Origin of the sequence: Enterovirga sp. GCM10030262 (genome assembly GCF_042666435.1) — a bacterium.
In the GTDB taxonomy this organism is placed as follows: domain Bacteria; phylum Pseudomonadota; class Alphaproteobacteria; order Sphingomonadales; family Sphingomonadaceae; genus Allosphingosinicella.
Map to the genome: position 1 here is coordinate 57672 of NZ_JBHTDC010000002.1, position 55604 is coordinate 113275.

The window sequence follows — 55604 nt, forward strand, 5'->3', positions numbered from 1 at the left end:
CCCGAGCATCCCTGGCCGGCGGGCGTCGAGGATTCCATCGCCGCCGCGCGCTGGGTGGCGGAAAGCCCCGACGCGTTGGGGCGGGAGGCGACGGGCCTCATCCTCGCCGGGGACAGCGCGGGCGGGAATCTCGCCATCGTCACCGCGCTGGCGCTGCGCGACGAGCCGGCGGCCGTGCCCGTGCTGGCGCAATGGCCGATCTATCCCGCGGCCGACCCGGCCCAGGGCTATCCGAGCTTCACCGATTTCGGCGAGGGCTATTTGTTGACCCGCGAAGGAATGCGCTGGTTCGATGAATGCTACCGCCCCGATCCGAAGGACTGGCGCTATTCGCCGCTGGTGAAGAGCCAGGAGGGCATGCCCCCCACCCTCGTCGTCACCGCCGGCCTCGATCCCATCCGCGACCAGGGCCGCGCCTACGCCGCCGCCTGCATCGAAGCGGGCGTCCCGACCATCTTCCGCGAGGCAAAAGGCAACATCCACGGCTTCATCAATTTGAGGAAGGCGATCCCGTCGTCCGAGGAGGATATCAGAGGCTGCGTCGTCGCGCTGCACCTGCTGCTGACGGAAACGCTGTCGTGAGCCCCGTTTTCATTTGTCACCCTGAACTTGTTTCAGGGTCCATGGCGGAGCCCCCTCCGGCTTCGGCAAGTTCACGTCGACGGAGGCGCGCGGGACGAAGGTGGATGCTGAAACAAGTTCAGCATGACGAGTGGGGTGTTCGAGCATGACCACGCCCGCCTCCCTCCCCTACCGCCCCGCCGCCGGCGTGATGCTGCTCAACCACGAGGGCAAGGTGTTCGTCGCGCAGCGCCTCGATTCGACGCTCGAAGCCTGGCAGATGCCGCAGGGCGGGCTCGACGAGGGCGAGGACGCCGAAGGCGGCGCGCTGAGGGAGCTGGAGGAGGAGACCGGCATCGCGCCCGATCTGGTCGAGATTATCGCCCGCTGCCCGGTGGAACTCACCTACGACCTCCCCGACGACCTCGTCGGCAAGATGTGGAAGGGCCGCTACCGGGGCCAGCGCCAGGCCTGGTTCCTCTGCCGCTTCACCGGCCGCGACGAGGATGTGAACATCGAGACCGAGCATCCGGAATTTCGCGCCTGGAAATGGGCCGACCCGGCGGAGCTTCCGGCCATGATCGTGCCGTTCAAGAAGACGCTCTACGAGAATGTGCTGAAAGCGTTCGAGAAGTGGCTGTAGCTCCTCCGAGCCCACGTCATTGCGAGCGCAGCGAAGCAATCCAGCCGCTCAGCCTGGATTGCTTCGCTCCTCGCAATGACGGCGGTTAGACTCAGCCGCTCGTCTCCACCGCCGTCTTCCGCCGCCGCGACCAGATGTTGAGCGCCTCGATCCCGGCCGAAAAGGCCATGGCCGTATAGATATACCCCTTGGGCACATGCACTCCGAAGCCGTCCGCGATCAGCACGGCGCCGATCATCAGCAGGAAGCCCAAAGCCAGCATCACCACGGTCGGGTTCTGCTTGATGAAGTTCGCCATCGGATCGGCGGCGAGCAGCATCACCAGCACCGCCGAGACCACCGCGATCACCATCACCGGCAGATGCTCGGTCATGCCGACCGCCGTCAGGATGGAATCGACCGAGAAGACGAGATCGAGGATCAGGATCTGCGCGATCGTCGCGCCGAAGGTCATCGCCTTGCGGCCGGCATCCAGGAAATCGTCATTGGGGTGCGGATCGACATTGTGGTGGATCTCCTTGGTGGCCTTCCACACCAGGAACAGGCCGCCCGCGATCAGGATGAGGTCGCGCCAGGAAAATTGGGTCTCGAAGCTCGGCTCGCCATACGGACCCGGCGATCCCTGGAACCCGAGATCGAAGACCGTCGCCGTCAGCCCGACCAGCCAGGCGATCATCGACAGCAAGGCCAGGCGCATGAACAGCGCAAGGCCGATGCCGACGCGCCGCGCCTTCTGCTGCTGATGCTCGGGCAGCTTGTTGGACAGGATCGAGATGAAGATGAGATTGTCGATGCCGAGCACGATCTCCATCACCACCAAGGCGGCGAGCGCCGCCCAGACGGCGGGATCGGCGAAAAGGGCGAAAAGGCCTTCCATATTGACTTGAGCTCCCTGCTTGCCGGCCCCAGGGCCGGCGGTCGTCACAACGGATTGGCGGGAGGCAGGAAGGGAAAAACGCCCTGGACCTGCATCGAGCCAACCCGATGCGGTCCGACATCACGATCAGGACGATCGCCAGAGGGGCCCGGCCCGCGCGGCTTTTCTAGGGATGGGTTGGGCGGACTTCAAGCGCGTCAGCGGAACAGATTGCATATCCCGGCGCCAGTCCACCGCTTCAGCCGTCGCAAACATTCAAGCTGACACCCGTGTGTGCGGCGTTATACTCCGGTCGATGCGCAACTTGCTTCCTGCGAAGGGGATTGCCTGGTTTTTCTGCCTCTCAGGTTGCGCTGTCCCGGATCCCGCTCTTGGCGGCTCGGACGACCGGGTCGTCCCCGCTTATCCGGCAAGGCTCACTGAGGGGCGAATCAGCACCAGTGACTATCCGGCCACGGCCATGACACACGGAGACCATGGCCGCACCTCCGTTACGCTGCTGGTGGATGCGAGAGGGCGAGTGACGAAGTGCAAGATCGAATCTTCAAGTGGAAGCGCCGCGCTGGATGACGTCACGTGCGATCTCATGAGGGCGCGATTCCGATACGAGCCTGCCAGAGACGCCGGTGGTAAAGCCGTGCCGTCAATGACGACCGAGAGCGTGAATTGGAGGCTTAGCGATTGGCCCGGGTGATACGAACCGTGATGATCCATCGCCCCGCCACCCATTGCTGACTTAGGAGCTCAACTCACCAGTCCCCGGGTAGGTCTAACAGATAATGCCATGCTTCCTCGACGATGGCGGGCATCATAAACCAGGCCAACGAGCAGCCGAGCCAAGTGACGATCGCCCAGCGGGCGCGTTTCCCCCGGAGCCACTCGCGCGCCCCGATCGGAAAACGGTCCTTGCGCCACATCCAAACGCCGAGTGTAAGGGCGGCGCCATTCACCCACAGCCAGGCGATGATCCGGCCGGCGTGCGGCGAAGTCTCAAGACTAAACCCGGTGGCGGCGCGAACGACCCAAAGAAGAAGGGCAACGTGGATAATGACAACCGGCACGACATAGATGCCGAGTTTCGCAATGGTCTCGGCCTCTAGTCGCTCAAAGAGCTCCGCAACGGCATCCGGCTCAACTCCGTTTTCGTAGAGCTCCACGCCAGAAGAATCCTGCTTTTTCATGTGTGGCTTGCCTACAACATGCGTCGCCAAGTGACAACGCTGCGGGCTACAACGACCGCAGCTAACCACACGCAGCAGTCAATCGTCTGCGTTCCAATCCACTTTAACTTTCCTACAGCCGCCGGCCCATGTTCTGGTGGCCGGATGATCTCATTCGCAGGCCAACCCAAGCATCCCCGCGGCATCCCACAGGACGAGACTGACACGGCCAATGCGAAACGCATGGCATGTCTCAACTTCCTCAATTTCACCGGCTCCGGCTGGTGTGGCGCCAGCGCGAATCATCGGCTAAGGCGCTCGTCATGCGGGGTCTGACGAGTGACGAACGCGCGGCTATCGAGCACGCCGCCGGCGAGCCGATGCTCGACCAGGTTACCGCCTGGGCGGCGATCAACAGCGGCTCGCGCAATCTCGCCGGCCTGGCCGCGATTGGCGATACGCTCGCCCAGGCCTTCGCCGCTTTGCCCGGAGATGTCGCGCTCCTGGAACCAGCGGCGGTTGACGCGATGGCGTCGGACGGATCGCTGACGACGGTCGAACATGGCAGGAACTTGCACGTCAGGGTCCGGCCCGACGCGCCCGTCCAGCTGCTCTTCACCGGCCATATGGACACGGTGTTCGGCGTCGCCCACCCGTTCCAGAACGTCGTCTGGCGCGAAAAGGGCAAGGTGCTCGGTGGCCCCGGCGTCGCCGACATGAAGGGCGGCATCGCGGTGATGCTGGCGGCGCTCAGGGCGGTCGAGACGAGCGAGGCGGCGCGGACCCTCGGCTACGAGATTGTCATCAACAGCGACGAGGAGGTCGGCTCGCCGGGATCGGCGGCTTTGCTCGCCGAGGCGGCACGGGGCAAGAAGGCGGCGCTGACCTACGAGCCGTCGGCGCTGCCGGACGGGACCCTGGCCGGAGCGCGGCCCGGCAGCGGCAACTTCTCGATCTTCATCCAGGGCCGCAGCGCCCATGCCGGGCGCAACCCGGAAGACGGGCGCAACGCCATCGTCGCCGCCGCCGACCTGACCCTCAGGCTCGCCCGCGCCAGGGGCGACGGCCTCTCCGTCAATCCCGCCCGGATCGACGGCGGCGGGCCGAACAACGTCGTTCCCGATCATGCCGTACTGCGCGTCAACATGCGTCCGGTCGACGCGGAACGGCAAAAGCGCGCGCAGGCGGCGCTGGACCAAGCTGTCGCCGCCGTCGCGGCCGAGCATGACGTCTCCATCCACGTCCATGGCGGCTTTGCCCGGCCGCCCAAGCCGCTCGACCCCAAGGCCGAGGCACTGTTCGCCCTGGTCAAAAGCTGCGGCGCCGATCTCGGCCAGGAGATCAGCTGGCGCGCCACCGGCGGCGTCTGCGACGGCAACAATATCGCCGCCTGCGGCGTCCCCGTCGTCGACACGATGGGCGTGCGCGGCGGCGCCATCCATTCCTCGGACGAATATCTGATCGTCGAGAGCCTCGTCGAGCGCGCCCAGCTCTCCGCCCTCACCATCCTTCGCCTCGCTTCCGGAGCCGCTTTGTGAGTTTTCGAATCCGCCCCGCCACCAACGACGATTTCCAGGCCATCTACGAAATGGCGAAGCTGACCGGCGGGGGCTTCACCAACCTGCCGGCCGACAAGGCCTCGCTGGTCGATAAATTGATCCGATCGCAGGAGGCCTTCACCAGCGACAGCGAGACGCAATCCGACGATCTGTTCGTGATGGTTCTGGAGAATGTCGAGACCGGGCAGATACGGGGCACCTGCCAGATATTCGGCCAGGTCGGCACCGAATGGCCCTTTTACTCCTATCGCGTCAGCACCCTCACCCAGACGTCCAAGGCGCTCGGCAAGACGTTTCGCGCCGAGATGGTCACCCTGGTCACCGACTTCGAAGGATCGAGCGAGGTGGGCGGCCTGTTCCTCCATCCCGGCGAGCGCGCCGGCGGCCTCGGCCTGCTCCTCGCGCGCAGTCGTTACCTGTTCATCCGCCAGCACCGCAAAAGGTTCGGCGACCGCGTGCTCGCCGAGCTTCGCGGCGTCATCGACGAGGCCGGCGGGTCGCCCTTCTGGGACGCCATCGCCGGACGCTTTTTCGGCATGAGCTTCCAGGAAGCCGACGAGTTCAATGCGATCCACGGCACCCAGTTCATCGCCGACCTGATGCCTAAGACGCCGATCTACACCGCCATGCTGCCGGAAAGCGCGCGGGCGGTGATGGGCGTCCCGCACCCATCGGGCCGCGCCGCGATGAAGATGCTGGAGCGCGAGGGCTTCCGCTTCGACGGCTATATCGACATTTTCGACGGCGGTCCGACCATGTCGGCCAAGACCGACGAGGTGCGCTCGATCCGCGAATCCCGCGAGCTCGTCGTCTCGGCGGTCAGCGACGACATCGATCACGAGCCGGTGATGCTGGCCGCCGGGCATCTGACCAGCTTCGTCGCCTGCTACGGCCAGGTCGGCGTGGAGCCGGACGGCACCGCGACGTTGAGCCAGGAGGCCGCCGCGATGCTCGGCATCGGCCCCGGCGACCGCTTCGTGACGATGGGGCGCTGACATGGCGCTCCAGGAGATCAATTTCGACGGCATCATCGGCCCGAGCCACAATTATGCCGGCCTCAGCCTCGGCAACCTCGCCTCCGCCGCCCATGCGCGCCACGTCTCGCATCCGCGCGACGCGGCGCTGCAGGGGATCGAGAAGATGCGGCACAATGTCCGCCTCGGGCTCGTCCAGGGCCTGTTCGTCCCCCTGCCCCGCCCCAATCACGAATGGCTGGCCGACCTCGGCGCGACCGCCGACGACGTGCCCGACACGTTGCGGCCGGCGGCCTTCTCGGCCTCCGCCATGTGGGCGGCGAACGCCGCGACCGTCTCGCCCGCGCCCGACACGGCCGACGGCCGCTGCCATATCACGGTCGCCAACCTGCGCACCATGCCGCATCGCAGCCACGAATGGCCGGACACCTTGTCGCAGCTGCGCCTCGCCTTCGCGGACGGCGCGCATTTCCACGTCCACAAGCCGGTGCCGCCTGCGTTCGGCGACGAGGGCGCGGCCAATCATATGCGGCTCTGCGCCGGCCATGGCGAGCAAGGCGTCGAAATCTTCGTCTATGGCAGGCGCGGCGGGGCCTTTCCGGCGCGCCAGCATGTCGAGGCCAGCCGCGCCATCGCGCGCCACCACGGCCTCGATCCGGAGCGAACCCTGTTCGTCGCCCAGTCGGAGGAAGCGATCGCCGCCGGCGCCTTCCACAACGATGTGGTCGCCGTCGCCAACGAGAATGTCCTCCTCGCCCACGAACAGGCTTTCGAGGATCGGGTGGATTTCTACGCGTCGCTGAAGCGGCTGCTGCCCGAGGTGGAGATTGTCGAGGTTCCGGCAGATGCTGTCAGCCTGGAAGACGCCGTTAAAAGCTATCTGTTCAACGCCCAGCTCGTAACCTTGCCCGATGGCGGGATGGGCCTGATTCTGCCCGAAGAGGCCCGCGAGACGCCGTCGGTCTGGACCTGGCTGGAGGCGATGGTCGCGGGCAACGGCCCGATCCGGAAGCTGTTCGTGGTCGATGTGCGCCAATCGATGGCGAATGGCGGCGGCCCCGCCTGCCTCCGGCTCCGCGTCGTCGCCAATCCCGCACACGTCGACCCGCGCTTCATCGCCAACAAGGCGAAGCTCGACACGATCGGTGAAGTGATCCGCGAGCATTGGCCCGAAAGGATCGCGCCGGCCGACCTGTGCGATCCCAAGCTCCGGCAGCGCATCGAAAGCGCGCGCGCCGCGCTCATCGAGGCGCTGGGACTGAACGAGCTACTCTAGCTGCGCAAATTTCAGCGGTAGCAGACCTTCTTTGCCGCCGCGACGACATCACCGACCTTGATCAGCGCCATCTTCTCGAGATTGGCCGCATAAGGCAGCGGCACGTCCTCGTTGGTCACCCGCAGAACCGGAGCGTCGAGGTCGTCGAATCCCTCCTCCATCACCACCGCCATGATCTCCGAGGAGACTGAGCAGACCGGCCAGCCTTCCTCGACGCAGACGAGGCGGTTGGTCTTGGCGAGGCTCTTGAGCACCGTTTCCGTGTCGAGCGGCCGGAGGGTGCGAAGGTCGATCACCTCGGCTTCGATGCCTTCCTCGGCGAGCTTCCCCGCCGCGTCGAGCGCGACGCCGACGCCGATCGAATAGCTGACCAAAGTCACGTCCTTGCCTTCGCGGGCGATCCGCGCCTTGCCGATGGGCAGGACATGATCGTCGAGCTTGGGAACGTCGAAGCTCTGGCCGTAAAGCAGTTCGTTTTCGAGGAATACGACCGGGTCTTCAGACCGGATCGCGGCCTTGAGCAAGCCCTTCGCATCGGCGGCGCTGTAGGGCGCGATCACGATCAGGCCGGGCACGCTCGCATACCAGGGTCCGTAATTCTGGCTGTGCTGGGCGCCGACCCGCGCCGCCGCGCCGTTGGGGCCGCGGAAGACGATCGGGCAGCGCATCTGGCCGCCGGACATGTAGTTGGTCTTGGCGGCCGAATTGATGATGTGGTCGATCGCCTGCATGGCGAAGTTGAAGGTCATGAACTCGACGATCGGGCGCAGCCCGCCCATCGCCGCGCCGGTGCCGACGCCGGCGAAGCCATATTCGGTGATCGGCGTATCGATGACGCGCTTGTCGCCGAACTCGTCGAGCAGGCCCTGCGTGACCTTGTAGGCGCCCTGATATTCGGCGACCTCCTCGCCCATCACGAAGACGCGGTCGTCGGCGCGCATCTCCTCGGCCATCGCGTCGCGCAGCGCCTCGCGAACGGTGGTGCGGACCATCTCCGTGCCCTCCGGCACTTCGGGGTCCCTGATCTCGGACTTTTCGACCGACGCGACCAGGTCGCGCGCGCCGGTCTCCATCTGCTTCTGCTCGGCCTGAGCCTCGGGCGCCGGCTCCGCTTTCTCGTCGGAGGGCTGCTGGACGGGCTCCGCCTCGGGCGCGGCCGAAGCCTCCTCGCCCTCGCCGGCGATGAGGGCGATGACGGTGCCGACCTTCACCTCGTCCGTGCCTTCGGCGACCAGTATCTTGGCGATCGTGCCTTCATCGACCGCCTCGAATTCCATCGTCGCCTTGTCGGTCTCGATCTCGGCGAGGATGTCGCCGGCCGAGACCGTGTCGCCCTCCTTCACCATCCATTTGGCGAGCGTGCCCTCCTCCATCGTGGGGCTGAGCGCGGGCATTTTGAGTTCGATCGGCATGTCAGGCGCTCCGCGTCACCCCGGCGAAGGCCGGGGTCCGGAAGAAGGGACGGGATTGGATCCCGGCCTTCGCCGGGATGACGGTGAGGACAGCCATCAGTATGTCTCCACCAGAACGTCGGTGTAGAGTTCGGAAGGATCGGGCTCCGGCGATTGCTCCGCGAAATCGGCCGCCTCGACGACGATCTGGCGAATATCCTTGTCGATCGCCTTCATCTCGTCCTCCGTCACGCCCGCCGCCTCGAGTTCGCGCTTCACATGCTCGATCGGGTCGGACTTGTCGCGTACCGCCTGGACCTCGTCGCGCGAGCGATATTTGGCAGGGTCCGACATGGAATGGCCGCGATAGCGGTAGGTCTTCAGTTCGAGCAGGATCGGCCCCTTGCCGCCGCGCACCCATTCGAGCGCCGTCGTGGCGGCGCCGCGCACAGCGAGCACGTCCATGCCGTTGATCTGAAGGCCGGGAATGCGGAACGATTCGCCGCGCTTATAGAGCTGGTCCTCGGCGCTGGAGCGGTTGACGCTGGTGCCCATCGCATATTGGTTGTTCTCGATCACGAAGATGATCGGCAGCTTCCACAGCGACGCCATGTTGAAGGCTTCGTAGACCTGGCCCTGATTGGCCGCGCCGTCGCCGAAATAAGCGAGGCAGACACCGCCGTCGCCGGCATATTTGTGCTTGAAGGCGAGGCCGGCGCCGAGCGACACCTGCGCGCCGACGATGCCGTGGCCGCCGTAGAAGCGATGCTCCACGGAAAACATGTGCATCGAGCCGCCCTTGCCCTTGGAGATACCGGCCTGGCGCCCGGTCAGCTCGGCCATGATGACCTTGGGATCGATGCCGTAGGCGAGCATGTGACCGTGGTCGCGATAGCCGGTGATAACCGAGTCCTTGCCGATCTCCAGCGCCGACTGGAGCCCGACCGCGACCGCTTCCTGACCGATATAGAGGTGGCAGAAACCGCCGATCAGGCCGAGGCCGTAGAGCTGGCCGGCGCGCTCCTCGAAGCGGCGGATGAGCAGCATCTGGCGGTAATATTCGAGCAGTTCCGCCTTGTCGGCCTGGTGCCGCTTCGGCTCCGACGGCCGTTCGCGGTTCGGAGTCGCCGGCGGCGGCGCAACGTCCTTTTTCGAGCTGACGCGCTTCGACGATGCTGCCTTGGCCACTGTCCCGGCCCTTCCTTCAAGCTGCTGATCAATGTGACGCCGGCTCTATGGCCGCAAACGTCGGGGGGCGCAACATGGCCCCTATTCAGGGATCTGGATGATCACCTCGTCGGGACGAACCAGGCCCAGATCCCTGCGCACCATCTCGTCGGCAAGGTCGGGGTCGGCCCGGCGCGGATCGAGCAGGTCGGCGCGGTGGGCAAGCCGCGCGCGCTCCTCGGCGAGCTGGGCCAGCACGAGGCTCTTCTCGCCCTTCAACCGCCGATATTCGCCCCAGGACAGCACGCCGTTGGCACCGGTTATCGCCGAGCCCAGGAAGTAGGCGATGATGAGCACCGCCAAAGCCGGCATCGCCGCCCTTTTGATCAGTTCGATCGTGTTTCGAGTGCCCGTGCTCACAAGGTTAACAGAATCAGTAAAAGCACCCGGAATCAAGCTCTTTTCGATGCGAAGATGCTCCTTCCCGCATAATTCGCGACGGACCCCAGTTCCTCCTCGATTCGGATGAGCTGGTTGTACTTGGCGAGCCGGTCGGAGCGGGCGAGGCTTCCGGTCTTGATCTGCCCGCAATTGGTCGCGACGGCGAGGTCGGCGATGGTCGTGTCCTCGGTCTCGCCCGAGCGGTGCGACATGACCGCGGTATAGCCGGCGCGATGCGCCATGTTCACCGCCTCCAGCGTCTCCGTGATGGTGCCGATCTGGTTGACCTTGACCAGCAGCGAATTGGCCAGCCCCTGCTCGATGCCCATGGCGAGCCGCTTCGGATTGGTGACGAACAGATCGTCGCCGACCAGCTGAACCTTACCGCCGATCGCGTCGGTCAGCGCCTTCCAGCCCTCGAAATCGTCCTCGGCCATGCCGTCCTCGATCGAGAGGATCGGATAGCGGCGGGTCAAGTCGGCGAGATAATCGGCCATTTCCGCTGGCGAGAACGTCTTGCCCTCTCCCTCCATCCGATAGGCGCCGTCCCTGAAGAATTCGGTCGCGGCGCAATCGAGCGCCAGCACGACGTCGTCGCCCGGCCTGTAGCCCGCTTGCTCGACCGACTTCATGATGAAATCGAGCGCATCGGTGGTCGAGGCGAGCGCCGGGGCGAAACCGCCTTCGTCGCCGACCGCCGTCGACAGGCCCGCCTCCGACAGTCCCTTCTTCAAGGTATGGAATATCTCCGCCCCGCAGCGCACCGCCTCGGCGAGACTGTCGGCGCCTACCGGCATCACCATGAATTCCTGGAAGTCGATGGGATTGTCGGCATGTTCGCCGCCATTGATGATGTTCATCATCGGCACCGGCAGCAGATTGGCCGAGACGCCGCCGACATAGCGGTAGAGCGGGAGGCCGCGCGCGTCCGCCGCCGCCTTGGCCACCGCCAGGCTGACGCCGAGGATCGCGTTGGCGCCCAGCCGGCCCTTGTTGTCGGTGCCGTCCAGGTCGATCAGCAGCGCGTCTATCTCCGCCTGGTCCTCGGCGTCCAGCCCGACCACCGCCTCGGCGATCTCGCCGCGCACCGCGTCCACCGCCTGGCCGACGCCCTTGCCCAGCCAGCGCGCCTTGTCCCCGTCGCGTTTTTCGACCGCTTCATGGGCGCCGGTCGACGCGCCCGACGGCACCGCCGCCCGGCCCATGCTGCCATCCTCGAGGAATATCTCCACTTCCACCGTGGGGTTGCCGCGGCTGTCGAGGATCTGGCGGGCATGCACGTCGAGAATGGCGGTCATTTATATGGCCTTTGTTTCGGGCTATGATGGGATAGCAGGCGCGGTCTATCGAGGCGGTCTAGGAGAAGCAACTTTCCTTGTCCGCGGCGGAACACAAGCGCGTCCGCGAGTGTTTTTGAACCTCAAGGACGGGCCACTCACAACATATCGGAGGAACACCAAATGCCCCCTCGCAACCGAGAGCTTCCCGAAGGAACCGACCACATCATCAACGGCGCGATGGAAACCGGCGCGGGTACGCATGCCAGCACCGGATCGAGCGGCCCGGGTGTCGGTGCCGGCTTCATCGGGAGCGGCGCCGGTGACGACACCGGCGGCACGGCGGCGGGCAAAGGCGGCACGGCCGTGTCCCAGCTCAAGGATGGCGCGGCGTCGCTGAAGGATCAGGCGACCGGCAAGGCGCGCGATTATGCCGTCGACGGCAAGAATAGGGCGGCCGGCGCGCTCGACGATTTTTCGAAGGCGGTGCAGGATTCGGCGCAGGCGATCGACGAGCGGCTGGGCGCCGAATATGGCGAATATGCCCGCCGCGCGGCCGATGCCGTCTCGGGTTTTGCCGATACGCTGCGCACCAAGGACGTGGACGAATTGTTCGAGGATGCCCGCGCGATCGTCCGCAAGAGTCCGGTAGTCGCGATCGGCACGGCCGCGGCGGTCGGCTTCGCTTTGGTCCGCCTCGTCAAATCCGGGATTCCCGACAGTCAAAGCACCGGCGCGCCCCGGTCGACGACCCACATCGATACGGGCGCGGACGCCTGACCTTGGACGCGCGCGTTCAAAACCCGGCCGATAACGGCATTGGCGATCTCTTCCACCAATTGGTGGAGGAGGGCCGCACCCTCGCCGGCGCCGAGGCCAATCTGTACAAGCAGATCGCCCTCTACCGCGCCGGCAAGGCCAAAAAGGGACTGATCGCCCTCGTCGCCGGCGGGCTGATCGCCTTCGCCGGCCTCATCGCGGCTTTGGTCGGGCTCGTCCTCGGCCTCGCCAATCTGATTGGCCCGGTGGCGGGCGGCCTGGTCGTACTCGCCGCGACCGGTGTCGTCGGCTTCGTCCTCGCCCGCTACGGCGCCGGCAAGATGGCCGCGCTCTCGGGCGACGACGGGGAGAAAGCGGCCTTGCGCGCCGGGGAGCGGAATCCATGACGACCAATCCCGCCGCCGGCATCGAGCAGGCCCAGCGTGAGGTCGAACGCGCGAAGCAGCGCCTCGCCTCCACGATGGGCGCGCTCCAATACAGGCTGAAGCCCGGCAATCTGATGAGCGATGCTTGGGAGGGCGTGCGCGAAAAGAGCGGCGAAGTGGCCGACGGCGCGCTGCAGGCGGTCAAGGACCGGCCCGCCGCGGCGTCGGGAATCCTCGCCGCGCTCGTCATCTTCCTGGCCCGCGATCCGCTCTGGCGCGCCGCCTGCGGCCTGTTGTCGGACGATGACGAGGAGCAAAGCGCCGGAACCATCAAGGCCGATCTCGACAATCACGACAAGGATTACGACCTGACCGCCCCCACGGTCAAAAGGTCGCGCAAGCAAGGAGTGAACGCATGACCAGCATCGATACCGACACCGGCACCCGGAAGAGCGGCACCGCCACCGACAAGGTGCGCGAGCGCGCCGGCGCCGCCCGCGCCCGAGCCGGCGACGCCTATAGCGCCGCGCGCGAGCGGACGAGCAGCGCCTATGGCAGCGCCCGCGAGAGCGCGTCCCAGGCCAAGCAGCGCACCGCCGAAGGCATCGATACCAATCCCGTGGCCGCGCTGATCGGCGGGCTGGCGCTCGGCGCGCTCGTCGCCGCCCTCCTGCCCCGGACCCGGCGCGAGGAGGAACTGCTCGGCGACTATGGCCGCCGCGTCAACGACAAGGCGCGGGAAGCCGCCCGCGCCGCGCGCGACGCGGGCACCGGCAAGCTCGACGAATTGGGGCTCAACAAGGACCGCGCCCGCGAGAAGCTCAATGAGCTTGCCAGCAGCGCTGGCGAGGCCGCCCGCACTTCCGCCGGAGCGGCGGCGCAGACGCTAAAGAGCCCGCAGCCGCGCTGAAGACGCGCCCGGCGCCGTTCGGTTTCCCGGAAAATTCTGCGGAATTTCCCGGAACTTGGAACGGCGCCCGCGCGTCCTTAGGGCAAGTGATGATCAGCGGAGATTCCAGTTCCATGCCTTTCCTCATTCGCGGCATCGCCGTCGCCGGCCTTGCCGCCATTGCCGTCGCCCCCGCCGGGGCCCAGGTCAGCAACCAGGATCCCGGAAAGTTCGTCCAGAGCCTCGCGACCACCGGCTTTGGCGTCCTCAAGGGAGACAAGACCGCCGCGCGCGGCAAATTCCGCTCCCTGCTGGCGCAGCATTTCGCCGTGGATGCGGTCGGCGACCGTCTCGTCCGGCGCTGGAAGCCGAAGGTCAGCGCCGCCCAATATGCGGCCTACAAGGCGGCCTTCCCGAGCTTCATCGTCGGCACCTATGCCGATCGGCTGCATGATTATGCGGATGCCAGCATAAAGATCGTGCGTGTCCAGAACCAGGGCAGCAACGCCGCCGTCCTCACCCAGGTCACCAAGCCGGGCGCCCGTCCGGTCAACGCCATCTGGTCGCTGGCCAAGGTGGGCGGCGGCTACAAGGTGACCAACCTCACCGTGGGCGGCGTCAACCTCGCCGTGGCGCAGGAGGCGGATTTCAACGCCTACGTCCAGCGCAACGGCTTCGACGCACTGGTCGCCTTCATGAAGAAGCGCGGCTGACCCTTGCCTCGACCGGCGATCGTGTTAGGCGGTGGCCAAATTCCACATTCGAGGCATCCCATATGAGCAAGCTCCATCTCGTCTTCGGCGGACGCGTCAAGGATCCGCGCGGGCTCGACTTCGTCGACCTCAACGCCATGCATCTCGTCGGCCTCTATCCCGATTATGCCAGCGCCCTCGACGCCTGGCGCGCCAACGCCCAGCGCACCGTCGACGATGCCGAAATGAAATATGTAGTGGTCCATCTCCACCGCTTGCTAGAGCCGGCGCTGGACGAAGGAAAGTAACGTCACCCCGGCGAAGGCCGGGGTGACGTGTGGCCGGAAGTCAGGCGCCGCGATACCGCAGCAGCAAAAGCGGTTTCGCCAGCAGGAGCCCCGCCAGGAAGCCGCCGATATGGGCGGCGATCGCGATCCTGGAACCGGCCGTCTCGAAGGTGAAGCCGATGACGAGCTGCAGGCCCACCCAGGCTACGGCGAGCCACAAAGCGTTCAGCCAAAGCGCCAGCGCCGGGTTGGCGACCTTCACGCGGTTGCGCCCGAACATCATCGCATAGGCGCCCAGCACCGCCGAGATCGCCCCGCTCGCTCCCACCATCGGCGTGGGATCCTGGGGATCGACCGCATAATGCGCCGCCGCGGCCGAATAGGCGCCAACCAGATAGAGGATGACGAACTGGCGCGCGCCGATGATCGTCTCGATCGAGCGGCCGCAGAACAGGTGGATGAGCAGGTTGAAGCCGAGATGGATGATGCCGGCATGGACCAGGGTGGCGGTAAGCGGCGTCAGGAAGACGGGCGCCAGCGCCTCGTCCCCGATGACTCCCGACACGCGCACCGGAATGAAGCCGCCCCAGATCGCGGCCTGATCGCCCAGCCCGAGCAATTTCGCCGCCAGCCAGGCGAATGCCGTGACCGCCGCTATGACGAGGGTCGCCCGCGCCCGCTGCCAGCTTTCCGGCGGCCGCATCTCTAAAGTTCCCGCATCATCTGGTCCAAGAACCGGTTTCCACTTTTTGGGATGATGCGCTTAGATGAACTCGACTTTCTCGATCGAAAAATATTTGTCGCCGGAGGGCGCAGACACCTCGACCTCCTCGCCGACGCTGCGGCCGATAAGGGCGCGGCCCAGAGGCGAGGAGTAGCTGATCCGGCCCACCTTGGCGTCGGCCTCGGTCTGGCCGACGATCTGGTATTTGACCGGCTTGTCGTTCTCGTCGAGCAGGTGGACGGTGGCGCCGAACACGACCTTGTCGCCGCTGAGCGTCTTGGGGTCGATCACCATCGCGCGGCTCAGCCGATCCTCGATGTCGGCAATGGTCGCCTCGACCTGGCCCTGGCGCTCCTTGGCGGCATGGTATTCGGCATTTTCCGACAAGTCGCCATGCGCGCGCGCTTCCTCGATCGCATCGATGATCGCGGGACGCTCGATGGTTTTCAGGTGCCGAACCTCGTTGTTCAGCCTTTCATAGCCCTCGGCCAGCATCGGCATCTTGTCGACCGTCGCCATTTTACCGCCTTTCGTCAAAACTTGTGTTCAGCCGTCTTTATCGAAAAAGACCGCCTGACTTGATTTAGGTTGTCAGGATCACGCTCTGGAAGCGGAATAATAGTCCTGAAGCGAGCGAACTTCAAGGCTGTGCTCGCGCTGCGCCCCGATCGCCCGCACCACGGCGGCGCTGGACGCGGCGGTGGTGAAGTAGGGAACCTTGGCCATCAGCGCCGAGGCGCGGATCGACGCCGAGTCCTTGTGGCTCTGCCACCCTTCCGTGGTGTTGAAGATGAGATCGACCTCGCCGTCCTTGATCTTGTCGACGATGTGCGGCCGCCCCTGCGCCACCTTGTTGACCTGCCGCACCTCCAGCCCCTGGCCGCGCAGATAATCGGCGGTGCCGGCGGTGGCGAGAACTTCGAAGCCAAGGTCGATGAGCGCGCGCACCGGCGGCGCGATCGCCGATTTGTCGCTGTCCTTGACCGACACGAACAAGGTGCCCCGGCTCGGCAGCTGGACCCCGCCCCCGATCTGCGACTTGAGGAAGGCGATGGCGAAATCGTCCGCGATTCCCATGACTTCGCCGGTGGATTTCATTTCTGGAGAGAGGACCGGATCGACCCCCGGGAAGCGCGCGAACGGGAACACCGCCTCCTTGACCGCGATATGCGGCACATCGCGATAGATGGGCAGGAAATTCATCAGCGGCTCGCCCGCCATCACCCGCGCCGCGATCTTGGCGATGGGGGTGCCTATCGCCTTGGCGACGAAGGGCACGGTGCGGCTGGCGCGCGGATTGACCTCGATCAGATAGACTTCGCCCTCCTTGACCGCGAACTGGACGTTCATCAGCCCGACGACGTTCAGCGCCAGCGCCAGCACCCGCGCCTGCCGCTCGATCTCGGCGACGATGTTGGGAGCAAGGCTGTAGGGCGGCAGCGAGCAGGCGCTGTCGCCCGAATGGACGCCCGCTTCCTCGATATGCTGCATGACGCCGGCGATGCAGACGTCCTTGCCGTCCGAAATGGCGTCGACATCGACCTCGATCGCGTCGCGCAGATACTGGTCGATCAGCACCGGGCTGTCGCCGGAGACCTGGACGGCGGTGTGGATATAATCGTCGAGCTGGGCCGGCCCGTCGACCACCTCCATCGCGCGCCCGCCGAGCACGTAGCTGGGGCGGGTCAGCACCGGATAGCCGATCCGCTCGGCCACCGCGAGCGCCTCGTCGCGGCTGCGCGCGATGCCGTTGCGCGGCTGCTTGAGGCCGAGCCTGTCGACCAGGGCCGCGAAACGCTCGCGGTCCTCGGCAAGGTCGATCGCGTCGGGCGAGGTGCCGAGGATCGGAATGCCTTCCCGCTCCAGCGCGGCGGCGAGCTTCAGCGGCGTCTGGCCGCCGAACTGGACGATGACGCCATGGAGCGTGCCCCGCGACCGTTCGACATGGAGGATTTCGAGAACGTCCTCGACGGTCAAAGGCTCGAAATAGAGGCGGTCGGACGTGTCGTAATCGGTCGACACCGTCTCCGGATTGCAGTTGACCATGATCGTCTCATAGCCCGCCTCAGCGAGGGCGTAGGCGGCGTGGACGCAGCAATAATCGAACTCGATCCCCTGCCCGATCCGGTTGGGTCCGCCGCCCAGGATGACGACCTTGTTTCGGTCGCTGGGCTGGCTCTCGTCCTCCGGCTCGCCGAAGCTCGGCGCCTCGTAGGTCGAATACATATAGGGCGTCTTCGCCTCGAATTCGGCGGCACAGGTGTCGATCCGCTTGAATACGGGGCGGACGCCGAGCCGGTGGCGCAGGCGCCGCACCTCGTCCTCGGTGGTCGCGCCGGTCATCGCCTTCACCGCGTCGTGGATGAGGCCGTGGCCGCGCGCCAGCACCTTACCGACGCCGCCCGCGATATTGGCCGACTTGAGCGTGAGCTCCGCCAGGCGCCGGTCGGAAAAGCCCATCGCCTTGAGGCGCCGAAGGCCCGTTGTATCGTTGGGGAGGCCGTCGCGGCAAATCCCCTCCTCCGCGTCGACGATCTCCTTCAGTCGCTCCAGGAACCAGGGATCATATTTCGCGATGGCGTGGATTTCGGCGACGGTGAAGCCCTCGCGCAAGGCCTGGGCCGCGACCAGCAGACGGTCGGGCGTCGGCGTCGCCAGCGCGGCCTCGATCTCGACCCGGGGCGCGCCGTACAGCGCCTTGACGCCGTCGAGCCCGATCAGGCCTGTCTCCAGCCCGCGCAGAGCCTTCTGCAAACTCTCGTGGAAATTGCGCCCGATCGCCATGACTTCGCCGACGGACTTCATCGCCGTCGACAGCAGGGCGTCCGAACCCTTGAACTTCTCGAAGGCGAAGCGCGGGATCTTGGTGACGACATAGTCGATCGTCGGCTCGAACGAGGCCGGCGTCGCGCCGGTGATGTCGTTGTCGATCTCGTCCAAAGTGTAGCCGACCGCCAGCTTGGCCGCGACCTTGGCTATCGGGAAGCCCGTCGCCTTCGACGCCAGCGCCGAGGAACGCGACACGCGCGGGTTCATCTCGATGACGACCAGCCGGCCATCGCTGGGATTCACCGCGAACTGGACGTTGGAACCGCCTGTTTCCACGCCGATTTCACGCAGCACCGCGATACTCGCGTTGCGCATGATCTGATATTCCTTGTCGGTCAGCGTCAGCGCCGGCGCGACCGTGATGGAATCACCGGTGTGGATGCCCATCGGATCGACATTCTCGATCGAGCAGATGATGATGCAATTGTCCGCTTTGTCGCGGACGACCTCCATTTCATATTCCTTCCAGCCCAGCACCGATTCCTCGATCAGCACTTCGGTGGTCGGCGAGGCTTCGAGCCCGCCGGTGACGATGGCGAGGAACTCGTCGCGATTGTAGGCGATGCCGCCGCCGGTCCCGCCGAGCGTGAAGCTGGGCCGGATGATCGCGGGCAGGCCGATTTCCTCCAGCGCCTTCATCGCGTCGCCCAGGCTGTGGGCGATGGCGGAGCGCGGGGATTCCAGCCCGATCCGGTCCATCGCATCGCGGAATTTGAGGCGGTCCTCGGCCATCTCGATCGCGTCGGCGTCGGCGCCGATCATCGTGACGCCGAATTTTCCCAGGGTGCCGTCCTTGAACAAGGCCAAAGCCGTGTTGAGCGCGGTCTGCCCCCCCATCGTCGGCAGCACCGCGTCCGGCCGCTCCTTTTCGATGATCTTCGCCACGTAAGCGGGCGTGATCGGCTCGACATAGGTGGCGTCCGCCAGCTCGGGATCGGTCATGATCGTCGCCGGATTGGAGTTGACCAGGACGATCCGATACCCCTCCTCCTTCAGCGCCTTGGCCGCCTGCGTCCCCGAATAATCGAATTCGGCGGCTTGTCCGATAACGATCGGACCGGCGCCGATGATAAGGATGGAGGAGATGTCGGTGCGTTTGGGCATTGCTTAATGCGACCTCAGTGCATACAGTGATTGCATTGCAATCATTGGAGTGGTGATGTGGCGAGCCTGACGATCAGGAACATTCCCGACGAGGTGAAGCTTCGTTTGCGCCAGCGAGCCGCGGTGAACGGACGGTCCATGGAGGAGGAAGGCCGACGGCTGATTTTGGCGGCGGTCGAACAGCACGGCGGCGGCAAGGTTCAGGAAGCCGCGCACCGCTATCGATCCGAGCCGCGGAGTGAATCCCGCTCCGAACTGTTCGAGGATAGCTGGGTCGCCGAGTTGATCCGGATCGCTAACGGCGCGGGCGAGGGCGTGTTCGAGCCCGAACCCCAGCCCCTGCGGGAATTCGATCTGTGATCGTGCTCGACACGAACGTGCCGAGCGAGACCAGCAAAGCGCGCCGCGATGAAAATGCGATGCGATGGCTCGCCGAACATGACGCCCGGCTTTGGCTGCCGACGATCGCGCTGGCCGAACTGCGCTACGGCGTCGAGAAACTGCCGCCATCACGCCAGCGCACCGACCTGGAACATTGGCTGACCGGTTTGATCCAGCACTTTGCCGGACGGCTGATCGCGTTCGACGCCAAGGCCGCGGAAGCGCACGGCCGCTTGCGCGCGCGGCTCCGAGCGATGGGCAAGCCGATGGATGCGCCCGACAGCTATATAGCGGCCATCGCGCTGGCGAACGGCGCTCCCGTAGCGACTAGAAACACCGGCCATTTCACCCATTCGGGCGTGAAGCTGATCGATCCCTGGGCTGGATGACGACCCATGCTCCGGATATTCGAACTCCGCCGCTTGGCCGATAACGATGGGGCCGGCGCCGATGATGGAGGAGATGTCGGTGCGTTTAGGCATGGAGCGACTGAGATTCTGATGAATTACGGAATCGCCATTTGGTATTTGGAAAGGAATGTCTTGGCATAAGATCGATATGCGCCGCCGACCCTCTGCCGCCACTCTGGACGCTATACGCGCCAACAAAAAAGAGCGGCGATCTCACCTGCTTACGGTGATCGTCTCTGCTGTCATTGCGACTTTTTGCGCAATTCGATTGTTTCAGCATCTGCCCAATGGGCAAGTTGAAACCATGAGCAGAGGCGCCGACCGCACCATACATTTCGCTGACGAACCGCTCGCATTCGCCTTTTGGGTGGCTGTGTATATCGTTGGCGTCATAGGCTTCGGCGCCCTTAGCTTCGCCTTTGCAAAGCAGAATTTGAGACGCAAGTAGTCTCACCGTTTCGACCCCAGCTGCTCCACAAATTTCCCGAAAAGATACGTACTATCCTGCGGCCCCGGGCTCGCCTCCGGATGATATTGCACCGAGAAGGCCGGCCGGTCCGTCAGCTCCAGCCCAGCCAGGCTGCCGTCGAACAGGGAGATGTGCGTCGGCCGCGCATTGTCCGGCAGGCTTTCCGTCTCGACCGCGAAGCCGTGGTTCATGCTGGTGATTTCCACCCGGCCGTCCGATAGGCGCTTGACCGGATGGTTGGCGCCGCGGTGGCCCTGGAACATCTTGGTGGTCTTCGCGCCCACCGCGAGCCCGAGCAGCTGGTGGCCGAGGCAGATGCCGAAGAGAGGCTTGCCGGTATCGAGCATCTTTTGGATCACCGGCACCGCATAGTCTCCGGTGGCGGCTGGATCGCCGGGGCCGTTGGACAGGAAGAAGCCGTCGGGCTCGTGCGCCATCACCTCGTCGAAGGTGGCGGTGGCGGGGAGCACCGTGACGCGGGCGCCGGCATCGGCCAGGTTGCGGAAGATGTTGCGCTTCGAGCCATAGTCGATGGCGACGACGTGGGGCCTCTCTTCTCCCCTCCCGCCTGCGGGAGGGGCTGGGGGAGGGCTTGTCGTGGAGTGGGACAACCCCTCCCCTAACCCCTCCCGCAAGCGGGAGGGGGATTCCTCATAGCCCTGCCCCAGTCGCCACAATCCCTCGGACCAGCGGAACATCTGGCGGCACGAAACCTCCCTGGCGAGGTCCATGCCCTCCAGCCCCGGCCACTCGCGCGCCTTTTGCAGGAGCGCGTCCACATCGAACTCGCCTTTGGCATTGTGCGCGATCACCCCGTTGGGCGCTCCGCCGCCGCGAATCTTCCGGGTCAGCGCCCGTGTGTCGACGCCTGAAAGCCCGATCCGGCCGTTGCTCTTCATCCACGCATCGAAGCCCTGCACCGCGCGGAAATTGCTGGGCGCGGTCACATCCTCGCGCACCACGCAGCCCAGAGCGAAGGGATTGTCCGCCTCCAGATCCTCATAGTTCGCGCCGACATTGCCGATATGAGGGAAGGTGAAGGTGACGATCTGCGAGGCGTAGGAAGGATCGGTCATGATCTCCTGATAGCCGGTCATCGCGGTGTTGAAGCAGACCTCGCCGACAGCCTCGCCCTCGGCGCCGAAGCCATGGCCCCAGATCACGCTGCCGTCGGCCAGAACCAATATACCCGTCGCTCCTTGTGGCGCGGGCATATGTTTGGCGTCGGCCATGGGGCGGGCACTCCGGGGGTTGGTTTTGACGATGTCGCTAAGGCTCGTCCGCTAGAGCGCGGGACCGGGAGCGTCAATCTATTAAAACCCGCCGCCGGGGGCTATCGTGCCTCCTTTCCGGTGAAATCCAAGAGAGACACATGATTCGCGACGACTTGAAGGCCGCGCAGATCGCCGCCATGAAGGCCGGCGACAAAGCCCGCACCGCCACCATCCGCCTGATCCAGTCCGCGATCAAGAACCGCGACATCGAGCTGCGCGGCAGCGACAAGGCGCCCGAGGACGACGCGCTGGTGACCGAGGTGCTGCAGAAAATGATCAAGCAGCGCCGCGAATCGATCGCGATGTACGAGCAAGGCGGGCGGCCCGAGCTGGCCGCGGCCGAGGCGGCCGAAGTCGCGGTGATCGAGGATTTCCTGCCCCGCCAGATGAGCGAGGAGGAAGCGAACGCCGCGATCGACGCGATCATCGCCGAAACCGGCGCGTCCTCGGTGAAGGACATGGGGCGCGTGATGGCCGTCCTCAAGGAGCGCCACGCCAGCGAGATCGACATGGCCAAGGCCAGCGGCATGGTGAAGGCGCGGTTGGGTTAAATCTCCCCTCCCGCCTGCGGGAGGGGTCGGGGGAGGGCCTGTGGCTCGAAAAAAGCCGTACACCGACAAGGCTTCCCAACGTCCGACCGCGCGCTCGCGCGAGCTCCGCCGGAACATGACGCCCGCCGAACGCCGGCTCTGGTCCAGGATCCGAGCCCGGCAGGTGGCCGACACCCGCTTCAACACGCAATTCCCGATCGGCCCGTTCATCTGTGATTTCGCATCCCGAGGCGCGAAGCTGATCATCGAGGTAGATGGCGGGCAGCACGCGGAGCAGGTGGAAGCGGACGTGGGTCGGACCGCTTATCTTAAGACTAAGGGCTATCGCGTGCTTCGCTTCTGGAACAACGACGTGCTGGAAAATACGGACGGCGTCATTCAGGCGATCGAGGAAATATTACGGGACAGCCCCTCCCCCGGCCCCTCCCGCAGGCGGGAGGGGAGATAATGACCCTCTCCCCCGCCTTCCTCGACGAAATCCGCGCCCGCACCCAGCTTTCGTCCGTCATCCAGAGACAGCTGAAGCTCACCCGCGCCGGCCGCGAGTTCAAGGCATGCTGCCCCTTTCACAATGAGAAGACGCCCAGCTTCTACGTCAATGACGAGAAGGGCTTCTATCACTGCTTCGGATGCCAGGCGCATGGCGACGCCATTTCGTGGCTGACCGACGCCCAGGGGCTCGGTTTCATGGATGCGGTGAAGGAGTTGGCCGAGGCGGCGGGGATGGACGTGCCCGCGCCCGATCCGCGCGCCCAGGCGCAGGCGGAGCGCGCGGCGGGCCTGTACGAGGTGATGGAGGCGGCGGCCCGATGGTTCGCCGAGCAATTGGGCGGCGTCGAGGGCGGACCGGCCCGCGACTATCTCGAGCAACGCGGGATCGACGAGGCGACGCGGCGCAAGTTCGGCTTCGGCTTCGCGCCGGACGCGCGCGGCCGGCTGAAGAGCGCGCTGAAGGCCTTCGGTAACGACGCGCTCGTCGAGGCCGGTCTGCTGATCGCGCCCGACGAGAATAAGGAACCTTATGACCGTTTCCGGGGCCGCCTCACCTTCCCGATCCGCGACGCGCGCGGACGCTGCATCGCCTTCAGCGCGCGCATCCTGGGAGCCGGCGAGCCCAAATATCTGAACTCCCCCGACACGCCCTTGTTCGACAAGGGCCGCACCCTCTTCAATATCGACAAAGCGGGGCCCGCCAGCCGCGCCGCCGGCCGCGTCATCGTCGTCGAAGGCCAGATGGACGTGGTCGCGCTCGATCGGGCCGGGATCGGCGAGGGCGTGGCCCCGCTCGGCACCGCTGTCACCGAGGCGCAGCTCGGATTGCTCTGGCGCCTCGCCCCCTCCCCCATCTTCTGCTTCGACGGCGACGCGGCGGGGCAGAAAGCCGCGATCCGCGCGGCGCTCCGGGCTTTGCCCCATGTCGGCCCCGGTCGCTCGCTCGGCTTCGCAACCCTGCCGTCCGGACAGGATCCCGACGACCTGCTCCGCGCCCGGGGCCGCCCGGCGCTCGAAGAGCTGCTCGAAAAGTCCGAATCGCTGGTCGAACGTCTGTGGCGGCACGAAAGCGGCGCGGAAGGTCTGGCCACTCCCGAGCAGCGCGCCGGCCTCAAACGCCGCCTGCTGGACCACGTGTCGGCGATCGGCGACCCCGACGTCAGGGACCAGTATCGCCACGAGCTGCTGGAGCGTTTCGATACGCTCACCCGGCCGAAGCGGGAGCCCTGGAAGCCGAACCGGCCCTGGACCAAAGGCGGCAAGTTCGTTCCCCGGCAGCCCGCTTCCGCCGAGGCAAAGGCGGTCGGAACGGGAGGCCTGGGCAGCCAATGGTCGCGCGCCGTCCTCCATGGATTGCTCCGCTATCCAGACGTGATCGCCGGCCATACGCAGGCGATCGCCGAGCTGCCGCTGGCCGGAAAGGACGCCCTCCAGCTGCGCGGCGCGATGCTCGATGCGGCGATGGCGCACGGCGCGCTTGATCCGGAGGGTCTAAATACCATATTGGCGCGAGCGGGTGCGGCTGCTCTGACGGAGGAGCTTCGCCAGCAACGGAATTTGGCCTTTTCCTTCAACCGACGTGATGCCGACCCGGAACGCGCTCGCCGCGATCTCGTTCTGGTCATCGAAACCTTGGCGGCGCGGCCCGGACTGGACGCGGCGCTGGAGGCGGCGACCGCCCGGTTGAAGGAAGAGGGCGATGAAGCGGCCTTCCAGGAGCAGCAAAGGCTCCGGACGGCGCGGGACGAGGCGGACAGGCAGCTCGCGATCCTCATGGTCGACGAGACTGATTGACAGATTAAGGCGTGCGCATGGCGAAGACGAATACGGCCGAGGCCAACGAGAAGCCCGAGGGCGGCGATGCGCCGCTGATCGATCTCAACGAAGCCTCGTTGAAGAAGCTGGTCGCCCGCGCCAAGAAGCGCGGCTACATCACCTATGACGAGCTGAACAACGCTCTGCCGCAGGACCAGATGGCCTCCGAGCAGATCGAGGACGTGATGTCGGCGCTCAGCGAGATGGGCATCAACATCGTCGAGAATGAGGAATCCGAGGAGGAAGGCGAGACCAACGAGGCGCCGGCCGACGAGGTGGGCGAGATCGACGCCGACGGCTCAGCCAATTTCGTCGTCGAGAAGAAGAAAGAGACGGTCGACCGCACCGACGATCCCGTGCGCATGTATTTGCGCGAGATGGGCGCGGTCGAATTGCTCAGCCGCGAGGGCGAGATCGCCATCGCCAAGCGCATCGAGGCCGGCCGCGACACAATGATCTGGGGCCTGTGCGAGAGCCCGATCACCTTCAACGCCATCATTCAATGGTCGACCGCCTTGAACGACGGCGTCATGCAGCTGCGCGAGATCCTCGATCTCGACGCGATGCTCTCCAAGGGCCCGACCCCGGAGCAGGTCGAGAGCGCCGAGGAAGGCGACAGCGGCGACATCAGCGAGAAGACCGCCGGCCCCTCCTTCAAGGAAGAGGAAGAGGTCGAGGAGGAGCCCGAGGCCGAGGATGAGGAGGACAACCTCACCGAGCGCCGCACGCCGCGCCCGGCCGAGGAGGAGGAAGAGGACAATACGCTGAGCCTCGCCCAGATGGAGGAACAGCTAAAGCCCCAGGCGCTCGAGAAGTTCGCCACCATCACGGCCCTGTTCAAGAAATTCTCCAAGCTCCAGTCGTCGCGCATGGACGCGATGAGCGCCGGCCAGGAATTCCCCAAAAGCGACGAGAACAAATATCAGAAGCTGCGCGAGCAGCTCACCGCCGAGGTCGAGAGCGTCCAGTTCCACGGCGCCAAGATCGAATATCTGGTCGACCAGCTCTACAGCTACAATCGCCGGCTGACCGCGCTCGGCGGCCAGATGCTGCGCCTCGCCGAGCGCCACAAGGTGCCGCGCAAGGCCTTCCTCGAATCCTATATGGGCCACGAGCTGGACGACGGCTGGGCCGACCGCGTCTGCAAGACCGACAAAAAATGGGCCGCCTTCTGCGAGCAGGAGGGCGCCGCGATCGAGCGCATCCGCACCGAGATCGCCGAGATCGCCCAGGCCACCGGCATGTCGCTCGGCGAGTTCCGCCGCATCGTCAACCAGGTCCAGAAGGCCGAGCGCGAGGCGCGCATCGCCAAGAAGGAAATGGTCGAGGCGAACCTGCGCCTCGTCATCTCGATCGCCAAGAAATACACCAATCGCGGCCTGCAATTCCTGGACCTCATCCAGGAAGGCAATATCGGCCTGATGAAGGCGGTCGATAAGTTCGAATATCGCCGCGGCTACAAATTCTCAACTTACGCGACCTGGTGGATCCGCCAGGCGATCACCCGCTCGATCGCCGACCAGGCCCGCACCATCCGCATCCCGGTCCACATGATCGAGACGATCAACAAATTGGTCCGCACCAGCCGCCAGATCCTCCACGAAATCGGCCGCGAGCCGACCCCGGAAGAACTGGCCGAGCGCCTCTCCATGCCGCTGGAGAAGGTCCGCAAGGTGATGAAGATCGCCAAGGAGCCGATCAGCCTCGAAACCCCGATCGGCGACGAGGAAGACAGCCACCTCGGCGACTTCATCGAGGACAAGAATGCGGTGATCCCGGTGGATGCGGCGATCCAGGCGAATTTGAAAGAGACGGTGACGCGGGTGCTGGCCAGCCTGACGCCGCGCGAGGAACGTGTCCTGCGGATGCGTTTCGGCATCGGGATGAACACCGATCACACGCTGGAGGAGGTGGGGCAGCAATTCTCGGTGACCCGCGAACGCATCCGGCAGATCGAGGCGAAGGCGCTGAGGAAGCTGAAGCATCCGAGCCGGAGCCGGAAGATGCGGTCGTTTCTGGACCAGTAACCCTTCTTTTTTCGTCTTCGCGGCTTAGCGTGAGACCATCTTCCAGCGTGCGTGAGACGAGGCTCGTGATTGAGCTCACGCGAAGACGCAAAGACGCGAAGGAGGAGAAGGGAAACGGCTGCTGCCGAGGAAGAAATCACCAAGCGTTTTCGAGGCGGATTTGACCTTCCGGTATGGATGGTCGTCAAGCTCGATGCCGAAGCCAGGCGTCGCGGCGTGACTCGGCAGGCGCTGATCAAAATGTGGCTGAGCGACCGGCTCGACCGCGCGGCGTAAGTGCGCACATGCGCTTCGTCATCGGCACGGAGCTACCACGGCCAAGCACCGTCGATCCGGCGAGAACCAATTCGAGCTTCCGCGTAGCCAATCAACCTTTATGCGTTTCGATCTTCGCGATCTTACCGCCTTTGAAGAACAGAGTGAGGTGGGTAGGCGTATTTCTCGGAACCCTCTTGCACTTCCATCCCAGCGAAATGCTTCCCGGCTCCTGCACATATGGGCAGCTGCTTCCCGCGGGACGAACCAGGCTGTGCCTGACATAGGCCACGTCGCACCGGGAATATGTGGAGAGAAAGGCTTTGCCTCGTTCACCAAGCGGTGTGACGAAATCGGCCTCTTGGTAAGCGCCCTTGTTCTGGATGGTGGCAATGAGCCGGAGCGCGACATTCATCTCATCCGCCATCACGGCCTGAGCCGACATCGCAACGGAAGCCACCATAACTGAAGCAAGAAGCCAACTCACCGGCGCCCCCTGGAAAACTCGAATACTATCAGAGGGCAAAGTGACAAACAAATTTATGCAACAGGGTGGAAGCAAGCGTTCGCGCAGACATTCTACCGAGAGCCGCCCCACCTCAACGGAATATGCTAGATGCAGGTCTTCCTCCCTTCGAAGCTACCAGGAGCTTCCCGATGACCACCACCATCACCGCCTTTGAAGACTCGCCCGATGAAGGCCAGGGACTGGCGCGCGACATGCGGGTTCGCTGGGCGCTGGAGGAAGTGGGCCAGCCTTATGACGTGCGTCTCGTCTCGTTCGCCGAGATGAAGGAGCCGGCGCATCGCGCGCTGCACCCGTTCGGCCAGATTCCGACCTATGAGGAAGGCGATCTCGTGCTGTTCGAGTCCGGGGCGATCATATTCCATATCGCCGAGCGCCATGCGGGGCTGCTGCCGGACGACGCCAATGCACGGGCGCGGGCGATCGCCTGGATGTTCGCCGCGCTCAATACGGTCGAGCCGCCGATCGTCGAGCTGGAACAGGCCCCATACCTGGAGCGCGACAGGAGCTGGTACGAAGAGCGTCTGGTCTTGCTCGAGGATCGCGTCCGTGTGCGGCTGGACGACTTGGCCCATCGGCTCGGCGATGCCGACTGGCTCGACGGCGGGTTCAGCGCGGGGGACCTGATGATGGTGATGGTGCTGCGCAGGCTGGACGGGACGGATATCCTCCGGGAATATCCGAATCTCGCCGCTTATGTCGCCCGCGGCGAGGCGCGACCCGCCTACAAGCGCGCATTCGACGATCAGTTGGCGGTGTTCACCGGCAGGCGCCCCGCCGGCGGATGAATGTCCGCCAAGGGGGCGAAAGCGGATGTCGTTCGTTTAGGTCACCAAGAGAGAAGGAGCCTCACATGGCCGGCGGTTGGACGCGCGACGGCGCGGTTCAGGATCAGATCGACGATACCGTGAAGGACGCGGTGCTGGCCGCGCGCGCGCGCCTGGCGGCCGGCGCCTCGAGCGACGGGGGCGAGACGCATTGCATGGAATGCGGCGAGGAGATTCCCGCGGGCCGCCGACGCGCCTTGCCGGGCGCCCGCACCTGCGTCGCCTGCCAATCGGAGCGGGACCGCCGTACGCCCGCCGCCGGAATCAACCGCCGGGGCAGCAAGGACAGCCAGCTGCGATAAAGGCGGCCCCGCGCGAAGATTGCGGCGAGAATGCCCGAGATTATGCCAGTCCTCCGGGCGGCAACCGCGAGCCGGTGAAAAATCCCAACATTTGGTGATAAGCCCGGCCTCGCCGCGCGCGCGGTCGCCGCCGCATCCTTCTGACCCCCGCAAATCCGCGCTTTCCGCCTTTTGGCACGGCTCGTGCTGAGTAGCCCGGGACCAGCCAAAAGGAGCTCAAGATGCAGACCGCCCAGCCTTCACTTTTCGCCCGTCCCGACACCTTCTTCGGCGTGTGCCAGGGAATCGGTGAGGATCTGGGCTTCAATCCCAATTATCTGCGGCTGGCGCTTCCCCTGCTGCTCTTCCTTTATCCGGTCGCCACCCTCGCCGGCTATGCGGCGGCCGGCGCGATCGTATTCGCCTCCCGCTGGCTCTTCCCGGAGCCGCGCGTGGCCGGCGACTCCGGCGTCCATGCGGGTTCCGAGCCGGTCGAAGCGGAACAGGATTGGGTGCGGCTGGCGGCCTAAGCCGAGGATCGGGCGGCGGACCTTCGATCGCCGCCCCACCTCCCCGCCGCCAAACCCGCGGAGAGGCAAAAAGGGGCGCGCGCCGACTTTTCCACAGCTTTCGCTGGCCCTAACGCCGCGTTCACCTCGTTTTTACGCCAATCGGTATAGGGTCCGGCGGATAAGCGGCTGCATCTTATTTTCGTCGCTTTCGGGAGGGCCTCATGGCTTCAGCATCGGTCGGTCTAGCCAGAGGCGGCGTTCGCACCGGCGATCTGCTGCTGGCCTGCGTGGCCGACCACGGCAGCGCCGCCCAGGCCTTCCTCGGATCGGACGAATTGCTTAAAGGGCCGGACGCGTGGCGCAACCTCGCCGACGCGGTCCATCTCCTGTGCACCCTCCACGGCCGCCTGCCCGGCGTCGTCGATCATGCCGCCAAAAGGTCGGTCGACGCGGCGTCGCGCGCCTGGTTCGCGCTCGCCACCGAAGGCTTCGCGGCCGAGCGTGCTTTCCTGGCCCGGCTGGCGGTAGCCGCCGGCCCGGTGCCGAGCACGCCCGGCTCCGCCGACACCGAAGGCACGGTTCTCGCTCAGCGCCACGCGATCGAGATGCTGTCGCAATCGGAGCGCAACGGCTGCGCCCTGGGCGCGGCGATGGCGGTGGTGATCGACTGGAGCGCGATCCGCCGCGTGCTCGATGCCGCCGGCCGGCGTTTCGGCGTCGAGAGTCCGCCTTGCCGGCTGGGCGATGTCGCCGCGATCCGCGACCTTGCCGACGGCTATGCGCATTCGCCATCGGTCCAGCGCGCCTTGCTTTTCGGCGCCGAGCAGATCGCGGTCCAGCATTTCGGACTGTGGGATCTCCTCGAATCCCGCCAGCAGGCCCGCGCCGCCGCCGGCTGAGATTGCGTCCGCGCCTGTCCTTCCCTATTCGCGGCCCATGCGTTTCGAAGGCACCCGCAATTATGTCGCGACCGACGACCTGAAGGTCGCCGTCAACGCGGCCGTTACCCTCCGCCGCCCCCTCCTCGTCAAGGGCGAGCCCGGTACCGGCAAGACCGTGCTGGCCCATGAAATCGCGGCGGCGGTCGATGCCCCCCTCATCGAGTGGCACGTCAAGTCGACCACCAAGGCGCATCAGGGCCTTTACGAATATGACGCGGTGGCGCGGCTTCGCGACGGCCAGCTCGGTGACGAACGAGTCCACGACATCGCCAATTACATCCGGCGCGGGAAATTGTGGGAGGCCTTCACCTCGCCCCGGCTCCCCGTCCTCCTAATCGACGAGATCGACAAGGCGGACATCGAATTCCCCAACGACCTCCTCCAGGAGCTCGACCGGATGAGCTTCGATGTCTACGAGACCGGCGAGACGGTCGCGGCGAAAGAGCGGCCGATCGTCGTCATCACGTCCAACAACGAGAAGGAGCTGCCCGACGCCTTCCTGCGGCGCTGCTTCTTCCACTATATCGCCTTTCCCAACCGGGAGACGATGCAGGCGATCGTCGACGTCCATTTCCCCGGCATCCAGAGGATGCTGGTGTCGAAGGCGATGGACATCTTCTATGAGGTGCGCGAGGTTCCGGGCCTCAAGAAGAAGCCGTCGACCTCGGAGCTGCTCGACTGGCTGAAACTGCTGCTCCACGAGGACATGCCGCTGGAAATCCTCCAGTCTCGCGACCCCCACAAGGCCATCCCGCCCCTCCACGGCGCGTTGCTCAAGAACGAGCAGGACGTGATGCTGTTCGAGCGGCTGGCCTTCATGTCGAGACGCGGCGCTTAGGCGACTTGCGGCCGGCGCACCGGCCGGGCATCCTCCCGGGCAAGCGGCGGATGGGCGTCGGTGCGGGGGGACATGATGCGATTGAAGAGCTTTGCGGCCGCGGCCGTGCTACTGACGCTGTTGGCCCGGCCCTCGCCGGTTGCCGCAGAGGCATGGCTCCGAAGCGGCGACAGCGTCAGCGTTCCGGCTGCGGGCATGGGCTTTCCGACGGTGGCGGGCACGCTGACGCTGACCGAGACCGCGGAGTTCAGCCACAAGGGCGAGGGCATCGACAATATCGCCCAATATGAATCCGCCGACGGCGAGCTGTTCGCGAGCGTCTACGTTTATTATGTTGGGCTCGCCCATAACGGGCTGGCCGCCCTCGCCACCGCCAATGCGATGACGAGCGGCTCGCCGGAGGTGCGCAAAACGCGCTCCACGAAGGCGGCCGCCGGGGGCCTTGCCGATGTCGCCATCCGGGAGAGCTATACCGGCTATCGGGGCCGGCTGGCGTCCAGCGCGGCGTTCCTGAAGTCGGGCCGCTGGTTGATCAAGCTCCGCCTTTCCGGCCCCGACGCCAGGGCGGCGGACATCGAGGCGGCGATGGATGCGCTCCTCGCCGGCATCACGTTCGGGGACGATGCCGCTCCACATCCAGCCGCGGCAATCGAGGCTCAGCCTTGCGCCAGCGAGCCGGCGGGAGCGGAGGCCTTGCCGGTGGCGGAAGATTCCGCTTCGGCTGCCGCCGAGGCGCTTCTGCTGGGAACCTTCGACGGCGCAAGCCAGAGGATCGCCGACGAAGCGGGACAAGACGGACCGTTGCCGGCGCGCGTCGGCGGCAGCTTCTGCCAGGCAGGCGAAATCAGGGTTCCGACCGGAACCGTCCCAATTCTCCGCGCGGTCGGAACAAGCCCCGGCGGCCTCGCGACCACCGAGCTGCTGGCCGTGACCAGTGACGCGGGCGGCCTCGTCGAGGCCGTGCGGCTCGGTTCGGGCAGGTACCGGCTGCTCCACCACCAGATCGGCCAGACGGCGCTGCTCGGCGCCTATGATCGTCTGCCGAGCATCGCCCAGATCGAGGCCATTCTTTCAGGCGCCGATCACGCAGGCGGCGCCTACCGGGCGACGGTGATCCTGAGGCCCGGCGAGGGTCCTCGGATCAACGTGAAGACCGGCACGGATGTACCGCCTACAACCTGACATGCGGGATCGAAACGCGATCAGGGGCGGCGCCAGAGCGTGCCGGTGGGCGTGTCTTCCAGCGCTATCCCTTCGGCGGCGAGCTCGGCGCGGATGCGATCGGCTTCGGCGAAGTCGCGGCGCTGCTTGGCTTCGGCGCGGGCGGCGATACGGGCGTCGATGCCGGCGTCGCCTTCACCCTGAAACCAGCCTGAAGGACTATCGCTCAGCAAGCCGAGCATATGCGCGCTCGCCCGCAGCGCTTCAGTGTCGTCGATCGCCGACAGGCGCGAAAGGGCCAGCGGCGTGTTGAGATCGTCCGCCAGCGCCTCGATCACGCCCGGGTCGGGTTCGCCGGCCTCCGCCTCGCCGGCGGCGCGATAGAGCCGATCGAGCGTCGCCTTGCTCTGCGCGATCAGGTTTGAGGACCAATCGAGCGGCTGGCGATAGTGGGCGGAGAGAAGGGCGAGGCGGAGGGTCTCGCCTTTGTGGCCCTGCTTCAGCAGTTCCGCCACCGTCACCACATTGCCGAGGCTCTTCGACATCTTCTCGGAGCCGGCCATGGAGAGGAAGCCGTTGTGGAGCCAGTAGCGGGCGAGCGGGGCGCCGGCGTGGGCGCAGCGGCTCTGGGCTATCTCGTTCTCGTGGTGGGGGAAAATGAGGTCGAGGCCGCCGGCGTGGATGTCGATCGTTTGCCCTAGATGGCGCTCGATCATCGCCGAGCATTCGATGTGCCAGCCGGGGCGCCCCCTCCCCCAGGGACTGTCCCAGCCGATGACGTGGGGCTCGGACGGCTTCCACAGCACGAAGTCGGCCGGATCCTTCTTGTAGGCCGCGACCTCGACGCGCGCGCCGGCGACCATCGCCTCGCGGTCACGGCGGCCGAGCGCGCCGTAATCGGGGTCGGAGGGGACGTGGAACAGCACGTGTCCTTCGACCTCATAGGCATGGCCGGTCTCGATCAGCCGCGAGATCATCGCGATCATCTCGCCGATATGCTCGGTGGCGCGGGGCATGAAGGTCGTCGGGAGCACCGACAAAGCGGCCATGTCGTCGAGAAACAAATTCTCGTAGCGGTCGGTCACGACCGAGGGATCGACCCCCTCGGCGCGGGCGGTGTCGATGATCTTGTCATCGACATCGGTGAAGTTGCGCGCATAGGCCAGGCTGTCGGCGCCGTAATGATGGCGGAGCAGCCGGGCGAGCACGTCGAACACGACATAAGGGCGGGCATTGCCGATATGGGCGCGGTTATAGACGGTCGGGCCGCAGACATACATGGTGATCCGCTCCGGATCGGCGGGCTCGAACAGGCGCTTCTCGCGCGCCATCGTGTCGTGAAGGCGGATCATCGATCCTCTTCCCGCGGCGCGGCGCGGCGGCGGCCCTCGACGAAATCGACGATCGCGCGGCTGGACGCATTGAGCAACGGATAGGTCCGGGACTGGAGCATCCAGTCGGGCCGCTCGCCCCGGCTCGTGTAGAAGAAATCATAAGCGAGGTTGGCGGCGAGGAAGAGCAAGGTGGCACCGATCAGCCCTTTCAGGGCGCCAAATCCGCCGCCCAGCACCCGGTCCACCGGCCCCACGACCGAATTGCGCGTCGCCCCGCCGATGCGCCGGGCCAGCATCTTGCCGACCACGAAAACCACGCCGAAGATGAGGACGAAGGCGAGGACGGCGGCCCCGGGCCCCGTCCCGACGGGCTCGATCAGGCGCGCCGTGACCGGTGTATGGAACATCTTCAGCGCGATGATCGCCGCCACCCATGCGAAGAGCGACAGGACTTCGAAGATGAAGCCGCGGAGGAAGCCGAAGACGAGCCCACCACCGACGAGCAGCAGGACGAGGATGTCAAGAGCGGTGAGGCCAGCCATGGGGCGTCGCTACCGGCGGGCCAGCAGATGGTCAACGAACTCCCCCAGTGTGCGGAAGCCGGTCAAGGTCATGCCGCCTTTCTCGCCGGCGAGCGACGCTGGGACCAGCGCCCGCTCGAAACCGAGCTTGGCCGATTCCTTGAGCCGCAGCGCGCCGTGGGCGACGGGGCGCAGTTCGCCGGAAAGCGCGACCTCGCCGAACGCGACCGTTTCCGACGGCACCGGCCGTTCGGCGAGGGCGGAAACGAGGGCGGCGGCGACGGCGAGGTCGGCGGCCGGATCGACCACGCGGTAGCCGCCGGCGATGTTGAGATAGACTTCGCACGTCGAGAAACTGAGGCCGCAGCGCGCCTCCAGCACCGCCAGGATCATCGCGAGCCGCCCAGAATCCCAGCCCACCACCGCGCGGCGGGGGGTGGCGCCGCTGGCGAGGCGGACGGTGAGCGCCTGTATCTCGACCAGGACCGGCCGTGTCCCCTCCAGCGCCGGGAAGACGGTGGCGCCCGAGACATTCTCGCCGCGATGGGTGAGGAACAAGGCGGATGGGTTGGAGACTTCCGACAACCCCTCCTCCTCCATGGCGAAGACGCCGATCTCGTCGGTGCCGCCGAAGCGGTTCTTGGTGGCGCGCAGGATGCGATATTGGTGGCTGCGCTCGCCTTCGAAAGCGAGCACGGTGTCGACCATATGTTCGAGCACGCGCGGCCCGGCGATCGAGCCGTCCTTGGTGACATGGCCGACGAGGACGAGCGCCGTGCCCGTCTCCTTGGCGAAGCGGATCAGCTCCTGGGCCGAGGCGCGAACCTGGCTGACCGTGCCTGGCGCGCCCTCGATCAGGTCCGAATGCATGGTCTGGATCGAATCGATCACCAGCAAGGCGGGCGGCGCGGAATCTCCCAGGGTGGTGAGGATGTCGCGAACCGAGGTCGCCGCCGCGAGCTTCACCGGCGCGCCCCCTAGGCCGAGGCGGCGGGCGCGCAGGCGCACCTGGTCGGCCGCCTCCTCGCCGGAAATATAGGCGACCGGAAGCCCGCGCGCCGCGATATTGGCGGCGGCCTGGAGCAGCAGGGTCGACTTGCCGATGCCGGGATCGCCGCCGATCAAGGTCGCCGAGCCGGCGACGAGGCCGCCGCCCACGGCCCGGTCCAGCTCGGCGATGCCGGTGCCCATGCGCGGCGGCAGGGCGACATCCGCGTCCAGCCCGACGAGCTCGACCGCGCGGCCGCCGGAGCGCAGGTTGTGGCGGGCGGAGAAAGGCGTGACCACGGCGCCGGCATCCTCGACCAGAGTGTTCCATTCGGCGCAATCGGGGCACTGGCCCTGCCAGCGGCTGCTGACCGAGCCGCAGGCCTGACAGACATATCTCTTGCGGGGTTTCGCCATCGCCGCACGATTAGCGAGGCGCAAGGCGGCCTGCCAGCGCATTTGCGGCAGACCGTCGGATCGGGGGGAACGCCGCCCCCTCCCCGGCATTGGATCGTTCGAGAATATAAGAAGGAGACAAGCCTTGTTCATCCAGATCCACACCGACAGCCAGGTCGACAGCAGCAGCGAGACGGAAGCCCGCATCGAGAATCGCGTGCGCGAACGGCTCGGCCGCTTCGACGAGCGCCTGACCCATGTCGCAATCCACGTCAGCGACGTGAACGGGCCGCGTGGAAACGGCCTCCGGGCGACGCTGGAGGCGCGGGTGAACGGGCTCGATCCGCTGGCGGTGACGGGCGATGGCGCGACGGTCGACCGGGCAGTGATGGGCGCGACGGGCAAGGCGGCGCGGGCGATCGATCACCGGCTGGGCAAGCTCGCGGATCGCGCGAAGTCCGCTCCCGCCGGTTGACGGAGGCACCAGCCCCTGCGAGGCGAACCGCGATGATCCTGGTCGCCAGCTACAATATGCACAAAGCGATTGGCACCGACCGGCGGCGGCGGCCCGAGCGCACGATCGAGGTGCTGAACGAACTGGGGGCCGACGTGATCGCGCTGCAGGAGGCCGATCGCCGTTTCGGCGCGCGGACGAGCGCGCTCCCGCTCCACATGATCGAGGAGCATAGCGATTACAAACCGGTCCCGTTCGAGACGCGCAGCGGTAGCCTGGGCTGGCACGGCAATGCGCTGCTGGTTCGGAAATCGGTCGAGATCGTGGGCAGGGAGCTTCTCCCCCTCCCCTCGCTGGAGCCGCGCGGCGCCGTCCTCGCCGACCTCAGGTTCGGCGACGTCGACCTTCGCGTCGTCGGCATGCATCTCGATCTGTCCGGCCTGTGGCGGCGGCGGCAGGCCCATGCTGTCCTCGCCCATCTCGCCGGCCGCGACGGAGAGCCGCCGACGGTGATGATGGGCGATCTCAACGAATGGAGCGCGCGCGGCGGATGCCTGCGCGATTTCGGGCGTCATCACCGCTTCGCCGAATGCGGCCGCAGCTTCCATTCGCGCCGGCCGATCGCCGCGCTGGACCGGATCATGATCAGCGACGGACTGGAAATCGTGGAATGCGGCACCCATCACAGCACCACGGCGCGCCGTGCATCGGACCATCTGCCCATCTGGGCCAGGGTGAGGCCGAGTGCGGCTGAGGAGAGATCGTCACCCTGAACTCGTTTCAGGGTCCAATCGTCCACTCGCGCAGGCTCTCAATTGGATGCTGAAACAAGTTCAGCATGACGGACAAAAAGGTGCCGCCCCCCTTACGACGACCCCGCGAACGCCTGTTCGGAGCTGTCGTCCACTTCCTCCAGCTCCAGCCAATCCCGGGTCGGCAGCTTGTAGACCATGTCCATCACCTCGAATTCCAGACCGCCCGGCTGCGCCGTCCCGGAATTCCAGAGCGCGACCACGCCGCTCTTCTTCTTCGGATCGAACATGATCAGCGAACGATAGCCGGTGACGCCGCCGCGATGGCCGACCACCTTGTGGCCGGCATAATCGTAGATCCGCCAACCGAGCCCGTAGCTTGCCTCCGTCAGCCGCTCGGCGAACTTGCGCATCCGCCTCTGTTCGCCGGGCGTCGCCGCGCGCGGCGAGCTGACATTCTCCAGCACCTTTCTGGAGAGGATATCCGGGTCGCGGCCCATCTGCGCCTGCATCCAGACAGCCAGATCCTTGATCGACGAATTGACTCCGCCCGCAGCTGGTACGCGATAATAGGAATCGGTGACCTCGACCGGCTGGGAATTCTTGCCGCCGCGATGCGGCCGCGCCCAATTGTCGGCATTCACCAGCCCGTCCCGGGTGAGGCTGGCGCTGGTCATCCCGAGAGGCAGGAAGAGCTGCTCGCGTACCGCCTCTGCATAGCTCTTGCCCGTCAGGCCCTCGACGATCTCGCTGGCCGCGTCATAGGCGACGTTCTGATAGGCATGGCATTGGCCGGGCGGGCAGATCGCCGTCAGCGAGCCGAGGCCGGCGCGCAGCATCCGCGCGTCGCCGCCATCCTCCAGCTTGGAATCATTGGCATGGGCGAAGATACCGAGCCGGTGCGAGAGCAGGTCCGAGACGGTCGCCTGGTTCTCGGTGCCGCCGGGCAGGCGCAGCGACGGCGCGTATCGGCCGACCGGTTCGTAGAGCGAGAGTCGGTCGTCCTCGGCCAGCTTGGCGACCATGTCGGCGGCGACGCCCTTGGAAAGCGAGGCCCAGCGGAAGATGGTTTGCGGCGTGACCGGCTGGTCGCCGCCGGCGACGGTGACGCCATAGCCCTTGAGGAAGCGGAGCTGGCCATCCTCGACGATACCGACCGCCAGACCCACCATATTATCCTGTTCGACCAGCGCCTTGAGGCGCGCGTCGATGCGGCGGTAGTCGATATCGCTCTCGCGCGGCTCGGCGACGCCGATCTTGAGGCCCTGGGGTAACAGGCTGCGCGGCTCAACAGGCCCCGGCCGTCCCGCGAGGGAATTGCCGAACGCCACGAAGACGAAGACCGCCAGCACGACGGCGGCCAGGAACGCTATCTGGATCCGCCTCGACAGCAGACCTCTCCTTCCACTCAACCGGCACCGCCGGGGCGTCCTTGGACGCCACCGGCCGCTGCGTCATCCTACCAGATTTTGATACGCTTCTCGGGCGGCAAATAAAGATCGCCGTCCTCGACGCCGAACGCCGCATACCATTGATCGAAATTGCGCACGACGTTTGGGCGGAAATGACCCGGCGTGTGCGGATCGGTGGTCAGCTGCTGCTGGAGCGCCGCGTCGCGATACTTGCTGCGCCACACCTGGCCGAAGCCGAGGAAGAAGCGCTGATCGCCGGTATAGCCGTCGATCACCGGGGCCTCCTTGCCGCCCAGCGACATCCGATAGGCGTCGTAGGCGATGGTGAGGCCGGCTAGGTCGGCGATATTCTCGCCCAGGGTCAGCTCGCCATTGACCTTGGAGCCCGGCAGCGGCTCGTAGGCGCCATATTGCGCCACGACCTGGTCGGTTAGCGCTTTGAAGCGCGCGACATCCTCGGCCGTCCACCATTCGGCGAGGTTGCCCTTGGGGTCGAACTTGCTGCCCTGGTCGTCGAAATGATGGCTGATCTCGTGGCCGATGACGGCGCCGATGCCGCCATAATTGACCGCGTCGTCGGCATTGGGATCGAAGAAGGGCGGCTGCAGGATCGCGGCCGGGAAGACGATCTCGTTCAAGAGCGGGTTGGCATAAGCGTTCACCGTCTGCGGGTTCATCCCCCATTCGCCGCGGTCCACCGGGCCGCCAAGCTTGTTCAGGTTGCGCTGATATTCGAAGGCCGTGGAACGGGCGGCATTGCCGAGCGCGTCGCCGCGCACGATCTCCAGCGCCGAATAATCGCGCCATTCGTCGGGGTAACCGATCTTGGGCGTGAAGGCGGCGAGCTTGGCGCGCGCCTTCACCTTCGTCTCGGGCGCCATCCATTCGAGCGCGGCGAGATGCTTGTCCATCGCGGCGATGAGGTTCCTGACCAGCGCGTCGGCCTTGGCCTTGGCTTCCGGCGGGAAATAGCGCGCGACATAAAGCTGACCGACGGCCTCGCCCATGCCGCCGCCGATCAGGTCGACGCCGCGCTTCCAGCGCTCCTTGAGCTCGGGCGTCCCTTGCAGGACCTTGCCGTTGAAGGCGAAGCTCGCGTCCACGAACGCCTTGGGCAAGACGGGCGCCGCCGCGGCGATGGTGTGGAAAGTGAGATAATCCTTCCAGGTCGACAACGGCTCGGATTCGACCAGCTTCGCCGCCCCGGCGAGCGCGCTCGGCATCGCGACGACGATCTGCGGCTGGCCCGCGACTCCCGCCGCGTCGAGGAACGCCGCCCAGTCGAGGCCGGGCATGTTCGCCGCCAGATCGGCGTGGTTCATCGGATTGTAGAGCTTCTCGATCTGGCGCTGCTCGACCCGGGTCCAGTGCGCCTGCGCGATCTTCTTCTCGAGATCGTAGATGCGCTGGGCGCGGGCCTCCGCATCCGAGACGCCCGCGAGGCCCAGCATCGTCGCGACGTGCTGGACATATTTGGCCCGCGCCTCGACGAATTTGGGGTTGCTGTCGTCGAGATAGTAATCGCGATCGGGAAGGCCGAGCCCGCCTTGGCCGAGATAGACGGTGTAGCGGCTATTATCCTTCAGATCCTGCTCGACCTGCGGGCCGACCGGCGCATCGACGCCGAGCCAGGCAGCTTCGCCGAAGGCGCGGGAGAGATCGGCAGGGGAGGCGATCGCGTCGATCTTGGCGAGATAGGGCCTGAGCGGCGCGACGCCCTTCGTCTCGATCGCCGCCTCGTCCATGAAAGTCGCGAAATAGTCGCCGACCTTCTGCTGGTTGGTGCCCGGCGCGGCCTGGGCGGCGGCCGCTTCCTCGATGATCGCGCGCGTGCGCTTGTCGGACAAATCGCGAAGGATGGCGAAGCCGCCCCAGTTGGAGCGGTCGGCGGGAATCTCAGTGGTCTTGGCCCAATGGCCGTTGGCGAAGCCGAAGAAGCTGTCGCCGGGGGAGACGCTCTTGTCCATCCCGCTTGTGTCGAAGCCCCAGGTGCCGAGTTCCGGCTTGGCCGTGGCCGCGGGCGCGACCGGAACCGCCGCGTCGGCTGCGAGCGCCGGCGCCGTCGCGACGGCGATGCTGAGGCCGGCCACGCCCGCCAATATCGTCTGCTTGATCATTGTTTCCCGATCCCCGGTGTATGAAGAGGTTCACACGGTATCCGGCGCGGAAGGCTTTGGGAAGAGCGGGAAAACCGAAACTCGACGCGACGACGCGAGGGGATCAGCGGAGCAGTTCGAGCCTCACCGTCGCCTTGCCGGCGCGGACCATGGCGATCTTCTCGGCCGCCGCGCGCGAGATGTCGACGATGCGCTTCTTCACGAACGGCCCGCGATCGTTGATGCGGACGATGACGCTCTTGCCGTTGGACTTGTTGATGACGCGCAGCCGGCTCCCCATCGGCAGGGTGCGATGGGCGGCGGTCAGCGCGCGCGGGTCGAACCGCTCGCCGCTGGCGGTGCGGTTGCCGGCGAGCTCGGCACCGTAATAGCTCGCCTCGCCGTCGCCCAGATGCTCATAGTCCGGGCCGGCGTCCGGCGCGTCGGCGGGAGCAAGTTCGGCCTCCGGGCGAACCTCGGGCAGCGCCAGAGGTTCGGGCGCCGTGATCGCTTCATCCTCGATCGCCTGAACGCCGTGCGGTGTATCCGCCTTCACCGGAACGGAACAGAGAAGCCCCGCCAGCGCCATCGCGACGATGCCATGCCCGCGGCGACGGTCGATCCTCGAAATCATCATGGTGAAAGCCCCTAAGCGCGTGAGGAGCGGCATAATTGCGGATAGCTAACGAGTCCCGCACGGGGCGGTATGTCGTTTCATTTCCGCGACGAGAGTCCCGCAATGGTTAACGGCGGAGGGAGCTTCCCTGGCTCGACAAGGACCGCCCTTCCTGCCACGCTCGCCTTCATGCGCGAGAAGGAATTGCGGCTGGCCCTGGTCTGCTATGGCGGCATCAGCCTCGCCGTCTACATGCACGGTATCACCAAGGAGATATGGCGCCTCGCCCGCGCCAGCCGCGCCTTTCACGCCGGCGAGGCGGCGGAGGGCGGCAGCGAGGCGGTCTATCGCGCCCTGCTCGAGACCATCGCCGCCGAATGCGCCATCGAGCTTCGCGTGCTGGTCGACATTCTCGCCGGAGCCAGCGCGGGCGGGATCAACGCCATCTTCCTCGCCGAGGCGATCTCGACCGGCCGCTCGCTCGATCCGCTCACCGACCTCTGGCTGGAGAAAGCCGACATCGACAGCCTGCTCGATCCCGGCGTCAACCCGGTCTCGCGCTTCGCCAAGGCGGCGGCGGTGCCCTTCGCCTGGGCGCTATCGGCCAAGAGCGGCGGCACGGTCGAGCAGACGGTGGAGCCAGAGCATCAGGAGGAAGTCCGCGGCAAGCTCGCCAATTTCGTCCGCGCTCGCTGGTTCGCGCCGCCCTTCGCCGGGCCGGGATTCACCGAGCTCCTGCTCGACGCGCTCGACGCGATGGCGAAGAGCGGGACGGGGCCGGCGCTGCTGCCACATTACCAGCCGCTCGATCTGTTCGTCACCGTCACCGATTTTCGCGGCCATCCCGAAAGGCTTCGGCTCCATTCGCCGGCGGAGGTCGCCGAGACCGAGCATCGCCTCACCGTCTCCTTCCGCGATTCCGGCGGGCCGGAACGCGGCCTCGCCGACGCCGCGGAGCTCGCCTTCGCCGCCCGCGCCACCGCCAGCTTTCCGGGCGCCTTCCCGCCCTTCCAGGTGAAGGAACTCGACCGGGTGCTCGAAGCCCGCGACCGACCCTGGCCGGGCCGCGCCGCCTTCCTGGAGCGCGCCCTCCCCCGCCAGACGGCGATCGGCGACGCGGAGAGCGCGGTGCTGATCGACGGGTCGGTGCTCGCCAACGCGCCCTTCCGGCCGGCGATCGACGCGCTCCAGGACCGGCCGGCGCGGCGCGAGATCGATCGCCGCTTCGTCTATATCGACCCCAAGCCCGAAGGCCGCAGCGTCCGGCTGACCGCGACCGGCGAGGCCGAGCCGCCCGGCTTCTTCGCCACCATCTTCGGCGCCCTCTCCGACATTCCGCGCGAGCAGCCGATCCGCGACAATCTCGAAGCGATAGACGGCCGCTCGGCGCGCATCCGGCGATTGAGGCACATCGTCGATTCGATGCGTCCGCAGGTGGAGGCGGCGATCGAACGCACGTTCGGGACCACCTTGCTGCTTGGCCGGCCCACGCCCAAACGCCTCGCCGCGTGGCGGACCAAGGCGCAGAATATGGCCGCGCGCGAAGCCGGCTATGCCTATGCGGCTTATGGTCACCTCAAGCTTTCGTCGGTCGTCGAGGACATAGCCGGCCACATCTTCCGGCTCGGCGGCGGCGGCGTAAGGCACCGCCGCGAGCAGGTCCGGCTGGCGCTCTGGGACGTGGTGCGGCAGGCGGGGCTCGCGTCCGAGGAAGCGATGACCTCGGCCGGGGCGCGCGCCGACGTCATCCATTTCTTCCGCACCTTCGATCTCACCTACCGCACTCGCCGCCTCCGCCTCGTCGCCCGGCACCTGGGCGCGATGGACGAGCGGCCCGACGCGCCCCGCGCCGCGATCCAGGCCGCGCGCGAGGCCGTCTACGACCTGATCGGCCGCTATCGCGAGCCGGTGCAGGTGGACGGCCGGCCCGCGCCCGACGCCTTCCGGCGCGCCGAGGAAGAACCGGAGGAAGCGCTCGTAGCCCTCGCCGAACGGCTCGATCTCAAGGCGCATGACGATGAAGCGGACGTCCGCATCGCCGATGTCCTGGCGGCTTTCCCGAAGCCCGAGCGGCGGTCGCTGATCCTCAATTATCTGGGCTTTCCCTTCTACGACATCGCCACGCTGCCGCTCCTCCAGGGGGAGGGGCTGGACGAATTCGATCCGGTGAAGGTCGACCGCATCGCCCCCGACGACGCCACCGCGATCCGCGAAGGCGGAGCGGAGGCCACGCTCAAGGGCATCCAGTTCAACAGCTTCGGCGCCTTCTTCAGCCGCGCCTATCGCGAGAATGATTATCTGTGGGGCCGCCTGCACGGCGCCGACCGGCTGATCGACATCATCGTGTCGACCCTGCCGGAAGGGATGCACCTGCCGCCGGGCACGGTCGCCACGCTGAAGCGCGACGCGTTCCGCGCGATCGTCGCCGAGGAACGGAACCGGCTCGGCTCCATCTCTTCCTTGTTCGAGGCGCTGGACAAGGAGATAGGCTGAGGCGGCCGTGCTCCGCGCGTCCGGCGCGCGGGGTCTGGACTGGCGGGCGAAATTGTTAGAGCGTAAGCCGGGCCGGCTGGGAGATTTCGATGCAGTTCCTGAAAACGCTTTTCTGGGTCGCCATGGCGGTCATCCTGGTGCTGTTCGCGAGCGTCAACTGGAACGCCGTGACGGTCACCCTGTGGGGCGGCCTCCAGGCCGACGTGAAGCTGCCCATCCTGATCCTCGCCTCCTTCCTTCTGGGCTTCCTGCCGATGCTGGTCGTCCACCGCGCGCGCAGCTGGACCCTGAAGCGGCGCCTCGACATGTATGAGCGACAGACCGCCGTCGCCCAGCCGCCCGCCGTCGCCCCAATCCCCGTCGCTCCCCTCCCCGACGCCCCCCTCCCCGCAGCCGACGACCGCACCGCAACCGACAGCAAGGTCTGGCCCAAGGCATGAGGAGCCCCATCTACGTCGCCATTGACACGCCCGATCTCGACAAGGCCAAAGCGATCGCCGCGCGTGTCCGGCTCCATGTCGGCGGCATCAAGCTCGGCCTCGAATTCTTCTCGGCAAACGGGCGCCAGGGCATTCGCGATATGGCCGAGCTCGGCCTTCCCATCTTCCTCGACCTGAAGCTCCACGACATACCCAACACGGTCGGCAAGGCGATCCAGGCGCTGCGGCCGCTGGAGCCGGCCATCCTCACCGTCCATGCCGCTGGCGGGCGGGCCATGCTGGAAGACGCCAAGGCCGCCGCCCCGACCGGGACCAGGGTGGTGGCGGTGACCGTGCTGACCAGCCTCGACGGCGCCGACCTTGGCGCCATCGGCGTCGGGTCCGACCCGCACGCTCAGGTCGAGCGGCTGACCGCCCTCGCCCGCGAAGCCGGGGTCGACGGCGTGGTCTGCTCCGGCAACGAGGTCTCCGCCGCAAGGGCGCTGTGGCCGGAAGGTTTCTTTGTCGTCCCCGGCGTACGCCCGGCCGGCGGGCGCAGCGGCGACCAGAAACGCGTGATGACCCCGCGCGCCGCATTGGACGCCGGCGCCTCGATCCTCGTCATCGGCCGCCCCATTACCGAGGCCCGAGACCCCGACAAGGCCGCCCGCGCGATCGAGGCGACGCTGTAACTGGACAAATAGGGCGGCTTGTTCCATCCGCGCGGCGGAAGGAGATTCCCCCCATGAGCTGGCTCAACCGGGTTCGCCAGAGCATCCCGTTCCTGCCCAAGCGTGAGACGCCGGAGAATCTCTGGCACAAATGCCGCGATTGCGAAGCGATGATCTTCACCCGCGAATGGGAGGAGAATGGCTTCGTCTGCCCGCGCTGCGACCATCACGACCGGATCGGCCCGAGGCAGCGTTTCGAGCGGCTGTTCGATCCCGGGTATTCGCTGCTCCCGCCGCCGGCGGTGAAGGAAGACCCCCTCAAGTTTCGCGACAGCAAGAAATATACCGACCGGATCAAGGCCGCGCGCCAGAAGACCGGCGAGACCGACGCGCTGATCAACGGCCGCGGCACCATCGAGGGACAGCGCGCCGTCATCGGCGTCCAGGATTTCGCCTTCATGGGCGGATCGATGGGCATGGCGGTGGGCGCCGCCTTCGTCGCCGGCGTGCGCGCGGCGATCGAGGACCGGTGTCCGTACATCATCTTCACCGCCGCCGGCGGCGCGCGGATGCAGGAAGGCATCCTCTCCTTGATGCAGATGCCCAAGACGACCGTCGCGATCTCCGAGCTGAAGGAAGCGGGGCTCCCCTATATCGTCGTCCTGACCGATCCGACGACCGGCGGCGTCACCGCTTCCTACGCGATGCTCGGCGACGTCCAGATCGCGGAACCCAACGCGCTGATCGGCTTCGCCGGCCAGCGCGTCATCGAATCGACGATCCGCGAGAAGCTGCCCGAAGGCTTCCAGCGCGCCGAATATCTGCACGATCACGGCATGATCGACATGGTCGTGCACCGCCGGGACCTGCGCCAGCGGCTCGCCCAGCTCATCGCCTACCTGACGCCCCGGAAAGAAGCGGCGTGAAGATGAGCGTCATGCTGAACTCGTTTCAGCATCCATCGCCGAGCGGCGGCGCGGGTGGAGAGCTGGACCCTGAACCAAGTTCAGGGTGACGCGGTGGCCGACCGCGCCGTATCCGACAGCCCCCTCGTCCAGCGCCAGCTCGACCGGCTGGCGATATTGTCCCCGGGGACCGACACGCTGGGTCTGGACCGGATAACCAAGCTCCTCGGCCGTCTCGGCAATCCCGAGCGCGCCTTGCCGCCCGTCTTCCATGTCGCCGGCACCAACGGCAAGGGCTCGACCTGCGCGTTCCTGCGCGCGGCGATCGAGGCGTCGGGCCGCAAGGCGCATGTCTATACCAGCCCGCATCTGGTGCGCTTCAACGAGCGCATCCGCCTCGCCGGAACGCTGATCGACGACGATCTGCTCGCGCCCTTGCTCGCCGAGTCGCTCGACGCGGCCGACGGCATCGGCCCGAGCTTCTTCGAGGCGACCACCGCCGCCGCCTTCCTGGCTTTCTCGCGCGTCCCCGCCGACGCCTGCATCGTCGAGGTCGGGCTCGGCGGCCGGCTCGACGCGACCAACGTAATCCCCACCCCGGCCGTCTGCGGCATCGCCCAATTGGGGCTCGACCATCAATTCTTCCTCGGCTCCAGGCTGGACGGCATCGCGGCGGAGAAAGCCGGCATCGCCAAGTCCGGCGTGCCGCTCGTCACCCAGCATTATCCCGAGCGGATCGCCGACCGGGTCGGCCGGACGGCGGCCGCCGCGGGCGCGACATGGCTCCCGCGCGGCGGCATATGGGACGCGACCCTTTATCAGCGCCGCCTTCATTATCGCGACGACCGCGGCAAGCTCGACCTTCCCTTGCCCCGGCTGCATGGCAGCCACCAGGTGATGAACGCCGCGCTGGCCGTCGCCATGCTGCGCCACCAGGACGCGCTACCCATCCCCGATTCCGCCCTGCGCGCCGCCATGGGCTGGGCGGAATGGCCGGCGCGGTTGCAACAGATGGCGGCGGGGCCGCTTCACGCCCTCCTGCCCAGGGACTCCGAGCTATGGCTGGACGGCGGCCACAATCCGGCGGCGGCGCGGGCGATCGCCGATTTCTTCCGCGGCCATGTGCCGGCCGGGCGGCCGTTCCACATCGTCTTCGGCCTGCTCGACAACAAGGATGCGGCGGGCGTGCTCAAACCCTTTCGCGACCGCGCCATCACGCTTCACAGCGTGCCGGTGCCGGGCCACGCTCATCACAGCCCCGCGACCCTCGCCGCCGCGGCGCGCGACGCCGGCCTCCACGCCGTTCCGGCGGCCGATGTCGAGGGGGCGCTCGGGTGGATTTCCCGCCATGCGGATCGCGCCAACCCGCCGGTCGTGCTGATCCTCGGCTCGCTCTACCTGGCGGGCGAGGTGCTGAGGAAGAACGATCAGGCACCGGGCTGAATGTTCCCCGGCGAAAGCCGGGGCCCAGACTATCGTGCCGCTGGCCCCCGGCTTTCGCCGGGGAGCATTGTCTCATCCCCATCCCGCCGCGCATCGCCCGGCCCTTCGATGCCCGCGTCCCCGATCGAATCGTCGGCAAGGCCGCTGCGCATCATGAACCAGAACAGGATGATGCCGGGAAAGGCGATGATCGTCGTCAGCAGGTAGAAGTTCACATAGCCCATCGTCTCGATCAGCGATCCGGCCGTCGTTCCGGTCAGGAACCGTCCGGCGATGCTGGCGAGCGCCGACAGCAGCGCATATTGGGTGGCCGTGAAGCGCAGATTGCACAGCGCCGACAGATAGGCGACCACCGTCACGCCGCCGATGCCGCTGGCGAAATTCTCGAAGGCCATCACCGACGCCATCGCCCAATTCTCGCGCCCGATCAAAGCGAGGCCGGCAAATCCGAAGTTCGATACCGCCATCAGCACGAGGCTGATCAGCACGGACCTTTTCATGCCGAGCTTGGCGTAGAGGATGCCGCCGACGAACACCCCGACCAGCAAAGCGATGAAGCCGACGCCGACATCGTAGAAAGCCACCTGGTCCTTGGTGAATCCCAGATCCTCGAACAGCAGCCGCAAGGTCAGGTTGGCGAGCGTGTCGCCGATCTTGTGGATGAGGACGAACAGCAGGACGACCAGCGCCCCCTGGCGTTTCAGGAACTCGGCCAGCGGGCTGAAATAGGCGATCACCGCCTGGAGCGGGCCGTGGATCGGCGCGGGCTCGCGGTGCCGCGCGGGTTCGCCCATCACCAGCCCGACGATCATCGCCGGCAATGCGAACACCGCGCAGACCGCATAGCCGACCGCCCAGCCGTAGCGCGTCGCCAGGACCAGCGCCAGCGCGCCCGCCGCCGCCGCGCCGATCCGCCAGCCATATTGCGACATGCCCGATCCGACGCCGAGCTGGCGCGGCTCGAGGAGCTCGATCCGATAGGCGTCGATGGCGATGTCGTAGGTCGCGCCGGCGACGCCGACCAATATCGCGGCGATCGCCACCATCTGAATGTCCGCCGCCGGATCGAGGCTGCCGAGAAAGAACACCGCCGCCATGACGAACAGTCCGATCACCCACAGCCAGGAACGCCGCTGGCCGAAGCGGTAGAGGATCGGAAGCCGCACATTGTCGACGATCGGCGCCCACAGGAACTTGAAATTATAGGCGAGGAAGGTGAGCGCGAAGGCTGTCACCGTGCTCTTGGTGATGCCGTCCTCGGCCAGCCGCGTGCTGAGCGTCGCCCCGATCATCGCGAAGGGGAAGCCCGACGACATGCCGAGGAACAGAGCAGCCAGCGGTGCGGCCTCGAAATAAGGGCGGATGCCTTCGGGAAGGCGGCTGCGCCAGTCGCTGGGCGCGGTCGTTGCGGCTTGATCCATGACGCTTCTTGTAGAGTCTTCCATCGCGTCGGCTAGCCCTGTTCGGCGGATCGGCGCTTGCCTTCCCGCGCCCGCGCAAGCACCTTCGCCCGCCATGGACGCGCAAACCACAAGGCGGCCGACCAAAGGGCAGCTCGCGCTCGCGCAAGCGGTTGCCGACGGGCGCAATGCCGTAGGGTCGGCTGTCACGACCCTCTCCGCCCCTCTCTATACCGACCCGTCCCGCTTCGATCTGGAACAGCGACGCCTGTTCGGACGGCTCCCCCAGGTGATCGCGCCCTCCGCCCTACTTCCCCGCGCCAACATGGCGGTCCCGCACGACGGTTTCGGCGTGCCTCTCCTCATCAGCCGCGACAAGGCCGGGATGGCCCACGTCTTCTACAATGTCTGCCGCCACCGGGGGACGCGGCTGGTCGAGGGCGGCGAGGCTTTATGCGCGCCCCGGCTAGTCTGTCCCTACCACGCCTGGGCTTACAGGCTGGACGGCGCCCTCGCCGCGATTCCGCGGGCCGACAGCTTTCCCGGCCTCGACAAGGCCGACCACCGCCTCGCCGAGCTTCCAAGCCACGAGGCGGGCGGCCTGATCTGGTTCGCGCGCGGAGAGGCGGACTTTGCCGACGCCGCCTCGCTCGCGCCCGAATTCGACGCGTTCGGCCTCGCCGGCCACCATCTCTTCCGCCGCCACGTCCATGATGTCGCCGCCAACTGGAAGCTGATCATGGACGCGTTCCTGGAAAGCTACCACGTCCAGCGGCTGCACAGCTCCAGCATCGGCAAATTCTTCGCCGACGGGGTGACCGCCGCCGACAGGATCGGGCCGCACCAGCGCTCGGCCGTCGGCCGCGCCGAATATCTCGCCCGCATCGACCATGAAGACTGGACCGCGCTGAGGGGCGCCGTCACCTTCGCCTACCAACTCTTCCCGGCGACGGTGATCGTCGTCAGCCCCGATTATGTGAACGTGATGACGCTGATGCCCCAGAGCGTCGGCCGCACACTGGTCGAGGATTTCATGCTCATCCCCGGACCGCCCGGCTCGGCCGAGGAGGAATTGCACTGGGAGAAGAGCTGGACATTGCTCGACGAGGGCACGTTCGGAGCCGAGGATTTCCGCGCCGCCGCATTGGGCCAGGAGGGGCTTTCCTCCGGCGCCATCGACCGCATCACGCTGGGAACGCTGGAAGCCGGGATCCACCATTTTCATGCACAGATCGAGGCGGCGCTGACCTGACCGTTCCCCGGCGAAAGCCGGGGCCCAGCCTTTACCGCCGCGATCCCGTCATGCTGAACTTGTTTCAGCATCCATATCCGAGTCACATGACGGGTGGGTAGGTGGACCCTGAAACAAGTTCAGGGTGACGATTCAATGTAACTACATCCCCCTCTAAGCCTTCTCGTAAAGGCTGAGACCGGCGGGCAATTTCCTGACCGTTTCTCCCTGCATCAGCGCGTCGATCGCGTCGAGCGCGGCCTTGAGGGTCTTCTCCGTATAGGGCTTGGCGAGGCAGCCGAGACCGAGGCCGCGCGCCTCGACCGGGCAATGGCCGCTGACGAACAGGACGGGGACGCCCCGCGCCGCCGCGGCCCGCGCGACGTCGAGCCCGTCGCCCTCCCCGTTCAATCTGATGTCGCTGAGCACCAGGTCGAGCGGCTCCATCTCGATCACCGCTTTCGCTTCGGCGAGGCTGTCGACCGTCGCGACGACCTCATAGCCGGCCTCGCTCAGCAGATGCTCGTTGTCGAACGCGACCAGCGGCTCGTCCTCGACGATGATGAGGCGCCGGATTGCCCTTTCGCGTCTCCCGAACAACATATAGTGCATCTTCCTTCCAAAGCCGGTCGATCTGTTCTCGTAACGAGCGGCATGGCCTCGAATGTCCAGCAGCGTTTATCGCTTTGGCGTGTTTAGTTTTCCGGCCGTCTGAGCGCGGCCGCCCCATCCGGAGGAATTCGTGCCCAAGCCCCCCACGCCCCGCGGACCGCGTCGCCCCGGCGCACGGCCGGACGCGCGCAAGGCCGGCGGCGCCCGCAAGCCCGCCCGGCCGGTCGGAAAGCCCGACGGCGAGCACGGGCCGCGAAAGAAGGTCGAAACCTCCGGCGATCAGCGCCGGGCCGAGCGCGCGCCTTCCGCCCGTCCGCCGCGACCGGCCCGGCGGCAAGAGGAAGCACCGGACGGACAACGCCGCGCGTCGCCGCGGCGGCAGGAGCGGGCATCGCGTCCGCAACGCCCGCCCGGGCAGCCCGCCGCCCGTCCCGCGCCCCCGCGCCGAATGGCGGAACCGGTCGAACGCGACCAGCCCGAGCGCGCCTACGCCCCGGTCGAGCCGCAGCGCATCGCCAAATTGCTCGCCCGCGCCGGCATCGCCTCGCGCCGCGAGATCGAGCGGATGATCGAGCAGCGCCGGATCGCCATCGACGGCGTGGCCGTCGAGACGCCGGCGACGATCCTCACCTCGCTGAAGGGTCTCACCGTCGACGGCAGGCCGGTCAGGGCGCCCTCCGGAGCCCGGCTCTTCCTGTTCCACAAGCCGGCGGGCGTGCTCACCGCCGCGACCGACCCCGCCGGCCGGCCGACCATCTACGACCGCTTGCCCAAAGGTTTGCCAAGGCTGATGCCGGTGGGGCGACTCGACCTCAACACCGAGGGGCTGCTGCTGCTCACCAACGACGGCGAATTCAAGCGCCAGCTCGAACTCCCCTCCTCGGGCGTCGAGCGCAGCTACCGCGCCCGCGTGTTCGGCGAGATCAGCCAGGAGCAATTGGAGGAGCTGATCCACGGCGTCGAGATCGACGGCATGCGCTACGGCCCGATCGACGCCAATCTGGAGCGCCGCACCGGCCGCAACGGCTGGGTCGAGATGAAGCTGACGGAGGGCAAGAACCGCGAGGTCCGCCGCGTGCTGGAGCATCTGGGCTTGCAGGTTTCCCGCCTGATCCGCACCGCCTACGGCCCGTTCGTGCTGGGTGACATGGCGGTGGGGGCGGTCATCGAGATCCACCCGTCCGATCTCGCCGCCTACCGCAAGACGCTGAAGTGACACGCTGATGAGAATCATCGCGGGGGATTGGCGCGGGCGGCCTCTGGTCGCGCCCGAGGGCCGGGGAACGCGGCCGACCAGCGACCGGGCGCGTGAGGGCCTCTTCTCGATGCTCGCCAGCCGGGCCGGCAGCTTCGAGGGCCTGCGCGTCGCCGACCTGTTCGCCGGCTCCGGAGCGCTGGGGCTGGAAGCCCTGTCGCGCGGCGCCTCTTACTGCCTGTTCGTCGACAGCGACCGTGACGCGCTCGCCGCCATCCGGCGCAACGCCGACACGCTGGGCGCCGGCAGCCGCGCCGATGTCCGCGCCCAGTCGGTGGAGCATTCGCCGCCCCCGCCCGCGCCGTGCGACATGCTCTTCCTCGATCCGCCTTATGCCGCCGACCTCGCCGAAATGGCGCTGGCCCGAATCTGCAATCCGGCCTGGGTCGCGCCCGGCGGATGGCTCAGCCTGGAGACGGACGGCGGACGCCCGCCTCCGCCCGTCGGCTTCGCGGTTGCGGCGGAGCGCCGTTTCGGCAAGGCCCACATCCTCCTATTTCGCCGCGAGAGTTGAACCATGTTCGGACGCGTCCTGACCTTCATGCTGCCGGTGGCGCTGGCGGCCTGCTCCCCGGAATCGCCGCCTTCGCCACCGCCCGCCGATACCGTCGCGTCCGGGCTGGAAGCCTTGGCGGCGAAGGCCGAGCCCGGCACATTGGGCGTCGCCATCCTAGATCTTTCGACCAGCCGGATGCGCGGGATCAACGCCGACCAGCCGATGCCAATGCAGAGCGTCTTCAAGCTGCCGCTCGCCATCGCGGTGATGGACGCCGCCGATAAAGGACGGCTGTCGCTGGGCCACGAAGTGACGCTCACCAGGGACCAGCTTTCCGTCGCCCATAGCCCGATCGCCGAGGCGTTTCCGGGACGCACCGACTATACGATCGAGGAACTGATCCGCGCCGCCGTCGCCCAGAGCGACAACAGCGCCGCCGACATCCTCCTCAAGCGCATCGGCGGCCCGGAAGCGCTCACCCGCTTCTTCCAGGAGCGCGGGATCGAGAGCTTCCGCGTCGACCGCTACGAATATGAGCTCCAGCCGCAATCGGTCGGCCTTCCCGAATTCACCGGCCAATGGATCGGCTCCGATGCCATCACCGAGGCCAAGGAGCAGCTTCCGCTCGACCGGCAGCGGGCGGCCTTGCGCATCTATCTAGCCGATCCGCGCGACCGGGTGAGCCCGGCCGACATGGTCAATATCCTCGTCATGCTGGCCAACGGACAGCTCCTCTCGCCTGAGTCCACGACCAAGCTGATGGACATATTGGAGAGCACCAGCACCGGCACCGACCGCCTCAAGGCCGGCGTGCCCGAGGGCGCCACCGTCTATCACAAGACCGGCACCGGCGCCTCCGTCGACGGCGTCGCGAGCGCGGTCAACGATGTCGGCATAATCGAACTCCCGGACGGCCGCCGCCTCGCCGTCGCCGCCTTCCTCGCCGGCTCCGACCTCTCCTCGGAGGATCGAGCCGCCATCATCGCGGAGGTCGCGCGGATCGCGAGCTCGAAGGTTGCGGGAGAAGAATAAGGCTCCCTAAACTCGTTCGCCCCGAGCGTAGTCGAGGGGCGCAGCTCGGCCTCTGTGCCAGCGCCCCTCGACTTCGCTCGGGACGAACGGAGAAAACGGAGGGATAACGCCCGTGTTCAAGGTTGCCGGACGCGCCCCCGTTCCCTAACTGTTCACCGGTGAGTCATTCCGCCCCCACCACCGCCGAACTGCCCTATATCAAGGGCCTGAACGATCCCCAGCGCGAGGCCGTGCTGACGACCGAAGGCCCGGTGCTCGTCCTCGCCGGCGCGGGCACCGGCAAGACGGCGGCGCTCACAGCCCGCCTCGCCCACCTCATCGCCACCCGCCGCGCCTGGCCGTCGGAGATCCTCGCCGTCACCTTCACCAACAAGGCCGCCCGCGAGATGAAGGAGCGGGTCGGCCGCATCATCGGCGACGCGGTCGAAGGAATGCCGTGGCTCGGCACCTTCCACGCCATCGGCGCCAAGATGCTGCGCCGCCACGCCGAGCTGGTCGGCTTGCAGAGCAACTTCACCATCCTCGACACCGACGACCAGCTTCGTCTGCTGAAGCAGCTCATTTCCGCCGCCGACATAGACGAGAAACGCTGGCCGGCGCGGCAGCTCGGCGGCCTCATCGACCGCTGGAAGAATCGCGGATGGACGCCCGCCCAAGTCGACGCGGGCGAGAGCGAAGCTTATGCCGACGGCAAGGGCGCGGCGCTCTACGCCGCCTATCAGGAGCGCCTGAAAGCCCTCAACGCCTGCGATTTCGGCGACCTGCTGCTCCACATGCTGGTGATCCTGCGCACCTATCGCGACGTGCTGGAGCACTACCAGAGACGCTTCAAATATATCTTGGTCGACGAATATCAGGACACCAACCAGTCCCAATATCTCTGGCTCCGCCTCCTCGCCCAAAGCCACAAGAACATCTGCTGCGTCGGCGACGACGATCAGTCCATTTACTCGTGGCGCGGAGCCGAGGTCGCCAACATCCTGCGGTTCGAGCAGGATTTTCCGGGCGCCAAGATCGTCCGTCTGGAGCAGAATTACCGGTCGACGCCCCACATCTTGGGCGCCGCCTCCGGCCTCATCGCCCATAATGGCGGCCGCCTCGGCAAGACGCTCTGGACCGAGCATGACGCGGGAGAGAAGGTCCAAGTGATCGGCGTCTGGGACGGCCCCGAAGAAGCGCGCCGCGTCGGCGAGGAGATCGAGGGCATCCAGCGCAAGGGTGGCCATCTCGACGATAGCGCGATCCTCGTCCGCGCCCAGTTCCAGACCCGCGAGCTGGAGGACCGCTTCATCGCGATCGGTCTTCCCTATCGCATCGTCGGCGGCTTTCGCTTCTACGAGCGCGCCGAGATCCGCGACGCCCTCGCTTATCTCCGCGTCATCGCCCAGCCGGCCGACGACCTCGCCTTTGAACGGATCGTCAACACGCCCAAGCGCGGCCTCGGCGACAAGGCGGTCGCGAAAATTCATTTATTCGCCCGGGCGTCCGGGACACCCCTCTTGTCCGCCGCCGCGCAGATGCTCGACACCGACGAGCTCACCCCGCAGGCGCGCCGCTCGCTTGGCAATCTGGTCGGCGACTTCGCCCGCTGGCGCGCCCGCCTCGACGAATTGCCGCATCCGGAGCTGGCCCGCTTGGTTCTGGACGAATCCGGCTACACCGCGATGCTTCAGGCCGACCGCAGCGCGGAAAGCGCCGGCCGCCTCGAAAACCTGACCGAGCTCACCCGCGCGATGGAGGAATATGAGACCCTCGGCGCCTTCCTCGAGCATGTCAGCCTCGTCATGGAGAATGACGCCGCCCGCGACGAGGAGAGAGTCACGATCATGACCATCCACGCCGCCAAGGGCCTGGAATTCGGCACAATCTTCCTGGTCGGCTGGGAGGAAGGCGTCTTCCCTTCGCAGCGCTCGCTCGATGAAGGCGGCAATGCCAGCCTGGAGGAGGAACGCCGCCTGGCCTATGTCGCGATCACGCGGGCGCGGCACAAATGCTTCATCATCCACGCCGCCAACCGCCGCATCTACGGCCAGTGGACAAGCTCCATCCCGAGCCGCTTCGTCGGCGAATTGCCGGCGGAGCATGTCGAGCACGAAACCACCATGACCGGCGGCGAAAGCCTCTGGCGCGCCAATTGGTCCGAACGCGCCGACCCCTTCGCCGACGTCCAGCGCGGCACCGGCCGAGGCCCCGGCTGGCAGCGCGCGGTGGGAGGCGGCTTCGAACGCACCCCGCCCCGCGTGCTGGAGGCCCGAGCCAGCGCCGTCAGCCTTGGCAACCCGGGCCGCGCCGACATCGCGCTGGGCCAACGCGTCTTCCACTCGAAATTCGGCTACGGCACCGTGGCGGAGATCGAAGGCAACAAGCTGGAGATCGACTTCGAGCAGGCGGGGCGCAAGCGGGTGCTGGATAGTTTTGTGAGCTTGGGGTGAGCCCCGTCCCAGGTTCTGGTTCGCAGCGCTCTTCTGACATTGATCAAGCGTCGGTATTCACCTCATCCCAAGGCGATGCTTGGTAGCCCGACACCCAATTGATGGCATGATGTCGCTCTTGGATGATCTCCATATTCACCCTTTTGCGGGGCTGACGATCATTGATTCTGGCGTCTCGAGCTTCCCAGTGAAGATCTAGTATGCGCTCCGCTATGTCGGTTAGCTCCTCACGGCTGCTGACGGGGCGTGGCCGGACGGTCGCGCGGATGGCGCCGGGCGCTCGTGAATCTTCTCCGGACGAGAGGCGCTCTCACCCCTCTGGTCGCGCGGGTAATCGATTTTGCGGCTCTTGCTGACGAAATTTAGTCGTTTCCTTCGCCGCGAGACCGGGCCTAACCTCCGCCCATAAAATAAGGAGAGGCCCGAGACATGGACGCAAAGACTGGCGGCGACCCGCTCAATTGCCCGATGAAGGAACCGGCCGCGCTTCGGTCCCTCCTGGGCCGCACCAATCGCGACTGGTGGCCGAACCAGCTGTCGCTGGACATTCTCCACCAGCAGGGCGTCGGCTCGCCCGATCCGATGGGCGCGGACTTCGACTATGCCGAGGAATTCCGGTCGCTCGATTATGACGCGGTCAAGCGCGACCTCACCGCTTTGATGACCGACAGCCAGCCCTGGTGGCCGGCCGATTACGGCCATTACGGCCCCTTCTTCATCCGCATGGCCTGGCACTCGGCCGGCACCTACCGCACCGGCGACGGCCGCGGCGGCTCGTCGTCGGGCGGGCAAAGGTTCGCGCCCTTGAACAGCTGGCCGGACAACGGCAACCTCGACAAGGCGCGCCGCTTGCTGTGGCCGATCAAGCAGAAATACGGCCGTAAATTGAGC

Annotated in this window: 59 protein-coding genes (2 of these 59 cut by a window edge); 39 read left to right on the plus strand and 20 right to left on the minus strand. The window is 66.5% G+C overall.

Features of this window, described 5'->3' with window-relative positions; all coding sequences use genetic code 11:
* Both ACFQRC_RS09440 and ACFQRC_RS09445 read left to right on the plus strand, forming a co-directional pair.
* On the plus strand, positions 1-582 hold the 3' portion of the coding sequence (locus ACFQRC_RS09440; protein ID WP_379960537.1) for an alpha/beta hydrolase. It extends 366 nt beyond the left edge of the window; 582 of the gene's 948 nt are visible here — the last part of the coding sequence; the start codon falls outside the window, past its left edge; it ends in the stop codon at positions 580-582.
* A gap of 145 nt (positions 583-727) precedes the next feature.
* The gene (locus ACFQRC_RS09445; protein WP_379960539.1) at positions 728-1204 is read left to right on the plus strand and encodes an RNA pyrophosphohydrolase; all 477 of its coding nucleotides are present in this window, start codon (positions 728-730) and stop codon (positions 1202-1204) included.
* Positions 1205-1295: 91 nt separating this feature from the next.
* Here the strand turns inward: ACFQRC_RS09445 and ACFQRC_RS09450 are convergent, their stop codons facing one another.
* Positions 1296-2081 (minus strand): TerC family protein, encoded by a 786-nt coding sequence (locus ACFQRC_RS09450; protein ID WP_379960541.1) that lies wholly within the window; start codon positions 2079-2081, stop codon positions 1296-1298.
* Between the two features lie 295 nt (positions 2082-2376).
* On the opposite strand from ACFQRC_RS09450, the gene ACFQRC_RS09455 reads away from it, so the two are divergent.
* Positions 2377-2775 (plus strand): energy transducer TonB, encoded by a 399-nt coding sequence (locus ACFQRC_RS09455; RefSeq protein WP_379960543.1) that lies wholly within the window; start codon positions 2377-2379, stop codon positions 2773-2775.
* Between the two features lie 55 nt (positions 2776-2830).
* On the opposite strand, the gene ACFQRC_RS09460 is transcribed toward ACFQRC_RS09455, so the two are convergent.
* Positions 2831-3262: a hypothetical protein gene (locus tag ACFQRC_RS09460; protein WP_379960545.1), complete on the minus strand. Its 432-nt coding sequence runs from the start codon at positions 3260-3262 to the stop codon at positions 2831-2833.
* A 302-nt stretch (positions 3263-3564) separates the two neighbouring features.
* On the opposite strand from ACFQRC_RS09460, the gene ACFQRC_RS09465 reads away from it, so the two are divergent.
* From ACFQRC_RS09465 to ACFQRC_RS09475, 3 genes are read left to right on the plus strand one after another with little or no spacing between them, the layout of a single operon-like run.
* On the plus strand, positions 3565-4779 hold the full coding sequence (locus ACFQRC_RS09465) for a hydrolase (RefSeq protein WP_379960547.1): 1215 nt from the start codon (positions 3565-3567) through the stop codon (positions 4777-4779).
* Positions 4776-5795, plus strand: a complete 1020-nt coding sequence (locus ACFQRC_RS09470) for an arginine N-succinyltransferase (protein ID WP_379960549.1) — start codon at positions 4776-4778, stop codon at positions 5793-5795. The genes ACFQRC_RS09465 and ACFQRC_RS09470 overlap by 4 nt, the downstream gene beginning before the upstream one ends.
* A gap of 1 nt (position 5796) precedes the next feature.
* Positions 5797-7050: an N-succinylarginine dihydrolase gene (locus ACFQRC_RS09475; protein ID WP_379960551.1), complete on the plus strand. Its 1254-nt coding sequence runs from the start codon at positions 5797-5799 to the stop codon at positions 7048-7050.
* Between the two features lie 11 nt (positions 7051-7061).
* Here ACFQRC_RS09475 and ACFQRC_RS09480 read toward each other — a convergent pair whose 3' ends face one another.
* From ACFQRC_RS09480 to eno, 4 genes are all read right to left on the minus strand, one after another.
* Entirely contained in the window at positions 7062-8462 is a 1401-nt protein-coding gene (locus ACFQRC_RS09480) for a pyruvate dehydrogenase complex E1 component subunit beta (protein WP_379960553.1), read from the minus strand.
* A gap of 96 nt (positions 8463-8558) precedes the next feature.
* Positions 8559-9629, minus strand: a complete 1071-nt coding sequence (pdhA, locus tag ACFQRC_RS09485) for a pyruvate dehydrogenase (acetyl-transferring) E1 component subunit alpha (protein ID WP_379960555.1) — start codon at positions 9627-9629, stop codon at positions 8559-8561.
* An 81-nt stretch (positions 9630-9710) separates the two neighbouring features.
* Entirely contained in the window at positions 9711-9980 is a 270-nt protein-coding gene (locus ACFQRC_RS09490) for a septum formation initiator family protein (protein ID WP_379960557.1), read from the minus strand.
* 80 nt (positions 9981-10060) lie between these two features.
* The gene (gene eno / locus ACFQRC_RS09495) at positions 10061-11347 is read right to left on the minus strand and encodes a phosphopyruvate hydratase (RefSeq protein ID WP_379960559.1); all 1287 of its coding nucleotides are present in this window, start codon (positions 11345-11347) and stop codon (positions 10061-10063) included.
* Positions 11348-11509: 162 nt separating this feature from the next.
* On the opposite strand from eno, the gene ACFQRC_RS09500 reads away from it, so the two are divergent.
* The 6 genes from ACFQRC_RS09500 (at position 11510) to ACFQRC_RS09525 (ending at position 14360) form a co-directional block, all read left to right on the plus strand.
* Positions 11510-12106 (plus strand): hypothetical protein, encoded by a 597-nt coding sequence (locus tag ACFQRC_RS09500; RefSeq protein ID WP_379960561.1) that lies wholly within the window; start codon positions 11510-11512, stop codon positions 12104-12106.
* A gap of 2 nt (positions 12107-12108) precedes the next feature.
* On the plus strand, positions 12109-12492 hold the full coding sequence (locus tag ACFQRC_RS09505; RefSeq protein WP_379960563.1) for a phage holin family protein: 384 nt from the start codon (positions 12109-12111) through the stop codon (positions 12490-12492).
* Positions 12489-12890: a DUF3618 domain-containing protein gene (locus ACFQRC_RS09510; protein ID WP_379960565.1), complete on the plus strand. Its 402-nt coding sequence runs from the start codon at positions 12489-12491 to the stop codon at positions 12888-12890. Before ACFQRC_RS09505 ends, ACFQRC_RS09510 begins: the two co-directional genes overlap by 4 nt.
* Positions 12887-13381, plus strand: a complete 495-nt coding sequence (locus tag ACFQRC_RS09515) for a hypothetical protein (protein WP_379960567.1) — start codon at positions 12887-12889, stop codon at positions 13379-13381. The genes ACFQRC_RS09510 and ACFQRC_RS09515 overlap by 4 nt, the downstream gene beginning before the upstream one ends.
* Before the next feature lie 113 nt (positions 13382-13494).
* The gene (locus tag ACFQRC_RS09520; protein WP_379960569.1) at positions 13495-14073 is read left to right on the plus strand and encodes a phospholipid-binding protein MlaC; all 579 of its coding nucleotides are present in this window, start codon (positions 13495-13497) and stop codon (positions 14071-14073) included.
* Positions 14074-14135: 62 nt separating this feature from the next.
* Positions 14136-14360, plus strand: coding sequence for a DUF4170 domain-containing protein (locus tag ACFQRC_RS09525; RefSeq protein ID WP_379960571.1), 225 nt, complete (start codon positions 14136-14138; stop codon positions 14358-14360).
* 40 nt (positions 14361-14400) lie between these two features.
* On the opposite strand, the gene ACFQRC_RS09530 is transcribed toward ACFQRC_RS09525, so the two are convergent.
* From ACFQRC_RS09530 to carB, 3 genes are all read right to left on the minus strand, one after another.
* Positions 14401-15042, minus strand: a complete 642-nt coding sequence (locus tag ACFQRC_RS09530) for a rhomboid family intramembrane serine protease (protein ID WP_379960573.1) — start codon at positions 15040-15042, stop codon at positions 14401-14403.
* A 60-nt stretch (positions 15043-15102) separates the two neighbouring features.
* Entirely contained in the window at positions 15103-15582 is a 480-nt protein-coding gene (gene greA / locus ACFQRC_RS09535) for a transcription elongation factor GreA (protein WP_379960575.1), read from the minus strand.
* A 78-nt stretch (positions 15583-15660) separates the two neighbouring features.
* Positions 15661-18996, minus strand: a complete 3336-nt coding sequence (carB, locus tag ACFQRC_RS09540) for a carbamoyl-phosphate synthase large subunit (RefSeq protein WP_379960577.1) — start codon at positions 18994-18996, stop codon at positions 15661-15663.
* 57 nt (positions 18997-19053) lie between these two features.
* Between carB and ACFQRC_RS09545 the strand changes: the two genes are divergently transcribed.
* The 3 genes from ACFQRC_RS09545 to ACFQRC_RS09555 all read left to right on the plus strand — a co-directional run bounded on the left by ACFQRC_RS09545 (position 19054) and on the right by ACFQRC_RS09555 (position 20235).
* Positions 19054-19356 carry a hypothetical protein gene (locus ACFQRC_RS09545; protein WP_379960579.1) on the plus strand — a complete coding sequence of 101 codons (303 nt, stop codon included), beginning with the start codon at positions 19054-19056 and terminating at the stop codon, positions 19354-19356.
* Positions 19353-19766: a type II toxin-antitoxin system VapC family toxin gene (locus ACFQRC_RS09550; protein WP_379960581.1), complete on the plus strand. Its 414-nt coding sequence runs from the start codon at positions 19353-19355 to the stop codon at positions 19764-19766. The genes ACFQRC_RS09545 and ACFQRC_RS09550 overlap by 4 nt, the downstream gene beginning before the upstream one ends.
* Before the next feature lie 148 nt (positions 19767-19914).
* Positions 19915-20235, plus strand: a complete 321-nt coding sequence (locus ACFQRC_RS09555; RefSeq protein WP_379960583.1) for a hypothetical protein — start codon at positions 19915-19917, stop codon at positions 20233-20235.
* Between the two features lie 2 nt (positions 20236-20237).
* On the opposite strand, the gene carA is transcribed toward ACFQRC_RS09555, so the two are convergent.
* Positions 20238-21488, minus strand: coding sequence for a glutamine-hydrolyzing carbamoyl-phosphate synthase small subunit (gene carA, locus ACFQRC_RS09560; protein ID WP_379960585.1), 1251 nt, complete (start codon positions 21486-21488; stop codon positions 20238-20240).
* 140 nt (positions 21489-21628) lie between these two features.
* Here carA and ACFQRC_RS09565 point away from each other — a divergent pair, with 140 nt between their 5' ends.
* From ACFQRC_RS09565 to ACFQRC_RS09585, 5 genes are all read left to right on the plus strand, one after another.
* Positions 21629-22081 carry a GatB/YqeY domain-containing protein gene (locus ACFQRC_RS09565; RefSeq protein ID WP_379960587.1) on the plus strand — a complete coding sequence of 151 codons (453 nt, stop codon included), beginning with the start codon at positions 21629-21631 and terminating at the stop codon, positions 22079-22081.
* 40 nt (positions 22082-22121) lie between these two features.
* A complete protein-coding gene (locus ACFQRC_RS09570) occupies positions 22122-22529 on the plus strand; it encodes an endonuclease domain-containing protein (protein WP_379960589.1) in 408 nt (135 codons plus the stop codon).
* Entirely contained in the window at positions 22529-24367 is a 1839-nt protein-coding gene (gene dnaG / locus ACFQRC_RS09575) for a DNA primase (RefSeq protein ID WP_379960591.1), read from the plus strand. The genes ACFQRC_RS09570 and dnaG overlap by 1 nt, the downstream gene beginning before the upstream one ends.
* Positions 24368-24384: 17 nt before the next feature.
* Entirely contained in the window at positions 24385-26415 is a 2031-nt protein-coding gene (gene rpoD / locus ACFQRC_RS09580; RefSeq protein ID WP_379960593.1) for an RNA polymerase sigma factor RpoD, read from the plus strand.
* A 69-nt stretch (positions 26416-26484) separates the two neighbouring features.
* A complete protein-coding gene (locus ACFQRC_RS09585; RefSeq protein ID WP_379960595.1) occupies positions 26485-26691 on the plus strand; it encodes a hypothetical protein in 207 nt (68 codons plus the stop codon).
* 91 nt (positions 26692-26782) lie between these two features.
* Here the strand turns inward: ACFQRC_RS09585 and ACFQRC_RS09590 are convergent, their stop codons facing one another.
* The gene (locus ACFQRC_RS09590) at positions 26783-27157 is read right to left on the minus strand and encodes a hypothetical protein (RefSeq protein ID WP_379960597.1); all 375 of its coding nucleotides are present in this window, start codon (positions 27155-27157) and stop codon (positions 26783-26785) included.
* Positions 27158-27327: 170 nt separating this feature from the next.
* Between ACFQRC_RS09590 and ACFQRC_RS09595 the strand changes: the two genes are divergently transcribed.
* From ACFQRC_RS09595 to ACFQRC_RS09620, 6 genes are all read left to right on the plus strand, one after another.
* Entirely contained in the window at positions 27328-27984 is a 657-nt protein-coding gene (locus tag ACFQRC_RS09595) for a glutathione S-transferase family protein (RefSeq protein ID WP_379960599.1), read from the plus strand.
* Between the two features lie 65 nt (positions 27985-28049).
* Positions 28050-28325, plus strand: a complete 276-nt coding sequence (locus tag ACFQRC_RS09600) for a DksA/TraR family C4-type zinc finger protein (RefSeq protein WP_379960601.1) — start codon at positions 28050-28052, stop codon at positions 28323-28325.
* 221 nt (positions 28326-28546) lie between these two features.
* Complete coding sequence (locus tag ACFQRC_RS09605; protein ID WP_379960603.1) at positions 28547-28834, plus strand: PspC domain-containing protein; 288 nt, start codon at positions 28547-28549, stop codon at positions 28832-28834.
* 203 nt (positions 28835-29037) lie between these two features.
* A complete protein-coding gene (locus ACFQRC_RS09610) occupies positions 29038-29715 on the plus strand; it encodes a DUF6975 family protein (RefSeq protein ID WP_379960605.1) in 678 nt (225 codons plus the stop codon).
* Between the two features lie 37 nt (positions 29716-29752).
* A complete protein-coding gene (locus tag ACFQRC_RS09615) occupies positions 29753-30595 on the plus strand; it encodes an AAA family ATPase (protein WP_379960607.1) in 843 nt (280 codons plus the stop codon).
* Positions 30596-30790: 195 nt separating this feature from the next.
* The gene (locus tag ACFQRC_RS09620) at positions 30791-31777 is read left to right on the plus strand and encodes a hypothetical protein (protein ID WP_379960609.1); all 987 of its coding nucleotides are present in this window, start codon (positions 30791-30793) and stop codon (positions 31775-31777) included.
* A gap of 20 nt (positions 31778-31797) precedes the next feature.
* Here the strand turns inward: ACFQRC_RS09620 and cysS are convergent, their stop codons facing one another.
* From cysS to radA, 3 genes are read right to left on the minus strand one after another with little or no spacing between them, the layout of a single operon-like run.
* The gene (gene cysS, locus ACFQRC_RS09625) at positions 31798-33108 is read right to left on the minus strand and encodes a cysteine--tRNA ligase (protein WP_379960611.1); all 1311 of its coding nucleotides are present in this window, start codon (positions 33106-33108) and stop codon (positions 31798-31800) included.
* Positions 33105-33632, minus strand: a complete 528-nt coding sequence (locus tag ACFQRC_RS09630; protein WP_379960613.1) for a CvpA family protein — start codon at positions 33630-33632, stop codon at positions 33105-33107. The genes cysS and ACFQRC_RS09630 overlap by 4 nt, the downstream gene beginning before the upstream one ends.
* 9 nt (positions 33633-33641) lie before the next feature.
* On the minus strand, positions 33642-35015 hold the full coding sequence (radA, locus tag ACFQRC_RS09635) for a DNA repair protein RadA (RefSeq protein ID WP_379960615.1): 1374 nt from the start codon (positions 35013-35015) through the stop codon (positions 33642-33644).
* Between the two features lie 124 nt (positions 35016-35139).
* Between radA and ACFQRC_RS09640 the strand changes: the two genes are divergently transcribed.
* Together ACFQRC_RS09640 and ACFQRC_RS09645 are read left to right on the plus strand one after the other, a co-directional pair.
* Positions 35140-35469: a hypothetical protein gene (locus ACFQRC_RS09640; protein WP_379960617.1), complete on the plus strand. Its 330-nt coding sequence runs from the start codon at positions 35140-35142 to the stop codon at positions 35467-35469.
* 32 nt (positions 35470-35501) lie between these two features.
* Complete coding sequence (locus tag ACFQRC_RS09645; protein WP_379960619.1) at positions 35502-36221, plus strand: endonuclease/exonuclease/phosphatase family protein; 720 nt, start codon at positions 35502-35504, stop codon at positions 36219-36221.
* A 92-nt stretch (positions 36222-36313) separates the two neighbouring features.
* On the opposite strand, the gene ACFQRC_RS09650 is transcribed toward ACFQRC_RS09645, so the two are convergent.
* The 3 genes from ACFQRC_RS09650 to ACFQRC_RS09660 all read right to left on the minus strand — a co-directional run bounded on the left by ACFQRC_RS09650 (position 36314) and on the right by ACFQRC_RS09660 (position 40345).
* Positions 36314-37612: a serine hydrolase domain-containing protein gene (locus ACFQRC_RS09650; protein ID WP_379960621.1), complete on the minus strand. Its 1299-nt coding sequence runs from the start codon at positions 37610-37612 to the stop codon at positions 36314-36316.
* A 47-nt stretch (positions 37613-37659) separates the two neighbouring features.
* Positions 37660-39729 carry a M13 family metallopeptidase gene (locus ACFQRC_RS09655; protein WP_379960623.1) on the minus strand — a complete coding sequence of 690 codons (2070 nt, stop codon included), beginning with the start codon at positions 39727-39729 and terminating at the stop codon, positions 37660-37662.
* 103 nt (positions 39730-39832) lie between these two features.
* On the minus strand, positions 39833-40345 hold the full coding sequence (locus tag ACFQRC_RS09660; RefSeq protein ID WP_379960625.1) for a septal ring lytic transglycosylase RlpA family protein: 513 nt from the start codon (positions 40343-40345) through the stop codon (positions 39833-39835).
* Between the two features lie 168 nt (positions 40346-40513).
* Here ACFQRC_RS09660 and ACFQRC_RS09665 point away from each other — a divergent pair, with 168 nt between their 5' ends.
* The 5 genes from ACFQRC_RS09665 (at position 40514) to ACFQRC_RS09685 (ending at position 46255) form a co-directional block, all read left to right on the plus strand.
* Positions 40514-42817: a patatin-like protein gene (locus ACFQRC_RS09665; protein WP_379960627.1), complete on the plus strand. Its 2304-nt coding sequence runs from the start codon at positions 40514-40516 to the stop codon at positions 42815-42817.
* Between the two features lie 89 nt (positions 42818-42906).
* Positions 42907-43257 carry a hypothetical protein gene (locus ACFQRC_RS09670; RefSeq protein WP_379960629.1) on the plus strand — a complete coding sequence of 117 codons (351 nt, stop codon included), beginning with the start codon at positions 42907-42909 and terminating at the stop codon, positions 43255-43257.
* Positions 43254-43928, plus strand: coding sequence for an orotidine-5'-phosphate decarboxylase (pyrF, locus tag ACFQRC_RS09675; protein ID WP_379960631.1), 675 nt, complete (start codon positions 43254-43256; stop codon positions 43926-43928). Before ACFQRC_RS09670 ends, pyrF begins: the two co-directional genes overlap by 4 nt.
* Before the next feature lie 53 nt (positions 43929-43981).
* Complete coding sequence (gene accD / locus ACFQRC_RS09680) at positions 43982-44833, plus strand: acetyl-CoA carboxylase, carboxyltransferase subunit beta (protein WP_379960633.1); 852 nt, start codon at positions 43982-43984, stop codon at positions 44831-44833.
* 54 nt (positions 44834-44887) lie between these two features.
* Positions 44888-46255 carry a bifunctional folylpolyglutamate synthase/dihydrofolate synthase gene (locus ACFQRC_RS09685; RefSeq protein WP_379960635.1) on the plus strand — a complete coding sequence of 456 codons (1368 nt, stop codon included), beginning with the start codon at positions 44888-44890 and terminating at the stop codon, positions 46253-46255.
* A 29-nt stretch (positions 46256-46284) separates the two neighbouring features.
* On the opposite strand, the gene ACFQRC_RS09690 is transcribed toward ACFQRC_RS09685, so the two are convergent.
* On the minus strand, positions 46285-47676 hold the full coding sequence (locus ACFQRC_RS09690; RefSeq protein ID WP_379960637.1) for an AmpG family muropeptide MFS transporter: 1392 nt from the start codon (positions 47674-47676) through the stop codon (positions 46285-46287).
* A 94-nt stretch (positions 47677-47770) separates the two neighbouring features.
* On the opposite strand from ACFQRC_RS09690, the gene ACFQRC_RS09695 reads away from it, so the two are divergent.
* Complete coding sequence (locus ACFQRC_RS09695; protein WP_379960639.1) at positions 47771-48907, plus strand: aromatic ring-hydroxylating dioxygenase subunit alpha; 1137 nt, start codon at positions 47771-47773, stop codon at positions 48905-48907.
* A gap of 153 nt (positions 48908-49060) precedes the next feature.
* Here the strand turns inward: ACFQRC_RS09695 and ACFQRC_RS09700 are convergent, their stop codons facing one another.
* Positions 49061-49498, minus strand: coding sequence for a response regulator (locus ACFQRC_RS09700; protein WP_379960641.1), 438 nt, complete (start codon positions 49496-49498; stop codon positions 49061-49063).
* 448 nt (positions 49499-49946) lie between these two features.
* Here ACFQRC_RS09700 and ACFQRC_RS09705 point away from each other — a divergent pair, with 448 nt between their 5' ends.
* The 4 genes from ACFQRC_RS09705 to ACFQRC_RS09720 all read left to right on the plus strand — a co-directional run bounded on the left by ACFQRC_RS09705 (position 49947) and on the right by ACFQRC_RS09720 (position 54713).
* Positions 49947-50714 carry a pseudouridine synthase gene (locus ACFQRC_RS09705; protein ID WP_379960643.1) on the plus strand — a complete coding sequence of 256 codons (768 nt, stop codon included), beginning with the start codon at positions 49947-49949 and terminating at the stop codon, positions 50712-50714.
* A gap of 7 nt (positions 50715-50721) precedes the next feature.
* The gene (gene rsmD / locus ACFQRC_RS09710; RefSeq protein ID WP_379960645.1) at positions 50722-51267 is read left to right on the plus strand and encodes a 16S rRNA (guanine(966)-N(2))-methyltransferase RsmD; all 546 of its coding nucleotides are present in this window, start codon (positions 50722-50724) and stop codon (positions 51265-51267) included.
* A gap of 3 nt (positions 51268-51270) precedes the next feature.
* The gene (gene bla / locus ACFQRC_RS09715) at positions 51271-52281 is read left to right on the plus strand and encodes a class A beta-lactamase (RefSeq protein WP_379960647.1); all 1011 of its coding nucleotides are present in this window, start codon (positions 51271-51273) and stop codon (positions 52279-52281) included.
* Positions 52282-52439: 158 nt separating this feature from the next.
* Complete coding sequence (locus ACFQRC_RS09720) at positions 52440-54713, plus strand: ATP-dependent helicase (protein WP_379960649.1); 2274 nt, start codon at positions 52440-52442, stop codon at positions 54711-54713.
* A 43-nt stretch (positions 54714-54756) separates the two neighbouring features.
* Here ACFQRC_RS09720 and ACFQRC_RS09725 read toward each other — a convergent pair whose 3' ends face one another.
* The gene (locus ACFQRC_RS09725; RefSeq protein ID WP_379962413.1) at positions 54757-54981 is read right to left on the minus strand and encodes a DUF4272 domain-containing protein; all 225 of its coding nucleotides are present in this window, start codon (positions 54979-54981) and stop codon (positions 54757-54759) included.
* A 200-nt stretch (positions 54982-55181) separates the two neighbouring features.
* On the opposite strand from ACFQRC_RS09725, the gene katG reads away from it, so the two are divergent.
* Positions 55182-55604: the 5' end (the start) of a catalase/peroxidase HPI gene (katG, locus tag ACFQRC_RS09730; protein WP_379962414.1), read on the plus strand. 1779 nt of this gene lie beyond the right edge of the window; only the first 423 of its 2202 coding nucleotides appear in the window; the start codon lies at positions 55182-55184; its stop codon lies off the right edge, out of view.

Coding starts and splice junctions, on each gene's coding strand:
- ACFQRC_RS09445 (WP_379960539.1), top strand. CDS start 728: ATGACCACGCCCGCCTCCCTCCCCTACCGCCCCGCCGCCGGCGTGATG.
- ACFQRC_RS09450 (WP_379960541.1), bottom strand. CDS start 2,081: ATGGAAGGCCTTTTCGCCCTTTTCGCCGATCCCGCCGTCTGGGCGGCG.
- ACFQRC_RS09455 (WP_379960543.1), top strand. CDS start 2,377: ATGCGCAACTTGCTTCCTGCGAAGGGGATTGCCTGGTTTTTCTGCCTC.
- ACFQRC_RS09460 (WP_379960545.1), bottom strand. CDS start 3,262: ATGAAAAAGCAGGATTCTTCTGGCGTGGAGCTCTACGAAAACGGAGTT.
- ACFQRC_RS09465 (WP_379960547.1), top strand. CDS start 3,565: ATGCGGGGTCTGACGAGTGACGAACGCGCGGCTATCGAGCACGCCGCC.
- ACFQRC_RS09475 (WP_379960551.1), top strand. CDS start 5,797: ATGGCGCTCCAGGAGATCAATTTCGACGGCATCATCGGCCCGAGCCAC.
- ACFQRC_RS09480 (WP_379960553.1), bottom strand. CDS start 8,462: ATGCCGATCGAACTCAAAATGCCCGCGCTCAGCCCCACGATGGAGGAG.
- ACFQRC_RS09490 (WP_379960557.1), bottom strand. CDS start 9,980: ATGCCGGCTTTGGCGGTGCTCATCATCGCCTACTTCCTGGGCTCGGCG.
- eno (WP_379960559.1), bottom strand. CDS start 11,347: ATGACCGCCATTCTCGACGTGCATGCCCGCCAGATCCTCGACAGCCGC.
- ACFQRC_RS09500 (WP_379960561.1), top strand. CDS start 11,510: ATGCCCCCTCGCAACCGAGAGCTTCCCGAAGGAACCGACCACATCATC.
- ACFQRC_RS09510 (WP_379960565.1), top strand. CDS start 12,489: ATGACGACCAATCCCGCCGCCGGCATCGAGCAGGCCCAGCGTGAGGTC.
- ACFQRC_RS09515 (WP_379960567.1), top strand. CDS start 12,887: ATGACCAGCATCGATACCGACACCGGCACCCGGAAGAGCGGCACCGCC.
- ACFQRC_RS09520 (WP_379960569.1), top strand. CDS start 13,495: ATGCCTTTCCTCATTCGCGGCATCGCCGTCGCCGGCCTTGCCGCCATT.
- ACFQRC_RS09525 (WP_379960571.1), top strand. CDS start 14,136: ATGAGCAAGCTCCATCTCGTCTTCGGCGGACGCGTCAAGGATCCGCGC.
- ACFQRC_RS09530 (WP_379960573.1), bottom strand. CDS start 15,042: ATGCGGCCGCCGGAAAGCTGGCAGCGGGCGCGGGCGACCCTCGTCATA.
- greA (WP_379960575.1), bottom strand. CDS start 15,582: ATGGCGACGGTCGACAAGATGCCGATGCTGGCCGAGGGCTATGAAAGG.
- carB (WP_379960577.1), bottom strand. CDS start 18,996: ATGCCCAAACGCACCGACATCTCCTCCATCCTTATCATCGGCGCCGGT.
- ACFQRC_RS09555 (WP_379960583.1), top strand. CDS start 19,915: ATGTCTTGGCATAAGATCGATATGCGCCGCCGACCCTCTGCCGCCACT.
- carA (WP_379960585.1), bottom strand. CDS start 21,488: ATGGCCGACGCCAAACATATGCCCGCGCCACAAGGAGCGACGGGTATA.
- ACFQRC_RS09565 (WP_379960587.1), top strand. CDS start 21,629: ATGATTCGCGACGACTTGAAGGCCGCGCAGATCGCCGCCATGAAGGCC.
- dnaG (WP_379960591.1), top strand. CDS start 22,529: ATGACCCTCTCCCCCGCCTTCCTCGACGAAATCCGCGCCCGCACCCAG.
- rpoD (WP_379960593.1), top strand. CDS start 24,385: ATGGCGAAGACGAATACGGCCGAGGCCAACGAGAAGCCCGAGGGCGGC.
- ACFQRC_RS09595 (WP_379960599.1), top strand. CDS start 27,328: ATGACCACCACCATCACCGCCTTTGAAGACTCGCCCGATGAAGGCCAG.
- ACFQRC_RS09600 (WP_379960601.1), top strand. CDS start 28,050: ATGGCCGGCGGTTGGACGCGCGACGGCGCGGTTCAGGATCAGATCGAC.
- ACFQRC_RS09605 (WP_379960603.1), top strand. CDS start 28,547: ATGCAGACCGCCCAGCCTTCACTTTTCGCCCGTCCCGACACCTTCTTC.
- ACFQRC_RS09610 (WP_379960605.1), top strand. CDS start 29,038: ATGGCTTCAGCATCGGTCGGTCTAGCCAGAGGCGGCGTTCGCACCGGC.
- ACFQRC_RS09615 (WP_379960607.1), top strand. CDS start 29,753: ATGCGTTTCGAAGGCACCCGCAATTATGTCGCGACCGACGACCTGAAG.
- ACFQRC_RS09620 (WP_379960609.1), top strand. CDS start 30,791: ATGGGCTTTCCGACGGTGGCGGGCACGCTGACGCTGACCGAGACCGCG.
- cysS (WP_379960611.1), bottom strand. CDS start 33,108: ATGATCCGCCTTCACGACACGATGGCGCGCGAGAAGCGCCTGTTCGAG.
- ACFQRC_RS09630 (WP_379960613.1), bottom strand. CDS start 33,632: ATGGCTGGCCTCACCGCTCTTGACATCCTCGTCCTGCTGCTCGTCGGT.
- radA (WP_379960615.1), bottom strand. CDS start 35,015: ATGGCGAAACCCCGCAAGAGATATGTCTGTCAGGCCTGCGGCTCGGTC.
- ACFQRC_RS09645 (WP_379960619.1), top strand. CDS start 35,502: ATGATCCTGGTCGCCAGCTACAATATGCACAAAGCGATTGGCACCGAC.
- ACFQRC_RS09655 (WP_379960623.1), bottom strand. CDS start 39,729: ATGATCAAGCAGACGATATTGGCGGGCGTGGCCGGCCTCAGCATCGCC.
- ACFQRC_RS09660 (WP_379960625.1), bottom strand. CDS start 40,345: ATGATGATTTCGAGGATCGACCGTCGCCGCGGGCATGGCATCGTCGCG.
- ACFQRC_RS09665 (WP_379960627.1), top strand. CDS start 40,514: ATGCGCGAGAAGGAATTGCGGCTGGCCCTGGTCTGCTATGGCGGCATC.
- ACFQRC_RS09670 (WP_379960629.1), top strand. CDS start 42,907: ATGCAGTTCCTGAAAACGCTTTTCTGGGTCGCCATGGCGGTCATCCTG.
- pyrF (WP_379960631.1), top strand. CDS start 43,254: ATGAGGAGCCCCATCTACGTCGCCATTGACACGCCCGATCTCGACAAG.
- accD (WP_379960633.1), top strand. CDS start 43,982: ATGAGCTGGCTCAACCGGGTTCGCCAGAGCATCCCGTTCCTGCCCAAG.
- ACFQRC_RS09690 (WP_379960637.1), bottom strand. CDS start 47,676: ATGGATCAAGCCGCAACGACCGCGCCCAGCGACTGGCGCAGCCGCCTT.
- ACFQRC_RS09695 (WP_379960639.1), top strand. CDS start 47,771: ATGGACGCGCAAACCACAAGGCGGCCGACCAAAGGGCAGCTCGCGCTC.
- ACFQRC_RS09700 (WP_379960641.1), bottom strand. CDS start 49,498: ATGCACTATATGTTGTTCGGGAGACGCGAAAGGGCAATCCGGCGCCTC.
- ACFQRC_RS09705 (WP_379960643.1), top strand. CDS start 49,947: ATGGCGGAACCGGTCGAACGCGACCAGCCCGAGCGCGCCTACGCCCCG.
- rsmD (WP_379960645.1), top strand. CDS start 50,722: ATGAGAATCATCGCGGGGGATTGGCGCGGGCGGCCTCTGGTCGCGCCC.
- bla (WP_379960647.1), top strand. CDS start 51,271: ATGTTCGGACGCGTCCTGACCTTCATGCTGCCGGTGGCGCTGGCGGCC.